The following is a 57,671-nucleotide window of genomic DNA, read 5'->3' on the forward strand; positions in this document are numbered from 1 at the left end:
GGATATTGATAAGATTACGCTAGGTATAGCGCAACGGCTGGCAGAGGTTTGTTAATAAGACAGGCGAGTAAAGGGATGAACTAAGCGTTCACTCCTAAACAGCTAAAAGGTCTAGTTCAGCATGAACCAGACAGGAATTAATAGTATAATGACAGGCGCCCACTTATCGGTCTAACGGCTGGTAGGCGGGCTTTTTTATATAAGGCGATGTTTTAAAACAATGTTGAAATTAAATAACTTTTAAGGGAAGCCATTTTGACTTCCCTTAATTCGCTTTTAAAGAAATTTATACATCAATCATTTTTATTATCATTAAACGTAAATATGTTTTTTCAGCCATTGTCTGAAATACTGCAACTGTTCCTCAGAATGGAAATAGTGTTCTCCATTCTCCATTACTTGCAAATTACAGTTAAAACGTTTATTAAATTCAGATACAACGTCAAACTCACATAAGTTATCTTCTGAACCATAGAGAATTGAAGTTGGACTATTCCAAGCAACAATAGGATGTTCTTTCACATAACAGTAGTAATCCCAATAGAGAGTTTGTCCAATAGGTGTAGAAATTTCTTTCTCTATTTTTAGTCTACTCTCACTTACGTTAAACCATGTCATCATATTATTTATGATACGTTCCATATTTACCACAGGAGAGAGAAACAAGCACTGCTTCAACGGCTCATTGCTATATTCTAATAGGCTAAAATACGCTCCCATGCTACAAGCAAAAAGGCTTATATGATTTGATAACGATTTTGCATAGGTCATAATTGTATTAAGGTCTTGAACACAGTTTTGAACTTTGCAAAGATAAGTATCATTCTTACGGTCACCATGTTGAGGCAAATCAAAACTAAGCACTTGATAACCTACTGCTGTTGCTTCTTCTGCAAATACAATAATCGAGTCATCTGCCTTATTTGACATGTCACCATGCACCACCACAAATAACTTATCTGATTTGTCACCCCACAAAATTGCTGGAATGTTTTCTATTTTAAAATTATTTTTTATCATTACAATTTATCCTCCATGAAATATAAATAATTCGTCATTCCAAATATTACAAATGTATATATACCTAAATAAATATTGGCTCTCTTGCCATAATAATACCTCCAAACCTGTATGTATATATGGCTTATTATAGTATATCTTCTATTTAATATATCAATTTTCAACATTTATTTAAAACATAGCCTTATATAAAAAAGACCGCGTCTTAGCGGTCACTAACTGCAATCTCATTTAGGGGCGTGTACTTACTATGAGCGTGGGTGATATCGTCATGGCTCAGGTTTAGGTAGCGTTTCGTTGTTGATACATCGGCATGCCCAAGTATTTTGCTCAAGGTTACTATGTTTCCGCCATTTAATAAAAAATTGGTGGCGAATGAGTGGCGTAAGGTGTGCGGAGAGACCCGGAACGTTTCGTTTAACCCCGACCTCTTGCCGTATTCATGCATACGACTTCTAAGACGACTATCTGACATTGGATTGCCGTTATTGTTGACGAAAACAAGACGTACTCCGGAGCCAAAGAACTCTCTTGTTTCAGCTACTAGCAGTTTTAACAGTTTAGCCATAGAAGGGGAGATTGGAACCGCGCGAGTCTTTCGGTTTTTGTTTTTGGCTCCCGGTAACAAAATGACATGGTTATCGAAATCTACGTCGTTCAATTCTAATGAATTAATCTCACACGAACGTAGACCAGAGTCGTAAGCTAAGAGTATCGCGCAGTAGTCACGGAACCCTGCAAAAGTCCCTTTATCAATGTAAGAAAGTAGACGCTTGATTTCTGATGTTCCAAACACTCTCAACACTTTCTCATCGTCGCGTAGTTTCTGCAAGTGAGTAGTGGGGTTTTCGGTAACAACTCCGTCCCTAACTAGACGATTAAACATTGCTTTTAATGCGCGCACTCTGACGTTCACTGTTCCGGCCGCTAGGCCCCGATCCAGACAATGACGTACGTAACTACGAAAATGATCAAGAGTTACATCGTCTACAAAACGGATACCCCCGTCTCGTTCCTCATTCAGAGTTCCAAACACCCATCCCCACACTTTGCGGTAATCTTTAAGTGTACGAGGACGATAGCTTTCTGAGGCCGCAGAGTTTAATACTTTTTGCAGAGCCTCGTCCAAGGACACCCTCTCCAATGGCCTAGAGATATACCTACGTTTTACAGCCAAAATAAAAACCCCCGTTTCGAATACGGAGGTTTACGTTTTATAACGAATACACAGTCGAGATGTCGAACGCGGTCTAACCGAACGATTCCGCATGAACGCGGTCTATCCTTGCGATTAAATCACCGCCAAAATCCCGTTAAATCAACGTTTTATTACGATATGGTACGCCCGATAGGAATCGAACCTACGCACGCGGTTCCGGAGACCGCTGCTCTATCCACTGAGCTACGGGCGCATATGTTTCAGACAACAAAGTTTATTATATACGAAAATGGAGCATAGGACAACTTTTTTACTGTATGATTTAAAAAGAGCAATAAAAAAGAGTCTTTGCCGAGCCAATCTTGATATACTGTATGAAAAGTGTGCCAATAAAAGATACGTCTTGGCAGGAAAATTGCATGAACGCTATAATAGAGGAAGAGAGTAAGGTAGGGTGGAAAGAAGCTGTTGGAGCTATCTACAGCTTGATGGTTTCCGACGGGAGGAGGAATGCAATATGAATATGGGCTTAGGTTTGTATCAAGAACAGACGTTAAAGTTAGTGATGACGCCTGAATTGCGTCAAGCTATTACGATATTGCAGTTTTCGGCCATTGATCTGATGAATTATTTGCAGGAACAAGCGATCGAAAATCCAGTGATTGATCTTCAGGAAATTGCGGTTGCCCAAGAACCGTTGCCTGCAGATAAACGGGAAAAGAGCTTGGACTTTGATTGGAAGGAATTATTGAATAATCCGGGGCATAATGATTTTTCAGTCAACAGAGATGAAAGCGCCTACAATCCTCTAGATTATGTGAGTGATACACGAACCACCTTATTTTCTCATTTGGAAGAACAACTCGGTTATGTAAAAAGATTGACGCCAGTACAACGTCAGATTGCCCGATACATTATAGGAAATCTTGATGAGCGAGGTTATCTAGAAGTGCCTGTTACTGACATCAAGGAGCGGTTAGGAGTTGATTTGGAGGAGGCAGAGGATGTTCTTCGAGTGATTCAGCATCTAGACCCGGCTGGTGTGGCTGCGCGTTCGCTAGAAGAATGCTTGCTGTTACAACTAGAGCATGAGGGACTCGATGACGAACATATCGTAGAAGTTATTAAGCATCATCTAGTTGATCTGGCAAATAATCGTTTTGGGAAAATAGCTGAACAGCTTCATATTAGCGTAGGTGATGTACAACGGATTGCCGATTTGGTTCGTACATTGAATCCGAGACCTGGAGCGGCCTATAGCAGCGCAGATATACGCTACATTGTTCCTGATGTTACAGTTGAAAAGGTAATGGGAGAATATATTGTTATTGTCAACGATTCTTCGTTACCGCGATTGTCTATCAATCCCTTTTATGAACGAATGCTAAAAGAGAAAACTGAGAAGGATGAGGCTCGGCAATTTGTTCATGAAAAACTAAATGCAGCGGTGTGGCTTGCAAAAAGCCTAGAGCAAAGAAGAATGACCCTGTTGCGTGTAACACAGGCGATTGTTGACTTGCAGAATGACTTTTTTGAGAAAGGGATTCATTATTTAAAACCGATGACTCAAAAAGATATTGCGGAGCGAGTTCAACTGCATGAATCTACAATCAGTCGTGCTACCAGCAATAAATACGTACAAACTCCCCGCGGTGTTTTCGAATTAAAGTACTTCTTTACTTCGGCTTTGTCTACGGCAAGCGGAGAAGCGGCATCTTCAGAAAGCGTGAAGAAACGCATCAAAGCTTTCATTGACAAAGAAGATCGGAATAAACCATATTCGGATCAAAAGCTGGCTGAATTGCTTGAAAAAGAAGGGGTTGAAATCTCGCGGCGTACCGTGGCTAAATATCGAGAGGAAATGCTGATCTTATCGTCTGCTAAACGAAAGCGCTTTTTGTAATGATAAAAAGAATGTAAAATAAGAGTAGATAAAGGAGCCAACCCAAAAACATGGCTAGCGAAGCAAGCAAACGATTACAATCAGATCATATTGAAATAATTTTATATGGCAAGCCCGGCTGTCACTTGTGTGATGATGTTGAGGAGCATATCAGACGATTAGCTGGGGAATTTCCGGTCAGGTATAAAGTTGTCGACATCACTTTAGATATGCAATTAGAGGAAAAGTACATGTTTACGATTCCCGTAGTTGAAATTAACGGGCTAGAAGCATTTGTATCTGTAGACTCGGTTGTTACCGAGGAGGAATTACGCCTATATTTGCAACAAAAAATGGGTAAATGTGAATAAATTAAGATTTCTATTTTGGCTTCTTGTCAGCTAGCAGAGTGTATGCTACATTAAGAGTAAGCATTCTGCTTATTTTTTTGAAAGCTGCGGGACATAATTTGTATGATGTGGGACGTTTTGAGTCCCGTTAAGACTGGAAAAGGATGAATGTGGAATGCGTACTTTATTAAATATCCAAAACAAGCTTGTTCCCGACCTCGTACAAGTATTGCGTAAACGATACGATCTTATGCAGTCGATTCGCCATTTGCAGCCTGTCGGTCGCAGGGCGTTAGCACAGAATTTACAAACGACTGAGCGCATCCTCAGGTCAGAAGTAGAGCTCCTCAAAGATATGGGCTTAATTCACGTCAGCCCGATTGGTATGAGCTGTACGGAAGAGGGAATCCATCTTTTAAAAGAAATGGATTCTATGGCAGATGAACTGTTCGGCTTTAACGACCTTGCCCTACAATTACAACACATCTTACATATTCCAAAAGTAATTGTAGTTGCTGGTGACGTAGACGTATCGGAATGGGGTAAAAAGGAATTGGGACGAGTAGGAGCCCGGATATTAAAACAAGTCGTTCAAGAAGGTGACGTGGTTGCTGTTACAGGTGGGTCCACGATTGTATCGGTAGCTGAGCATGTTACTCCTTCCTCGCATTTTCGTGATGTGCAATTTGTGCCAGCGCGTGGTGGACTTGGGGAAAAGGTAGAAATGCAGGCTAATACGATTGCTTCTTCTCTTGCTGCAAAGTCAGGTGGAACCTATCATCTATTGCATGTGCCTGATCGTTTAAGCCCTGATGTAGTTCAATCCTTATTGGGAGAAGCGCAGGTTGCTGAGGTTATGCAACTGCTTCACAAAGCTAGGGTGGTTATACATGGGATTGGTGATGGAATGGCCATGGCTATGCGGCGTAAGTACACAGAAGAAGAGCTTGAAGTACTACGAGAGCTTGGGGCTGTTGGTGAAGCATTTGGATATTACTTTAATGAGGCAGGAGAAACCATCTATAAAATGCCGACCATTGGCTTGTCCCTAGAAGACGTGAAGCGAGCTGATGTAGTTTTATCCTTAGGTGGAGGCAGCAGCAAAGCAAAAGCAATCATGGCCTTTGCCAAACAAGCATGCCAAACCGTTTTAATTACCGATGAAGGTGCGGCTCGAGCCATTTTGGAAGAGCATCGTCAATCCTCTGCTACAATCTAAAATAACAGTTGCAGCCTTGGTATGTTTTGTAATTGTGTGTGGATACACTAATCATTGGAATTTGATTTTGTATCAGCCCTAGTGAAGCCTGCCTTGCAAACGTAATAGGATTAAGAGTTATAAATAAATCACGCGTTTGACAAGTAAAGGACCAGGGTAAAAAGATTTGTAGGCATGGAATTGGTTGGATAAAGTTTGACATACTAGGATCAAAGGCTTTTTATTCGTAACATGATTTTGTAATCGTCTAGTCATAGTAAGCTATGAACTGGTTCGATATAGATTCTCTAAAAATTATTCTAAGAGTGGAACTTAGGAGGTTATCTACATGGTAAAAGTAGGAATTAACGGTTTTGGACGTATTGGACGTAACGTATTCCGTGCAGCTCTAAACAACCCAGAAGTTGAAGTTGTTGCAGTAAATGACTTGACAGATGCAGTAACATTAGCGCATCTTTTGAAATATGACACCGTACATGGCAAATTGAATGCCACTGTTGAAGTAAAAGAAAACAGCCTGATTGTTAATGGCAAAGAAGTAAAAGTTCTAGCTGAGCGTGAACCTGCTAAATTGCCTTGGGGCGAGCTAGGTGTTGACATCGTAGTTGAATCTACTGGCCGTTTCACAAAACGTGAAGATGCTGCGAAACACCTTGAGGGTGGAGCTAAGAAAGTAGTTATCTCCGCACCTGCTACAAACGAAGATATCACAATCGTTATGGGTGTTAACCACGAACAATATGATCCAGCAGCTCACACTGTAATTTCTAACGCTTCTTGCACAACAAACTGCTTGGCACCATTTGCAAAAGTATTGAACGACAAATTCGGAATCGTAAAAGGTCTGATGACTACTGTTCACTCTTACACAAATGACCAACAAATTCTTGACTTGCCGCACAAAGACCTTCGTCGTGCTCGTGCAGCGGCTGAGAACATTATCCCAACTTCTACTGGTGCAGCGAAAGCCGTATCTTTGGTATTGCCTGAGTTGAAAGGTAAACTAAACGGTTTTGCAATGCGCGTGCCAACTCCAAACGTGTCTGTAGTTGACCTTGTTGTTGAAACAAAAACTTCTACAACAGTTGAAGAAGTAAACGCAGCTCTTAAAGAAGCTTCCGAAGGCGCATTGAAAGGTATCATGGGATACTCTGAAGAGCCGCTGGTTTCTTGCGACTATAATGGTAACCCTGCTTCTTCTTCCATTGATGCTCTATCTACAATGGTAATGGAAGGCAACATGGTTAAAGTTGTTTCTTGGTATGATAACGAGTCTGGTTACTCCAACCGTGTAGTAGATCTTTGCAAATACATTGCTGAAAAAGGTCTGTAAGCCATACAAACTTTCATGTAATGTGAAAAGGGAGAGCTTCTCTCCCTTTTCCACTATGTATAAGCTAGATTAAGCAAGTATTTAGTCAGGTAACAAGTCTGAGGGGGGTACCTTCCGTGAACAAAAAGTCCATTCGCGATATAGAATTAGCAGGTAAACGTGTGTTTTGTCGAGTAGATTTTAACGTCCCAATGCAAGATGGCGTAATTACAGACGACACGCGTATTCGTGCTGCTGTTCCAACTATTCAATATTTAATTGATAACCATGCTAAAGTCATTTTGGCTAGCCATTTCGGCCGTCCAAAAGGTGAAGTAGTGGAAGAAATGCGTCTTACTGCGGTAGGCGAACATCTAGCTTCTCTTCTTGGCAAACCCGTAAAAAAACTGAACGATTCAATTGGCGCAGAGGTTGAGACTGCTGTTCAAGAGATGAAGGAAGGCGACGTAATCCTTCTTGAAAATGTTCGTTTCCATAAAGGGGAAGAAAAGAACGATCCTGAGCTAGCAAAAAGCTTTGCAAGCCTTGCTGACCTGTTTGTAAACGATGCATTTGGTACAGCTCATCGTGCACATGCAACGACTGCGGGTATCGCTCAGCACATTCCAGCAGTAGCTGGCTTGTTGATGGAAAAAGAAATTCAATTCATGGGTGGTGCTTTGTCCAAGCCTGAGCGTCCTTTCACAGCGATAGTGGGTGGAGCGAAAGTGAAAGACAAAATCGGCGTAATTGAAAATCTGTTGGGCAAAGTAGACACTTTAATCATCGGTGGCGGTATGGCTAACACTTTCATCAAAGCACAAGGTTACAATGTTGGAGCTTCCCTTTGTGAAGAAGATAAGCTGGATCTTGCTCGCACATTGATGGAGCAAGCAAAAGAGCGCAATGTGAATTTGCTTATGCCAGTGGACGTAGTGGTTGCTGATAAATTTGCAGCGGATGCCAATACGCAAGTAGTAAGCATTGACGCGATTCCAGAAGGGTGGATGGCCCTCGACATCGGACCAAAGACCGTGGCTAACTACCGTGATGCAATCGTTCCTTCTAAAACAGTAGTTTGGAACGGACCTATGGGTGTATTTGAAATGGATGCTTTTGCGAGTGGTACGATTGCTGTTGCTAACGCAATGGAAGAATGTCAAGGCACAACAATCATCGGTGGCGGTGATTCTGTAGCAGCTGTAGAAAAAGCAGGTGTAGCAGACAAAATGACCCACATTTCTACTGGTGGTGGAGCTTCCCTTGAGTTCATGGAAGGTAAAGAGCTACCAGGCGTAACTGCATTGCAAGATAAGTAAAATGCTATATCTGTAAAAGGTGAGGAGTGGAAGTAATGAGAACACCAATTATTGCTGGGAACTGGAAGATGTTCAAAACAATTGCAGAAGCAACGGCGTTTGCCTCTCAATTACCAAAAGAGGATCAAGCTCCTCAAATTGAAAAAGTAATCTGCGCGCCTTTCACAAACTTGCCGGCATTGGCTGAGCAGTTCAAAGGCACTCCTTATAAATTAGGTGCTCAAAACGTGCATTTTGAAGAAACAGGCGCATTCACCGGTGAAATCAGCCCGCTCATGTTAAAAGAGCTAGGTGTTGAATACGTGATTATCGGACATTCCGAGCGTCGTCAATACTTCAACGAAACAGACGAAACTGTCAACAAAAAAGCAAAAGCAATCCTTGCTCATGGTATGAAGCCAATTGTGTGCGTAGGGGAGTCCCTGGAAGAGTACGAGGCTAATACCACTGAAAACGTGGTTCGCACGCAAACAAAAGCTGCTCTTAGCGGTCTAACTGCTGAGCAAGTAAGAGAAACTGTGATTGCTTATGAGCCAATTTGGGCAATCGGTACAGGTAAATCTTCTACGGCTGATAATGCTAATAAAACGATCGCTTTCATCCGCAGTGTAATTGCTGGTGAATTTGATGCTAACACAGCAGCGCAAGTACGCATTCAATACGGTGGTAGCGTGAAACCTGAAAATGTGGCAAGCTATATGGGTGAGTCCGACATTGATGGAGCATTAGTTGGCGGAGCGAGCCTAACTGTTGAAGGCTACATGGGCTTAGTCAACGGAGTACAACAGTAGGAGGGGAAGCTATATGGCTAACAGACCAAAACCAGTTGCGTTAATTATTATGGACGGGTTTGGTCTTCGCACGAATGATTACGGTAATGCTGTTAATCAAGCGAAAAAACCAAACTACGACCGTTTGATGAATGATTATCCGAATGCTACCTTGCTAGCTTCTGGTCTTGAAGTAGGTCTTCCAGAAGGACAAATGGGCAATTCCGAGGTAGGTCACTTGAATCTTGGTGCAGGACGCATCATTTATCAAGATCTTACTCGCATCACCAAGTCCATTAAAGAAGGCGCATTTTTTGAAAATGAAACATTGATCGCTGCATTTAAGCATGCGAAAGAGAATAACAAAAAGGTTCACTTCTTTGGCTTATTGTCTGATGGTGGTGTTCATAGCCACATCAACCATCTGCTTGCTCTGCTTGAGCTTGCAAAAAAGGAAAACGCAGAGGATGTATTTGTTCACGGATTTCTGGATGGCCGCGACGTAGCTCCTGATAGTGCCATTACCTACATTGAAGAAGTACAACGTAAAATGGATGAGCTTGGCGTTGGTAAAATCGCGACTGTACAAGGCCGTTATTACGCTATGGACCGCGATAAACGCTGGGAACGCGTTGAAAAGGCATACCGTGCTATGGTATACGGTGATGCCCCTCATTACTCTGATGCTATCAAGGCTGTAAAGGAATCCTATGAGAAATCTGTCATGGATGAATTCGTTATGCCTGCTGTAATGGTTGATGAGAATGACCAACCGATTGGGAAAGTAGAAGACGGAGATTCAGTAATCTTCTTCAACTTCCGTCCTGACCGTGCCATCCAAACCTCTCAAGCGTTCACGAACGAGGATTTCCGCGGATTTGACCGTGGAGAGAATTATCCGAAAAACCTACACTTTGTATGCTTAACGAAATTCTCTGAGTCAGTCGATGGATACGTAGCATACAAACCAACTAATCTAGATAACACGCTGGGTGAAGTGTTAGCTCAAAATAATCTGAAGCAACTGCGCATCGCGGAAACAGAAAAGTATCCGCATGTAACGTTCTTCTTCAGTGGCGGTCGTGAGCAGGAGTTCCCAGGTGAGACGCGTATTTTGATTCCTTCTCCAAAGGTAGCTACCTATGACCTAAAACCAGAAATGAGCGCTTATGAAGTAACCGACGCAGTAGTGAAGGAAATTGAAGAAGAAAACTTCGATGCAATCATTCTTAACTTTGCAAACTGCGATATGGTTGGCCATTCCGGTATGATGGAGCCTACCATTAAAGCTGTTGAAACTGTTGATGCTTGCGTAGGTCGAGTAGCAGACGCTATTATTGCTAAGGGCGGAGTAGCTATCATCACAGCCGATCACGGAAACGCAGACTGGATGCTTACAGAAGAAGGCAGACCGATCACTTCTCATAGCACAAATCCTGTTCCAGTTATTGTGACCAAAAAAGGTATCGAACTGAGACCAGACGGTATTCTCGCTGATTTGTCTCCTACTATGTTGCAGCTGTTAGGAGTAGAACAACCAGCGGAAATGACAGGAAAATCTATTATTAAATAAGAATAAGAGAATAAGGAGATGGCATTTATGACAACAATTATTACTGATATTTACGCTCGCGAGATTCTAGATTCCCGTGGTAACCCAACTCTAGAGGTAGAAGTATACTTGGAAGACGGTTCTATGGGCCGTGCAGCAGTTCCATCTGGTGCTTCCACTGGTGCACACGAAGCAGTTGAGCTTCGCGATGGTGACAAATCTCGTTACCTAGGTAAAGGTGTAACAAAAGCTGTTGCAAACGTAAACGATACAATCGCACCTGAACTAATCGGTATGGACGCTACTGACCAAGTTGGTATCGACATGACGATGATCGCTTTAGACGGTACTCCAAACAAAGCAAAATTGGGTGCTAACGCTATCCTAGGTGTATCTATGGCAGTAGCTCGTGCAGCAGCTACATCTCTAGGTGTTTCCCTGTACAACTACATGGGTGGATTCAACGCGAAAACTCTTCCAGTTCCTATGATGAACATCCTAAACGGTGGAGAGCACGCTGATAACACAGTAGATATTCAAGAATTCATGGTTATGCCAGTAAATGCTCCTTCTTTCAAAGAAGCTCTACGTATGGGTTCTGAAATCTTCCACTCCTTGAAAAAGGTTCTTCATGATAAAGGTCTTAACACAGCAGTAGGTGACGAAGGTGGTTTCGCTCCTAACTTGAAATCCAACGAAGAAGCGATCACTACAATCCTAGAAGCTATTAAAGCTGCTGGATACGAAGCCGGTAAAGACGTATTCATCGCTCTTGACGTAGCTGCTACTGAAATGTTCAAAGATGGCAAATACCACTTCACTGGTGAAGGCGTAGTAAAAACTACAGAAGAAATGGTTGCTTTCTATGAAGATCTAGTATCTAAATACCCAATCATCTCTATCGAGGACGGATTGGCTGAGGATGACTGGGAAGGTTGGAAGCTTCTAACTGACCGCCTAGGAAGCAAAGTTCAATTGGTTGGTGACGATTTATTCGTAACAAACACTGAACGTCTAATTACTGGTATTGAAAAAGAAACTGCTAACTCCATCTTGGTTAAAGTTAACCAAATCGGCACATTGACTGAGACTTTCGATGCAATCGAAATGGCTAAACGCGCTGGTTACACAGCAGTTATCTCTCACCGTTCTGGTGAAACAGAAGATTCCACAATTGCTGACATCGCGGTTGCAACTAACGCTGGTCAAATCAAAACAGGTGCTCCATCCCGTACAGACCGTGTTGCGAAATACAACCAATTGCTTCGTTTGGAAGATGAATTGGGTGAAACAGCTCGTTACGGTGGCCGTGCAGCATTCTACAACCTTAAAAAATAAGCTTCATTTTATACGAAAAGACATCTTTGCTTTTGCAAGGATGTCTTTTTTGGTCATGGAACAAAAAGATCGGACATAGAGCTTGAATGCGCAGAAGTGGTATGCCTTGGTAAAAATGCATTATCGCCATCATCTCTTACAAAAGAGCGTCTGCAAGCATTTTTATTACAGATGAAGCAGTAAAAACAAAGAAGCTCTGACGTCATGCAAGACGATCAGAGCTTTTGACTATATCAGGTAAGGCGCTCGTCTGATATATTTTTGATGTGTTTGGAAGAGTAAATGAATTATTTCTTTTCAGATAACCATTTAGATACTGCTGATATTTCCTTTGCGTCTTGAAGAACACCTTTTGGCATAGTACCTTTACCGTTTTTGATGACATCGCTTATCGCCTTTTCATCAAGCTGTGAGCCGATGTTTGCAAGTGCAGGACCCACCATGCCTTCCAGGTTTTGACCGTGACAGGATGTACATTTTTGTTTAACAATTTCTTCAGCATTGATATTGGTAGTTCCACCAGCTCCGCCGCCCTTTGCTTCTTCGCCATGTTTAGGCGGATAAATAATAGAGGCTACGAGGAACAGTACGAAAACGAGGAACAAGATACCAAAAGAGAACCCAAATGCTTTCGCCGAGTCAACTACGTCGTTTTGATTCACGTCTTTCTTAAAGTTTGAACCAGCCATGCGAAAGGAACCTCCTAGATACTAGATATAAGAATGAAACCTACTTGCATTTTACGGGAAAAGCAATGCACTTGCAAGGAAAGTGACACACTAGTTCACAATGTACACAATTCTGACAATATTTAAAGAACTTATGTTTTCTTACCTTATTATAGAAACATATTCAAAATGATGGATGAAGTAAGCGCTTTTATCGGTAAAAAAGGAAAAGATTAAAAGTAAAATAAATTGATTAATCTAAAAAAGTCTGACATTTATCATTATAAAACCTTGGCAATTTTTTGTATAGAGAATCCATTGTCTGGAAGTGTATGGAAAGGATGTTTCAGCAAGTTGTTGTTCCCTTTTAATTGTGGTAAAGTAAAGATTATAGACAATGAAGGGTCGGTTGTACTTACATTGTAACGAGGTGAAATATTATGCTAGCTTTACTTGCAAAGATTTTCTTAATAGTTTCCGCTATCGGTTTAATTCTTGTCGTTCTTCTGCAATCCGGTAAAAGCGCCGGTCTTTCTGGTGCAATTAGCGGTGGAGCTGAACAACTTGTTGGTAAACAGAAAGCAAGAGGAATGGATGCTGTTTTAGGTAAAATCACAGTGGTTCTCGCTGTATTATTTATGCTATCCGCTATCTTGCTGGCATTCTTCCTTCAAGCAAAGTAAATGGTAAAAAGACAGCTGACGCTTTTGTGTTGCTGTCTTTTTTTGTACGCATTTCTACATATGATGGTACAAAGAAATAAATGACGGGTACAATAGAAAGTATTAGGGAAATAAGAACATGATTTGTGTTGAACATAACTTGGCATACTAAAACATAATCAAGAAAAAAGGAGCTTTTACATGAAAGATATAGATATCCTTTCCTTTATGAGGGAACAGGCGTATCATCCGATGACAATACATGAATTGGAAGAAGCGTTTGGCTTACAGAGCTCAGACGATTTTAAGCAACTGGTAAAAACCTTGAATCAGCTTGAGGATAATGGAGAAGTCGTACGCACACGCGCTAACCGCTATGGGATTCCTGAAAAAATGAATTTGGTTCGCGGCAGGCTGCAAAACCATCCTAAAGGGTTTGGCTTTGTCATTCCTGAGACTCAAGGCGAAGAGGATGTATATGTCCACTCTAATGATATGCAGGGAGCAATGCATGGAGATACGGTATTAGTTCGAGTGGAAAAAGAAGCATTCGGTAGTCGGCTGGAGGGTAAAATCGTTCGGATAGTGGAACGCAGCACCAATACAATTGTCGGAACCTATCAGGATGAGCGCCACTATGGCTTTGTTATTCCAGATGACAAGCGGATTGGCAAAGATATCTTTATCCCACAGCAAGCAGTAAATGGGGCTGTAGACGGCCATAAAGTGGTTGTAAAGATCGTTAAGTACGCAGAGGGTAGAGGAAACCCCGAAGGTGAAATAACCGAGATTCTAGGGCATAAAAACGACCCTGGGGTGGATATCCTCTCGATTATTAGAAAGTTTAATTTACCCGAGGGCTTTCCCGATGATGTGCTTGCAGAAGCGGAAGCGGCTCCTGATCGGATTTCTGAAGAAGAGATAAAAGGTAGACGCGATTTGCGTGAGCGCATGATGGTCACGATTGACGGAGCAGATGCAAAGGATTTGGACGATGCCGTTTCTCTGGAGCAATTAGAGAACGGGAATGTGCGTCTAGGCGTTCACATTGCTGATGTAAGCTATTATGTAAAAGGCAAATCAGCTTTAGATCAGGAAGCATACAGACGCGGTACAAGCGTGTATCTCGTGGATCGAGTCATTCCGATGATCCCGCACCGATTATCAAACGGTATTTGCAGCTTAAATCCAAAAGTGGATCGGTTAACGATTACCTGTGATATGGAATTTGATGCAGGGGCTAATGTTGTATCGTATGATATCTATTTAAGCGTTATTCGAACCAACGAGCGAATGACATATGCAGATGTGCGTAGTATTTTAGAGGATCAGGATCAGGAGTTGCGAGAGAAATATCAGGAATTAGTCCCAATGTTTGAAAGCATGGAAGAGCTTTGTCTCAAATTGCGCAAAAAGCGGATGCAGCGCGGGGCTATCGATTTTGATTTCCGCGAGGCTAAAATTTATGTAGACGCTGAAGGAACACCAACCGATATCGGCTTCCGCACGCGCTCCATAGCTGAGCAAATCATTGAAGAGTTCATGCTCGCTGCCAATGAAACGGTTGCTGAGCACTTTCATCATCTGAAGCGTCCTTTCATTTACCGGATTCACGAGGACCCAAAGGAAGAAAAGCTACAAAACTTCATGGAGTTCATCACTAGCTTTGGATACAGCGTGCGCGGCAAGGGAACGTCGGTTCATCCAAAAGCGTTACAGCAGTTGTTAGAGGAAATCAAGGGGACACCAGAAGAAGTCATTATTAGTACGGTATTGCTTCGTTCCATGAAACAGGCGCGTTACGATGCGGAAAGTCTTGGACACTTTGGTCTATCTACTGATTACTACACGCATTTTACATCTCCTATTCGCCGTTATCCGGATTTAATTGTGCATCGAATGATTCGTTTATGGTTGGAGAAAAAACAGCTTGATGCGAAGGAAGAAGCATATTGGAATGCTGAAATGCCGATCATCGCAGAACATACTTCACAACGAGAACGCGTAGCAGTAGATGCCGAGCGTGAAACAGACGATCTGAAAAAGGCTGAGTACATGCTACAGCATATTGGCGAAGAGTTCGAGGGCGTGATTTCAAGTGTCACCTCCTTCGGTATCTTTGTAGAGTTGCCAAACACGATTGAGGGATTAGTCCACGTTAGCTATCTAACAGATGACTATTATAATTACCATGAAAAAATGTACGCTCTAATCGGAGAACGCACAGGGAAGCAGTACCGCATTGGCGATGAGGTTTTGGTCCGTGTAACTGCTGTTAATGTTGACGAACGAACCATTGATTTTGAAATCGTAGGTATGAAAAAGCCAAGTGAGCTGCGATTTAACAGATCTCGCCAGGCAAAAGTGATTAATGGTAATGGTCGAGACAAAGATCGCGGCGGTAATCGAAAACAGCGTCGTTCGAAGTCTTATAAAGATACGGGTCCGGCGGCTGCAAAGCGAAAGCGTAATCAGGAACGAAATCAAGGTAGTCAGAATACCCGTGGAAAAGATGCACAGCGCCGTTCAACTGGAAAAACCGGAGCGGGACGGTTTGTCGCACTTCCAGGCCAAGAAAATCAGGAATCAGTGGAATCGAAACAAAAGGGCTTTTGGGAGGATTTTGTAAGCTCCAAGCAAAAGAAAAAACGAAAATCCGTGGTAAAACAAGCGAAGCGGAAGCGGAGATAATCTCAGAAGAGTTGCAGAAGGCAATGGAGTACAAAGCATTGCCTTCTTGTCTTATTTTTGTTAAAATTAAAGGCACTACTCTTGCTCAGATGAGGTGATTTCCGTGACCGTTTCTAAAAAAGGAACAAAAACTGTAGCCCAAAACAGAAAAGCCCGACATGATTATCACATTGAAGAAGTGATGGAGGCAGGTATCGAGCTGACCGGTACGGAAATCAAGTCGATTCGAGGCGGACGAGTGCAGCTGAAGGATAGTTTTGCTCGTATTGTTAATGGAGAGCTAATCTTGTATAACGTGCACATTAGCCCTTACGATCAAGGCAATCGATTCAATCATGAACCTGAACGCAATCGCCGTTTGTTAATGAAGCGTTTGGAGATTCTGAAATTGAACAGCTTGATTCGTGAACAGGGATATTCCCTTGTTCCGCTTAGCATTTATTTAAAAAACGGCTGGGCAAAGCTTGAGCTTGCTGTTGTCCGCGGGAAAAAGAATTATGACAAGCGTGAGGACCTGAAGAAAAAGGATGCCCAACGCGAGGTTGCGAGAGCGCTGAGAGACCGTCAGAAATATTAGAGGAAAAGAACGGCTTCAAGCGGCAGTTCTTCCAACTCTGCCAGTAACCCACATTGAGATTTTTACGTAAACTGTGGTAGTATAGGTGTACAACGATGGACGATTCAATGACATCGTTGCAAGCCTTTATTTTATATCAGGCTGTGTAGTAAAGAAAAACTGAATAAGTTTTCTTTGCTCTTTCTATCCTGGGGGCGTTTTGGATTCGACGGGGATGGTAGAGCATGAGAAGCGAGCCGGGGGGCTGCGGACCTCGTCAACAACGCGGAAAGCCATTAACTGGCAACAAACAACTTTCTCTAGCTGCCTAATCTCAGCTAGGTGCTACCACTCCATCGCCCATGTGGCGTGACTAGCACTCACTCTTAGTGGGATACGCCTGAGGCTTCCGTCTGGAGCCGATGGAAGAAGATCAATCAGACTAGGTAGCGGGTCAGCGCGTCACTCCGCGAATCCACTGCCGAAACATAAATGAGTGACTGCGCTCGGAGATGCTCATGTATCGCTGTTTTCGGACGGGGGTTCGAATCCCCCCGCCTCCATAAAAGTAACGAAATTGGGAGATTTGACAGGTAAAAGCTGTTGAATCTCCCAATTTTCATTTTTATAAAGAATGATCATCGTATTGAAAATTTAGTGTCAGTCTTTTGTTTTAATTAACGGAACATTATGATAATGGAATCGTGATATTATAAGCAGTTGAAACCATACCCGTATTTATATATTGGAGGCGAATATATAATGCAAAAAGAAAAATGGGACGAAATACCTCTAATAATCCCGCTTAAGCCTATCGTAAGTCCATCATTCATAGCTTGCAGTCATTCCTGTGAAAAAGGAGAACTATCAATCTGTACCATTAATCTCGAAAAAGGGAAAAAGAAAACCATATATCCCATCTCTCACCAAATAACGAAAATCTCAATCTCACCTACAGGCAATGTAATATACGGAGCTGAGCTTGGTCAGAAAGATAACAAAAATGAAATCGCATTTTATAGGATAAAAACCAATGAAAAACGTACAAATAAAATTGCAGTGACACCAGCTGACGAATATCGCAATAAATGGATGGAAACCAATAGCCTGAATGACGTTGAAGCTCATTTATCTGAAATATATGCCCTAGATGATCAGTACGCTATTTTTTTCATCTCAAATTCAGGGGTAGAGTATGGGAAACCTTACTATAGTGATGTTTTCTTAATTGATTCGATTGAATCATCTGTTTATAAAATAACCTCAGATATAGGTCATAATGATAGTTTACTTCGACTTGATAGCCTGCAAGCTTTCTATGCTGATCAGCATTGCTACTTCTATATGAAGACAGGTAGAATTTATGCGTATGAAAAACAAAACATGTGGAGAGAGACAAAAGCAAGCAACCCTTACTATGACCATTTGGAAACAATCATGATTTTTAACACGAAGGATTTTATTGAACAGGTAAAAGGCAATCAAAAGATTCTAAATGGAAAATTAGTGGAGCAGGTTAATTACAATCAGACTTTAAGTGAAATAGACATAACAGCAGAAGGCATAAGCTATTTATTAGGCGACATTCCAAATGATGCACAATGCTTGATAAAATACAAGGCGAGCAGCGATGAGAAAGATAAAATTTTTAATGAGACTAGTATACAGGAATACAAAAATAGGGATGTACATGAAGATTGGCTGTATGAGCATATTTCCAAATTACAGAACAACATGAATGATAGGTATACGTTAGAAACTCGATATAATCATTATAATGTATTCCTAAGCGAAGACTTTGCTTAGACTGAATATCTGGTATCTGTACCAATCAACCGACTACTCACTTCCCCTGACAAACCACATCATATATGATTGAAAATATACAACAAATGAAAAATATCTGATGAAAATCCCAGGAGGTGATAAGCAGTGGCAATTAAGCGTAGTTTGCCAGAAACCGCAGCATCTCATGCAAAGCCAAGTATTGGAGGCGATACTTTGCATGGGGTGGACATTCAATAGAAAATCGCCCAATTTAGCATAGATCATTTCTAATTTTTGGCTTTGCACCTTATTTTCATTGATTTAATGAATAGGGGGCAGTCAGAAATGAAATATGTGAGTGCAACAGCTATTTTACCCGAAAAGCTGCTTGTTGAAATTCAAAAATATATTCAAGGTGAAACCATATATATTCCCAAACCAAAAACGACGCACCAAAAATGGGGCTCGCGTTCTGGCGGAAGAAAGCTCATTGATGATAGAAATACTGCCATTAGGCTTGCATTTAAAAATGGAAAAACGATTCATCAATTAGCTGATGACCATTTTCTTTCGGTAGAGACGATTAAAAAAATTGTATATTCCAGTAAACAGGCGTGAAGATTGCTGCACTTATAAACTATTCCCAAGATTATAAGTGCTTTTTGTATGTCGAGTTCATTTCTGAATCAAAGACTGCATATCAAAGCACAAGCCAATTTTTTATAGTGAAAGAGTGAAGAAGGGAAGAAAGCTTGAGCCTTTTGAAAAGACTAGGTTTATGGATTTGGAGGGAACGATATGGTGGAGCCATTTATTCAAAATCATCAATATAACTTTATTAAAAAGCAAATAGATATTCTGCGAAACGCTACCTTAACTGTTGCCGATCCTAAAGTAATGGAAGCGGTGAGGTACGGCTCAGAAGCAAAAGTAATAGACGTGTTTCCTGCCGTTACGGATATTCAAAAACAATTGTTGGGGAAAATCTCTTCCATAAAAGCGGAAGATTTTCAGGATTATCTCCGTTCATTAACACCCTATTTACTTGAATTTCCACAGGTGACTGAAAAGCAGATCCGAAAACTATTCCCCAAAAATAAAAAGCTTAAGGTTCCTGATTTAGTAACAATTGACTACCACAAGGTAACCTATCTTGGCTGGATTAACATTTCTAGCAATAAACTATTCATTGTTTATCATTTGAAGGGGAAAGCAGTCGGGATCGAAGGGAGATATTCCCTTGTAAACAAGAAAAACATATGTGCATTATGCCATGGATATACGGATGTTGCTTTATTCTCAGCGATTTCTAAATCAAGAGCTGCTCATGTATCCTCCGATTATTACAAAGCGGTTGGTCATTATATATGTATCAATAGTCATGAGTGTAACAGCAGGATTACGGATGTTACTGCGTTAGAGAGATTTATTGAGGATGTAATAGGTTAAATCAGTTCTAGTTGGTATCAACCCATATAATACTCACCTCACTGAACCTTTCGTAACCTGATGAGTCACAGCTTAATCAATGGCTGAACAATAGACATTTCTAAGAGAATAACTATCGTTCTCTATAATATCGCAAATCAAAAGACACCTCATGATTCAGGTGTCTTTTCTTGTACAAATACACGAGGCCTCCAGAATAATATTTATATGACGACGGACCTTCGTTGAATATTTGATGCAGTCCCGCCAACCTCAATTTGTTTGATTTTCCCTTGATTAATAGAGAGTCTTGAAATAAGAGTGGAAGGCTGATTCATGCTATGACCCTGAGAAAAAGCTAAGCGGTGAATGGCCTGATCAGAAATGAATTTATGCTTGTACAAATAGCATGCTAGTGCCCCGCAGGATGTCCCTGTCGCACTTTCTTCCGGTATATCATACAAGGGGGCAAAGTTCCGGCAAGCAGCAATCATTTCGTTTTTTGTATCCAATGTGAATAAATGAAAGCCAATAACCTGATATGTTTTGCTTAGTTGTGCAATCTGGTTAAAATCAGGTGTAATGCTATGGAGAATCTCTAGTTTTTTTATAGGAACAAGGATATCTTTTAATCCTGTGGAAACAATCTCGATCGGGAGTCGTTGGTCTAACTCTTCCACTGAGATATTCAGAGATTGGATAATATCCTCTCTATCTGGTTGATCATAAAAGGTGGGGAGTGCCTGCGAAAGAAAAATATGATGATCCCCCTCTACAGTTACCTGTAGCAAGCCCGCTTTACACTCTAATGTATATGTTCCATGACTGATTTTTTGCTGATAGGCCATTACATAAAAAGCTGCGATTGTGGCATGACCGCATAAATCAACTTCAGCATTAGGGGTAAAATATTGAATTTTAAAATCCGCAATGGTGGATGCCTGAATAAACGCTGTTTCGGAGAACCCTATTATATGAGCAATAGTTTGCATGTCCTGCTGTTTTAACAGATCGGCCTCTAACACCACGCCGGCTGGATTCCCACCGTTTGAGTCAGTTGAAAACGCATGTAGGGTATAAACCATTACTTCCAAGATAATCACATTTCTTGTGGTGTTGTTATTTGACTATCAGGTTTGATAAGGGGTTTCATATATCTTCCATTTTATCTATTGTACGATTTTTTAAAATATAATGTTGTTTTATCCGATTAGCCAAGTAAAGCCATATTCTGAAAGACAACATTTATCGTGCAGGTAGTCAAACAATATCATCCTGTTTATGCTTGTCAACCGTTTTATCCCATAAAAAAATAGTCAAAGTACATTTCGAATTGATGTGTGAACCGCCTTTTTGAACGAGCCTACACATAGAAGCAGCTTACAAATTGAGCCAGATAGCACTGTATCTAACAAGAAATGCTGGGCAGAGTTAATAGAAAGCGATTAATCAAGCAAAGACAAATACTAGAGGACTGTTTATAGTAAGCGGTGTTGGAGTTTAAAAATAAGTCCAGGCATTCCATCATCTGATTCAAAAAAGTGTTGGACTCAGATTATGCGGTTCATTCAAGAGATATTTGCCATTTTGACGATACATATGATAGGTCAATAACGCAATAAGTGTGGAAGAGAAGGATTAATCATTTTATGTAAACAGTTAGGAGGGTCCTATCTTGGAACGATTTACAGACGAGTATGGTCATAAATATTGCTTTAATATGGTAACTCATTATGGGGGCAAGGTAGTCGTACATTGCCCGAAATGTTCGGAAAACGCATATATTTCAATAGAATCTAATGAATATGTTCTAAGATGCGGAGCGTGTTATCATACCGAAACGCAAATGGAAGCCTATAAATACTCGGCTAGAGGGGTATGCCAGCATTGTGAAAGATACTTCAATCTGGAAGTAAAGGATGAAAAGCAACTGACCCAAAAACAATTGAATATAGCTTGCCCTCATTGTCAAACGACCAATCAAGTGCCAATGCATAGAGTGGCAGATTATCGTTGGCGATATCAGGATATTCGAGATGGGAGGGATCCTATTTTTCATTTGGAGCTATACTATTTGGATTATTTTCGCGGGAAACCGGTGTGGGCTGTAAATCGAGAGCATTTGAGCTATCTGATATCCTATACGTCAGCCACCTTGCGTGAAAAACCAGCAAATGGTCCTATGCGAACCGCCTCTCATTCCCTTCCTGTTTATATGAAAGAGGCGAAGAATCGGGACGCTATCGTAAAAATACTCAAAAAACTACAGAAAAAGTTCGAGGATTAGAAAACACAAAGACAAATATCCGATGAAAATGTAATGGAGGTAGTGAGAAGGCGGGGAGAGGAGCCGGATATTTTGCTGACAGCCAAAGCACTCCAATATTATCATGAGCTGATGCTTTTATAGAATAAATGGAGAGTTTCATGTATCAATAAGGGGCGATCCCTTAACACTTGATAAAATGTATTAGGAGGAGCGAACATTTCATGTAATATCTAAGAACAGGAGTTTTATCATATCAGCATACAAGTGAATTCAGTTTCTTTTAACGAAAGCATCCAGGAGGAAAAGACATGGACTGGTTAAACAAAGAAGTAGCAGGGGCATGGCGTGAGGAAGGAAAACGGTATGCTTCAGATGTAAACCGTTTCATCCGCGAAATAAGAGAGATGGAAGGAAAGCAGGAGCCTGCGTATCCTTCAGATGATCAAAGGTCTCAATTGGCGGAAGAAGTTTTCGAAATGATAAAGGCCGCTAACAAGAAGGGTGAATGGCAACAGCTCCGTCAAGAGCTTCCACCTGCGACATGGCCGTTGGCTGCAAGGTTTGAAAAAGAGATGCAGGCTGTAAGGTCTATTTCATTTCTGGATGATAAAACACTCGTCTTCACCACAGGAGCAACTTGGGAGAATAGTAGTGTTTTCATAGCGAGTGAAGAGGGAGTAGAGCAATGTTCAGAGTTAAGCTATATTGGCTGCTCTAGGGATGGTTCTGTATACGCTTTGGTTAGTCAGCAGGATATCCGTCTGATTCGTCATCCGGATCGACATTTACAGGGAGAAGAAATAGCAGTTTTTCGTTGGGAAGATATATTGTCACAGATTAAATCAACAATTCCTGATTTGAATACGCTTGCAGATTGTGAACATCCTGAGAAAATACTAGAGGAGGTAATTCCATTTTCAGACGGAAAAAGCTTGCTGCTGGCTAGTGGGTACGGGATTTATTTCGTAGAAAAAGATCAAGTAACTCTCCTGCATCCCAGCGTGTCAGAGTGCTTAGAAGATGAGCTGGAGGATACTCACATTGATATGCCCCATGCTTCTGTTTCCCATGATGAACGTTGGATTGCCTTTGGCAGCCAATGCAGTGACCATTTGCTTATAGATCGAAAAACAGGGGAGAGCCATTCGTTCTATCCGGAGTCTAGTTACCCGCATTACTGCTTATTCTCTAAAGACAATCAGAGCGTTTGGTTTAACTCATGTCACTTTTATAATGGAATAACGTTTCGCGTTCCATTGAAAGAGATGGATAGTGGTCAGGCGAAATCAGCAGAAGAGTGGCCAATCATGGATGAAGAGTCTAGGGTTTATACTGCTGTGGCCCTATCAGGGGGCACTGTGCTTGGCAATGCATACGGCTACGTGTGCTATATCAATCCAGAAGGCCAGGAGCTATGGCGTCATTTTGTCGGCAGTACGATTTCTGGCATAGCGGTCTCCAAGGACGAGAGTCTATTGGCAGTAGGTACCTATGGGGGCATGCTTCATCTTCTAGATTTGCAGACGAAGGAGATGGACGAATACGGGATTGGAACGGGGACACTGCGTGAATGCGAACGTTTTATCACTTGGAAGGGCCTAGATGAAGTCTTGCGTTGGTAATCTAATAGATAAGAATGATATAGCATGGTACAGGCGGTGCAAATATGAATGGGAAAAAGCGAAGTGAAATCGTAGCTGGACTGGAAGTGGAGATTGTTTTAAAACAAGATCAGCGAACAGGAAAGCGTACAAGAGGAATTGTGAAAGATATTCTGACGAATTCCAGCACGCATCCACATGGCATAAAAGTAAGATTGACAAACGGAATGGTAGGTAGAGTACAAGAGATTATCGATGGGGAGTAGGCTTACGTTTGAGGTTAATCTCTATAATGTAATGTAGCTGTGAGAGAAGACTGTATGTAGACTATAAAATCCCTTTTTTACCAAACGAACAAAAATGGAGGTTGAACAGACAAGCTGCGTTCAATCTCCATTTTTTCTTTTATCCCTGCTATAAGGAGCGAATAAATTTGCTGCGGGTATCTTATCGACGGAAACTGGATTCTACAGCTATCTGATCAATCCAACCGCCGAGAGAAGCCCTATTACTCCAGCCACTCCAACCGTTGTTTGGAGCAACCTGCCAAATATGCCAAAGAGCTTGGTCTCCACCATGAGCAAAGATGTCTATTCGACCGGACGGTCTTCTTGTTACAGGCATTATTAACCCCAGCTTTCAATAGTTTTGAAGGAAATATTTCCTACATATTATTTAGGTCATTTATCATTTGCTATAAAGGTTTAGAAAATAGGTGCTTGCCTACCAAAAATAATAGAAAGGGAAGGAATTAGCGTTAAGGTGCATTTCTCTCTTTGACAGATTCAATATAGAAGGTGTTGTTACATGATGTCGTAAAACGAAATAAGAGCGATTGCTTATCCAGACAGTTGACTGGAAAACGATCACTCTCTATTTAAAAAATATGAATGTTTGAAGGCAAACGTATATCAACAGACTAACTTGTTTTTTTCATTGAAATCGTGCTGGCTATTCGGGATGAAGGTCTCCCCGACCAAGAGAAATATGTCCACATACGCAGTAGTCTTTCGATTGGACCGCTGTTAAAAAACCTCAGATACCAGAAGCTGGCTACCACTTGTAATGAAAAGACGAGAAGGGACAGAAAAATACCAGAAAGTATCCCGATTTTACCGAATAGTCCTAACCCATAGCCGTAAAAAATGGTTGTGCAGATTACTGTTTGCATTACATAATTTGTTATCGATAGCTTGCCGACACACTCGAAGTAGATAAACCATCGAGTATGACTCAAGATAGATAAAAGAATGGCGATTAAAAAAATATAGCCAAAGGATAGAGCGCTAGGCCCAAGTAAGTCTCCGATTCCTGACCAACTGCCGTTACATACACTAGGTAAGCTCTTCAGAAGCAAACCTGCGGGCAGAAAGAAGAGAGCCCTCTTTAAATAGAAAGAACGTTTTTCATCGGAATTGACAAACCACCCAGCCTTTGCAGCATACATGCCAAATAAGAACATTGGTGTAGTCAGGACAGGCGCTATCAGCATGATCGAAACGATCTCTTCATCAGATATACCTAAATCATGGGAGGCATTGCGATACTCCTTAATCTCGGTGTATGTACCTGAAGAGTTAATAATCTGGGTCTGTTTGACATACTGCTCCAGCTTATCAGAAGGGAACATTTTTGCATTTTCATCTGTTATGTTTTCACCACTGCTAATTACCAGTAGAGCTGGTAGCAGAAGCAGGATACTTCCCCAGATAAGCAGTGTTTTTTTAGTGCGATTGACAAATAGGAGTAATGCTAGTCCGCTCATTCCATAAAAAAATAAGATATCGCCTTCCCACAGATATGTAGAGTGAAGCACTCCAATCAAGATCAGGAACAAAAATCTACGTATGAAATGCCTTTTGTATTTGCAATCACGCCTCTCTAGGCTTTCCTTCAGTTTCACCATGCTAAATCCAAACAAAAATGTAAAGATTGGCATGAAGCTTCCTTCCACCATTAGTTTCAGAAAGGAGTAAGTAACGTTATCCAATAAGGAAGGGGAGAACAGATGCAGCTGATCCTTTCCCCACAATCCATATTGAAAAATCAACATGTTAGCCATCAGAATACCTAGAAGGCTTACGCCGCGGATTCCGTCTATGACTGTTATTCTTTGTCTGTTTAGCTCCATTTCATATTCACCTCAGTCACTACTATAAGACAGCTCTTTTATGTAAAAGTAAACACAGCCTTATGCCGGGATAAAATCTCCTCCCTAACGTTAAGGTCTTGTTAAGGTTACTGTGATAGGATAACAACGAGGTGGAGAATTGTGGAGAACGCCAAGATATTACTTGTTGATGATGAAAGAGCAATTGTTATGATGCTGGAAAAAGTATTGAGAAATGAAGGCTTTAATCAAATATTTCACGCTGCAACAGCAAAGGAAGCCTTGCAAATGGTTCAGGAGCAGAAACCAGAGTTCATTGTGCTTGATGTCATGCTGCCTGACCAAAGCGGGTTTGATATTTGTCCAAAAATCAGGCAGATGTCCCATGCCCATATCTTGTTTGTTACGGCAAGAACCTCGGATTTGGACATTTTGACGGGATTTGCTACAGGCGGAGATGATTATGTAACAAAACCATTTAATCCATTGGAAATCGCCGCGAGAATTAAGGCTCGCCTGAGACGAGGTAATTTATCCATTCCAATCTCAGAGCCAGAGATTACAACATATAGCTACGATTTTGGCAGGTTTATCGTAAACGAAACGGCAGGGGAGCTTATCGTGGAAGGACAGCGGGTCTCTTGTCCAGCACAGGTTTTTCTGTTGCTGCTCTATTTGTGTAAACATCCCAACCGGATATTTTCGAAAGGTCAATTGTATGAAGCGGTATGGGGATTAGATGGTCTAGCAGATGATAACACTGTCATGGTTCATATTCGTAGAATTCGTGAAAAAATTGAAGTGAATCCCAGCGATCCAAAATATCTGGTAACCGTTCGAGGGCTGGGGTACAAACTTGTCAAGGAGAACAGACGTGAGTAGGTTAAAACGAAGGCTAGCTGTACACTTTATGTATCAGTTCTTTTTACTTGCAATCGGGACACTTCTGCTCATCACTGTAGGATTAATTGTACTTGTACAAGAAATCAGTCAAAACGAGATTAAGCGGAATTTTCCCGCAGGTGCACTGGACATCATGGTGTCTGATACCATAATTGAAAAAGACAAAGTCCAATTAAATGACTTGTTAATAAAGCAGATACGTGAAAAGGGCATGTGGCTACAAATCGTTAGTGAAGATGGGCGCGTTATTCATTCAGTCAATGTTCCAGAAGACTTGCCAAACAGCTATCGAATCGATGAGCTGTGGGGGATTCATCAAACCAGTCATTGGAATTCATATACTGTATACTCAAAAATTTATAACACATTTGATTCACCGTATTTGTTTTTACTAGGGAATAGTGAACCAAACAAAGAATTGGTGGCAAAATGGTTTGCCCGCTATGCTCAGCAAGGAATAGTGGCCATTTCTTCTATGGCACAGATAGAAAAAGAAGTGAATGGTATAGACGGTTACCTACATGTTGTCGATCCACAAGGAAATGTTATTCAAGAAATTGGCAAACAAACAGAAAAACAGCGGTATCTTCCTATTGATTTAGTGAAGATGCAGATGGAGCCAGGTTCTTATCCGACGAAAATTGATGTGTATTATGACCCTGCATCTCTTAATACGTGGGTTCTACATATTACGAAAAAAGACGGAGAGTATCAGAAGCAACCGCTTTTACATGAAACCATTTATACTCTCGTCAAATTATGCGGGGGACTTTTTGCTCTGGCCATTCTATTTTCTATTTGGCATGGCTATCGTTATGGTCAGCCGTTGCTGTTATTTATTGGCTGGCTGGAGCGAATGGGACAAGGGCGCTACGACGAGGTATTGACCAAGAAGGACAGGAGAAATGCGTATCGTAAAAATGGAAAGCTGCGCATGCGATATCGACTTTATCAGGAGGTCATTGAGGCGTTTTATCAGATGGCTGAAAAGCTAACGGAATCGGAGCGGGAGAAAAAACGTTTGGAGAAAACTAGGGAAGAGTGGATGACCGGAATTACTCACGACCTGCGAACACCTCTGACAACGATTCAGGGCTATGGACATATGCTGGAAAGCAAACAGCTTGATTGGACAGCAACGGAATTACAGCAAGTGGGGCATATGATTCGAGAAAAGGCGGATTATATGCGTATCTTAGTAGAGGATTTTTCCCTTTCCTTTCAAATAAAGAACAATGCGGTATCCTTTTCAGTAGAACGGGTAGAGCTAAATGAATTTGTAAGAAGGATTATCTTGCAGCATATCAATGACGTAACCATAGAGGAAACCTCATTTATCTACGAAAGCAATCCTGAGCCACTGTACATAATGGCTAATCCGAAGTGGTTCACGCGCATGCTGGATAACCTGATTATCAATGCAGTGAAGCATACTCCTCCGGGGACGATGGTTACAGTGATAACGAAGCGCCAGGAGGACAGAGCAATATTAATTGTAAAAGATGAAGGATTAGGAATGGATGAGGAAACGAAAGAAAAGCTATTTGAACGTTATTACCGTGGCACTCATACGGAGGAGAAGGCAGAGGGCTCCGGTCTGGGAATGAGTATTGCAAAGGCCATTGCAGAGGGGCATCGCGGTACAGTCGAGGTAGAAACGGTAGTAGGCAGGGGAACTGCGATCACCTTATCGTTTCCTTGTGAATAACATCAGTAGTGAGCTTCTCATAGCTTGAGGAGCGCATCTTGTTCAAAGCCGAATCATCCAGATTTAAAGCAGGCATTAACAGGCAGTCATCCTGTAGTGGCTGCTTTATTTTATTTTATGTGTTAATTCCGATCGGGTTACTTGCCTTTTTTCGTTAAGGTGCTATACTAGAAAACAACTTAACGTTATTCCCGAAATGAAGATCAAAATCGGAGGAGTCGACATGAAGAAGCGCTTTGGAATGATTTCTATTATGATGAGTATCCTTTTATTTCTTAGCGGCTGTGCTAGTGAAGGTACAGCACCTCAGCAGGGAGGAAACCAAAGTCAACCTGTAGCCGGGAGCGGCACACCCAAAAGTGGGGGAAGCTTGGTAATCGCAGTTGGCGATGATCCTAGCGCACTTAACCCGAACTATGCCGGGGATCGCGTGACCTTAACGATTAATCAATCCTTGTTTGCACCTTTATTTACAATCAATGAAGGGAAGAAAGCATTTGTACTGGCTGAGAGCCTGACGCAATCCAAGGATTTTTTAACCTATACGCTAAAACTGCGAGATAACTTGACTTGGCATGATGGGAAAAAGCTGACTGCTGATGATGTAGTCTTTACGCTTGCTAGTATTTTGGATGAAAAGCAACACAGCCCGCAACGAAGCTTGTTTGTCTTAGATGGAAAGCCGATTCAGGCGAAAAAAGTTGACGATACAACAGTAGACTTTGTACTTCCTCAGGTCAGTGCAGCCTTTGAAGGAGCTTTGGTTCAGGTTTCCCCCATTCCGAAGCATATTTTTGAAAATGTAGAGGATATTGAAAAGAGTGAAAAAAACTTCAGCCCAGTCGGTTCTGGTCCGTTCAAATTCAAGGAATATAAGCCTGGAGAATATGTAACCTTAGAACGTTTTGATAACTACTTTGCAGGAAAATCCTATTTAGACACGATAACGTATCGCATTACCAAGGATAGTAACGCTGCGAATTTAGCAATGCAAAATGGCGAAATTCAAATGAAGTTTATCGACCCGCAGGACTATAACAAGATGAATGACATGCAGATGTTTAACTTAATTAAATATAATGAAGGTCGATTGGTGTACATGGCTTTTAATCTCAATATTGATGTATTACAGAAAAAAGAGGTTCGCCAAGCGATTGCCTATGCTATTGATAAGAATGAATTAGTTCATGCAGCGTACTCGTCTCTTGATTATGCTGAACCTGCTTATTCCCTGCTTACTCCTGATGCGCTTTACTATACAAAGGAGTTGCCTGCGTATGATTACAACGTGCAGAAAGCTAAGGAATTGCTACAAAAGGCAGGAGTCAATCATTTGAAGCTTAGATTGGCCTATGTGAATAACAATAAACCGCAAACCAGCCAAGCACTTTATCTTCAGCAGAATTTGAAAGATGTCGGAATTGAAATTGAACTGCAGCCATTAGATCCAGCAGCATTTTCAAACAAATCTCAGGATATGAAAAACAAAGATTATGACTTGTCCTTTGGCGGCTACATTATGGGCTATGAGCCGGATGCTTATAAATCTTTATTTGTTAGTACAGAGCCTTTTAACTATTCGCACTACAATAACAAAGAGTTTGATCAGCTATGGTCCAAAGCTGCTGTAGAGGTTGATACAGCAAAACGTGCTGAGCTGTATAAAAAAATCCAGCAAACAGTAGCAGATGATGTGCCGATCTATCCCATTGCATACCCTAAATCCATTATAGCGGTGGACAAAAAATTTGGTGGTTTGCAAGAGGCGGTTACGAAGCCGGTTACCATGTTTGAGGATTTGTCGAAAATTTACGAGCAATAATAACAGTTAGAGCATTTATAGGAAACAAGGGAGAAAATAAGCTGATTCGAATCAGCTTATTTTCATTCCCAGAAGCTGTTGTAGGAGGACATTCATGTGTTTTCATTTATAGCAAAACGGATTCTTCAATCCATTCCGATGTTATTTTTTATTTCTATTGTTTGCTTTGCTTTGATAAAGCTGGCTCCTGGTGATCCCCTGCAAGCCTTCATTACTCCCAAAATGAGTCTTGAGGATATCGAACGGATTCGGCATAACATGGGATTAGATCAACCTGGGTATGTTCAGTATTTTATGTGGCTGAAAAATGTGTTTATGGGTGATTTTGGCTATTCGCTGATCAATCATCGGCCTGTGCTGACACAGGTAATCGAACGGTTACCGGCAACGGCAGGGTTAATGGGAGCTTCTATCCTTCTCTCTGTTCTGTTGGCTATTCCATTGGGATTACTGGCGGGGGCAAATCGAAATAAGTGGATCGACAGTTTTTTAAATATGTTTTCATATGTAGGGATTTCCATTCCAGCTTTTTGGTTTGCTATGCTTCTGATTTACTTTTTTGCGATTAAACTGCATCTTCTTCCTAGCATGGGAATAAGAACGATCGGAGTAAACTCCGCCTGGGATGTTATCAAGCACGGGATTCTTCCCTGTTTGGTTCTTAGCTTCGGGCAATTGTCTGTTTATATGAGATATATTCGTTCCAATACGATTGGACAACTAAAAGAGGATTATGTTCAAATCCAATACGCGTACGGTTCTACCCGATGGCAGATTCTTTTTCGCCATGTGCTAAAAAATGTACTTTTACCGATTATTACCCTTTTGGGGATGTCATTACCTGATTTGATTGCTGGAGCGATTATTACTGAAACGGTATTTTCTTGGCCAGGAATTGGCTCACTTAGTATCAAGGCTGCCTTTGGATTTGATTACCCAATCATTATGGCTATTACCATGTTTACGTCCGTCTTGCTCATCATCGGCAATTTACTGGCAGATATCCTATACAGCGTAGTTGATCCTCGAATCAGGGCATGGAGGTAGCAAGATGAATAGAAGAAGATGGAATAACGTAAAAATGGAATTGTTAACCAATAAGCTGGGTCTGATCTCGGTTATCATTCTGTTTGTTTTTGCACTTGGCTCCATATTTGCTTTTCTAGCTCCGTATGATCCTAATCAGATCGTTATCCAGGATAGGCTTCAGGCGATGAGCCAAACGCATTTTTTTGGCACTGATGATTACGGTAGGGATTATTTTTCTCGGGCTCTGCATGGCGGGAGAGTCTCTTTACTGGTGGGATTTGCTGCTATGATTATCGCTACCGGACTTGGTACAACAATTGGAGCGATTAGCGGCTATTTTGGAGGCATGGTCGATAGCATCATTATGCGCACCGTAGAGATTTTAATGTCAATTCCATCCTTTTTATTAATGCTGATTCTAAGTGTGTATTTAAAGCCCAGTATTCAAACCGTGATTATTATTATTGGACTTTTGACTTGGATGAATGTAGCTAGACTTGTCCGAGCAGAGACACTGTCTGTCAAGGAACGGGAATATGTATTGTACGCCAAAGTGTCGGGACAAAGCTCATTTAAAATTATCTGCTATCACATCATTCCAAGTATCTCTTCTACTATCATTGTGACGGCGACCATCAATATTGCCTCTGCCATCTTGATGGAGTCGGCGCTGAGCTTTCTGGGATTAGGTATTCAACAGCCTAATTCATCCTGGGGGAGCATGCTAAACAACGCGCAAGGCTTTATAGGGGAAGCACCGCATCTAGCTCTATTTCCCGGCTTGTTTATTCTGCTTACGGTAATGAGCTTTAATGTCCTAGGGGATGTTTTGCGAGTAGCCTTTGAACCAAAAGCCAATGACGAATAGACATAGAATAACGAATGAAGATGATCAGCTTGGAGTGAGTCATATGACGGAAGTTTTATTGGATGTGAAGAATTTAAGAACGTCCTTTTTCACACGCGCTGGAGAGGTGCAGGCTGTTAGAGGAGTCAGTTTTTCCGTACAAAAAGGTGAAATAATTGGGATTGTAGGCGAGTCGGGAAGCGGAAAAAGCGTAACCGCCAAATCCATTCTCTCTCTGATTGCACACCCGGGGAAAATTGTCGGTGGAGAGATCAATTTCAATGGAAGGGATCTGCTTTTAGCCACAGAAAAGGAGCATAAAGCCATTCGCGGGAATCAGATTGCTATGATCTTTCAAGACCCCATGACTTCGCTGAATCCTGTATATAAAATCGGGCGACAGCTAACGGAAGTAATCGTAAGACATCAAAAGGTGAGTAAGTCTGTAGCGAAACAAAAGGCAATCGAATTATTAAAACAGGTAGGCATACCCTCTGCTGAAGAACGTTTCAACCAATACCCCCATGAATTCAGCGGCGGAATGAGGCAGAGAGTGATGATTGCAATGGCGCTTTCATGTGAACCGGAGCTATTGATCGCAGATGAGCCTACTACCGCATTAGATGTAACGATTCAGGCGCAGATTCTTGATTTGATAAAGGAGCTAGCTAACCAATCAGATACAGCAGTTATGCTGATCACGCATGATTTGGGTGTAGTTGCCCAAGTATGTACAAGAGTAATTGTCATGTACAGCGGTATGGTGATGGAGGAGGGGAAGGTTGAGGATATCTTTTATCGCCCGCAGCATCCCTATACACAGGGACTTCTGCGTTCTCTGCCTAAACATCATACGGGGGATAAAGAAAGACTAATTCCCATCGAGGGAACTCCGCCTAGCTTATTAAACCCTACGGATGGCTGTCCATTTGCCGAGCGTTGCCCGCATATGATGGATAAATGTCTGAGTCAGATTCCGCCTTCTTATGAGATGGGTTCCGATCAACGGATGAAATGCTGGCTGGGAGAAGAGACCGGGGGGAACAGATATGAAAACCAAAGACATTTTAGTTGATGTAGAGCATCTCAAAAAATATTATCCAATCAATAAAGGCTTTTTTGGTGGGGGAAAGACATATGTGAAGGCTGTGGACGATGTCAGCTTTCAGATTTATAAGGGAGAAACATTTGGTCTGGTTGGAGAGTCTGGCTGTGGTAAATCTACAACAGGACGCAGTATCGTTAGGCTGTTCGATGTAACTGACGGGAAAATACTGTTTGATGGACATGATGTAGCGAAAATGAACGAACAACAGCTCAAGCCATTCCGCAAACGAATGCAAACGATTTTTCAGGACCCGTATTCTTCCTTAAATCCGGGGATGACTGTCTTTGAGCTGATCAGTGAACCTATGAATATCCATGAATCTCTCGGGGCAAATGAGCGAAAGGATATCATTTCGGCTCTCTTGGAGCGTGTAGGTTTAAAGAAAGAACATTTGGAGCGTTATCCGCATGAATTTAGCGGCGGACAGAGACAGAGGGTCAGCATCGCCCGATCTCTTGCTGTGAAGCCGGAATTCATTATGTGCGATGAACCAATCTCCGCGCTGGATGTATCTGTTCAAGCACAAGTGGTCAATATGCTGGAGGATTTGCAAAATGAATTGGGGTTGACCTATCTGTTCATCGCCCATGATCTTTCGATGGTACGTCATATTTCGGACCGCATTGGAGTGATGTACTTAGGTCAATTGGTAGAAGTAGCTGAAAGCGGCGAGCTATATGAGCATCCGGCACATCCTTATACACAAGCACTGCTTTCCTCTATACCGGTAGCTGATCCGAAGCTGCGCGATCAAAAGCGTATCATGATGAAAGGGGGCATTCCGAGTCCGTTGTCAACCATTCGCGGCTGTAAGTTCCAATCGAGATGTCCTTATGCATCGTCACGCTGTGCAGAAGAGCAGCCAAAGCTAGTATCAATTAGCGCGGGTCACCAGGTTGCCTGTCATTTATTTAATGAATAAGTCAAAAATTGAGAGGGTATTCCACAATGTCTCTAGTAAAGCTTTCGCAAAATGAAGCACTGATGATTGAAGTCCTTCGAGCAAAGGGTGTGACAGATGAAGAATTATTGGATGCTTTAAAAAAGGAAGATATCAGCGATTTTTTGCAATGTAGCGATGACTTCGACTTTTCTCAGCTGCTCGATTTTTCCAGACAAAACTGGTGCGAGCTCGAACAAGCAGTCAGAGAAGGATATCAGATTAAATTTAATACAATCAATGGAATTAAATATCTGATCTCTGTAAGACTAAACCAAGTAGCTGACCGTGATTATCAAAACAAGGGAGACTATCTAGCGGAAATCAAGCTGAAAGAAGCGGAAGTCATCTGGCTACAGTCTGTGCTCTCTAAGAATTGGACAGTCGTAGAGCAAAAGCAAGATCCAAAGCAAGATCCAAAGCAAGATCAAAACTCAGAGCTAAAAGTCATCCAAATCAAATTGGTTCGTTCGTAAGCATAGGAGCATTATAACTGTCATTTATCAGTGGAAAGTCACCTGTCAGGGTGGCTTTTTTTAGTTTAAGCACCGCGATCGTATCATTTTCTTTTTTGTCATACTGGCGTATCGCGTTTTACTTTACGCTACCCTTAGCAAATGCAATAACCAAATGCTAGAGAAGGTCTCAAAGGTAACAGCCTTCTTTTATTATAAACTCAGCGCCAACAGGTGCTGTTTTTTTATTGACGTTAGAGGTTGATTTCGATCTGATAGATAATATGAGGGAACAACTTTCACAAAAATATAAAAACAATTGTGGTTACCAATTTTTCTTGATTTTTCTTAAGTAACCAAGCTATAATCACAACTGAAAATAATTATCATTTTCAAAGACTGTGCTTGTTATACATAAAAATTCAAACAAGAATGGGTTTGAGGAGAAGGAATGCTGTTGAATAAGCTTGTGATAAAAAAAACTACAGCAAGATGGGGTCTCTCACTCATCTCGATGCTTTTTCTCTTGGTGCTTGGCGGTTTACTTGTTTCTATGTTTATAGCCATCTCATTTGGAGCAAAGGATTTGACACTGGAAACGGTATGGACGGCTATTACTTCCTATCATTCGGAGCTGACAACACATCAAATTATTCACGAAATGCGGTTACCGCGTGTGATTGGGGCTGCTGTTGTCGGAGCAGCGTTCGCAGTTGCAGGGGCGTTGATGCAAGGAGTTACACGTAATCCGCTGGCTGATGCAGGGATTTTGGGGATTAATGCAGGTGCTACGTTTGTTGTAGCGCTCAGTTTTGCATTCTTTCCAAATTTGTCCTACTCAAGCTTGATGGTTCTGTCATTTCTAGGAGCTGTGCTTAGTACCTTACTTATCTTTTTATTAGGATCGAGGGCAACTGGAGGGTTGACACCATTGCGTCTAACGATCGCAGGAGCGGTTGTTGCAGCTTTTTTACATTCACTCAGCTCAGGAATCGCTATTTATTATGATTTGAGTCAAGATTTGGCCTTTTGGTATGCCGGCGGTGTTTCTGGAGTGAGATGGTCTCATCTTAAAATACTGGTGCCGGTTATCCTGATTGCCATTTTGTTTGCTTTTCTATTGGGGCGTTCTGTTTCGTTACTTTCATTGGGCGACGAGGTGGCAGATAATTTAGGCGCTCATACAAAGCGGATTCGGTTACTTGTAATGGCGCTTGCTGTATTGCTTGCTGGTGTGTCTGTGTCTGCTGTTGGTTCCATTGGATTTACCGGATTAGTCATTCCGCATATTTCCCGAAAGCTAGTAGGAGTTACTTATCGATTTATTATTCCAATGTCAGCTTTATTAGGGGCAATTCTGCTGGTGTTAGCTGACTTGGGGGCAAGGACAATCAATCCGCCTAGAGAGTTAGCGATAGGCGTAATGGTTGCATTTGTCGGTGTTCCTTTCTTTCTTTTACTTGCCCGCAAAGAAGGGAGGAGCTTATAAATGGAACAACTAATTTTCAAAAGAGACAGGCGGGCAGGGACAGTCGGGGGCATTCTACTGCTTATTAGCTTCGTTGCCATTCTTATCAGTCTTAATACAGGCTCTATCCGACTTGCTCCGTTAACTGTTTTACAAGCCTTTATAGGCAATGGCAGTCAAGAGGATATGATGGTTTTATTTGAATACCGTCTGCCGCGTATTGTTGTCACGATGCTTGCTGGAGTGGGTTTAGGGGTTTCGGGAGCTATACTGCAAGGGGTATCCCGTAATTCATTGGCAGATCCGGGGATTTTGGGTCTGCATGCAGGTGCTGCTTTTGGCTTGATGATCTTTGTTAGTTTTTTTGAATCATTAAAAGGATCCCAAGCTTTATTGATCCCGCTGTTTACCTTTTTAGGCGGAGTAGTGACTGCGATACTGATCATGCTCCTTGCTTATGATCGACATAAAGGGTTGCTGCCTATTCGCCTCATCCTGGTTGGCATTGCCATTACAGCAGGCTTCAGTGCAATTACGCTGTTTCTGTCACTTGCTTTAGATGAAACGATATATGCTTTCACATCTAGATGGCTGGTTGGTAACGTATGGGGGCGCGATTGGATCAATGTAACGGCCCTTCTGCCATGGGTTCTGATCTTTACACCATATGCATTCACCCAATCAAAAGCACTGAATGCTTTCTCGCTCGGGGATGAAGTGGCCATGGGGATTGGAACTGCCGTAAACCGTAAACGCTTCTTATTGCTGACAACCGCGGTAGCCTTATCATGCGCCAGCGTTTCGATGGTGGGAGGAATAGGTTTTATTGGGTTAGTCGCTCCTCATCTAGCGCGTCGACTTGTTGGGCCGTTGTATCAGCATTTGCTGCCAATAGCGGGTCTTGTTGGCTTGGTCATCCTAGTGATTGCAGATACGGTTGGCCGTGCTATTTTTCAACCAAATGCGATTCCCGCAGGCGTAGTAGTCGCCGCTGTAGGTGCCCCCTATTTTTTATATGTATTAGGTAAAACAAAATAAATGATTTTCAAAAGGAGAAAAAATGAAAGAGAAATTACTGATTCTTATGTGCATCCTTACTATTTTTGCATTGTCTGCGTGTGGTCAAAGCACACCACAGTCAAATACAGAGTCGGCAAAAGGGCAAACAGTCGAGCAATCGGCAGATAAGAAAGAGCCCCGAATTGCCTCCATGTCCATCCATTTGACAAATAACCTGCTTGCATTGGGCATTACGCCAGTTGGTTCCGTGATTGGTGGCGATTTAAAATCCTTCTTGCCTCACGTAGCTGATCGTCTGAAGGATACGAAACCATTAGGGGTAGTAGCAGACCCTGATATGGAAGCTCTGTTAGCATTAAAACCAGATGTAATTTATGCAGATCAACAATATGCCGGAAAAGATTTATCTAAATATGAAAAAATTGCGGAAACACATTCATTTAACCTAGATGATGGCACATGGCGAGATACATTGAAAAAAGTAGGGAAGCTTGTAAACCGAGAGCAGCAAGCGGAAGCCTTTATTAAGGATTACGAAGCACAGGCAGAGCGTGTGAAAAAGCTTGTACAGAGCAAAATCGGTGATGGAACCGTGATGGGAATACGTGTAACGGGGAAAGAGCTGCGCGTATTTAGCACAAGAAGACCAATGGGGCCCCTTTTATACGACGATTTAGGCTTGAAGCCTGCGAAGGGTGTAGAGAAGCTCAATAAAAAGAAAGCTTTTGAAGTGATTTCACAGGAGGTACTCCCTGATTTTGATGCAGATGCCATCTTTGTTATTGTGAACAATAGAGGTGGGGCCCACAAGATGTTTGAGCAATTACAAAGCAATCCGATCTGGAAAGATTTAAAGGCTGTGAAAGCAAATCACGTTTACATGATTCCAGAACAACCATGGCTTGATTATTCAGCACTTGGGGCAAAAATGGCATTGGATCATGCTGAAAAAATCTTTAGTAAATAGACGACAACCAAAAAGTCATGCGGTTCTTTGCGCATGGCTTTTTGCTTATTGAAAAAGAGGAATGGAAATATTCGTGTGGAAATAAGTGGTGGAGAAGGTTATATACAACAAAAGAATGGTGACATTAATAGGAAAATCAAAAAATATAATGGAATGTGCCTCATTTTTCTATAAGAAGGGGTGGTCACAGGTAACACCCTTGGACAAAAATATGACAGTCTGAAATAACATTCAGAGGGATTTGTTATTTTTTATAGAATTAGTTGGTATTGATTTCTATTACAAGGCAATGTAACACTGAACAACCTGTGAGAATAGAATAAGCATACTTTAAGAGGAGAAACACGTATGAACAAACGACGAATCATGATTACTTGCGGCTCAATCGTGGCTTTCTTTTTTATTGCGATCATTGCCGCCAGTAGCTATTTTTATCAGATCAGCATCAGTCGTGATGGTCAGGTCACGCTGTATTCTGGTGAGCAGGAGGCTGCTGCTGCCCCTGTAAATGCAGCAGTGGAACAGGATAAAATCCGTGTAGAGGAATGGTACAAAAATCAGGAAAAGGGCGGCTTAGAGCAAATCTCCTTTGACGGCTTGAAGTTAAAAGCCACTTACATACCGAGTGATCAACCTAGCGACAAGGCAGTTATTTTAGCTCATGGCTATCGCCGTAAAGGGGAAGACATGAAAAGTTACGCAAAGTTCTATCATGACTTAGGCTTTCAAGTGCTAATGCCGGATGCTCGTGGCCACGGTAATAGTGAAGGCGACTATGTTGGATACGGCTGGCATGATCGCAAGGACTATCTGGGTTGGATTAAAATGCTGACGAAGCAGGCAAAAGTAAAGCATATCTTCTTACATGGAGTCTCAATGGGTGGAGCCACAGTCTTAATGACTAGCGGTGAGGAGCTGCCACCTGAGGTAAAAGGAATTATTGAGGATAGTGGATTCACATCTATGACCGAGGAATTGTCTTATCAGTTGAAGCATTTATATCAATTGCCGACTTTCCCGCTTATGCAAACAACGAGCTGGACGACTAAGCTGCGGGCAGGCTATTCGTTTGCAGAAGTCTCTCCCATTGAACAAGTGAAGAAGAATACTCGACCGTTATTTATCATCCACGGCGATCAGGATAAGCTGGTTCCTACAGAGATGGCTTATCGAATCTTTGACGCTGCACAAGGAGAAAAACAGATCTGGATAGTGCCTGGAGCAGGACACACAAAATCATTTACCGTAGCAAAAGAAGAGTATCAAGAGCGTGTAAAGAAATTTATTGAACAGGCACTTTAGGCAAGTGTTTATGTGACGTGGCACTTTTGTTCTAAGAAATAAATAATGATGTAGAGCATCTGTTTATAGCTTATTGCTGTGACAGATGCTTTTTTGTTTGGGCACATTGCCTTTTCTAATACATAGAATATCAAAAACACAACTAGAGGAGGGTGCCTCATGATGTGGGAGGAATCGGATGTCTTAGAGGTGGCACGGCAATATTTGCCGGATGATGCGGAGGTTTTGCCGGTGATAAAGCCTCAACATACATCTTATGTTCGGGCAATTGACGCGGACAAAAAAGGCAATCTGAGCGTTGCTGTTGCTTATAGACGGTCTGGGGGCATTTCATTGGTGATGCTCAAGCGAAACGGTGCTAGTTGGCAGGCGATTCTTGAAGATACAGCTCATCCGCTTTATTGGTACTACCTGGCTGAAGCTCAATTGCAGGAAAATTTACCTGCTATGGCTATTGAATCTATAGGAGCAGGTATCCGAGTCAAATCATCAGCTATCTATGCACCAAAATGGAATGAGTTAATTAAAACGATTCGCATGCAAATAAAACAAAAAATAGTTGCTCTCTATCCGGCATCCATGAGTACGAGAGAAGGAGTGAAATGGGGCTACATTAATGAGCGCGGACAGTTCTTAATCATCCCCCAATTTGTGTACGCTCTTCCCTTTGAAAAGAACGGGCTTGCTGTTGTAACGGTCGCAAATGGTACCGGATTAATTAATGAACAAGCTCAGTACGTTGTAAAGCCTATTTACAATTCAATTAGCTCGTTTACGGAAGGTCGGGCAACTGTAATCGATGACAAGGGCTTCTGGGTGATAGACGACAAAGGTACAGTGCTAAGCGATAACCCCCACTCTTATATTGGAACGTATCAAGATGGAAGGGCAGTATTTGCTGATACAAATGAGCAGGGGAACTATCGATATGGCTATCTTAATTTGGAAGGGAAGGTTGTGATACCGAACAAGTATGAAGAAGCCAATGATTTCATTGAAGGGAAGGCAGTTGTCAAGATCAAAGAGAATCAATATGCGCTTTTAGGTCGCAATGGGGAGGTATTACATACGTATCCCTACCATGCCGTAGGACCGTTGAGCGATGGATTGATGGCTTTTCAGCATAAAGAAAAAGAGCCGTTTGGCTATATGGATGAACAAGGAAAAATAATCATCGAGCCGCAATTTACTTCAGCACAGGCATTCAAAGAAGGGCGTGCTGTAGTTAATACATCGGTGGATGATTTTGTGTTTAAATTGGGGCTGATTGATAAAACAGGAGCATTTAAAATTAAACCGGGGTACAGTGATATTGAGATGCTAGGGGAAGACCGGGTAGCAGTAGGCGTTCTTAGGGACAGCAAAGCACCATACATGGGTTCTACATATGCAATTGCTGATAAGGATGGGCGTTTTTTTACAGAATTCGTGTTCAATAAAGTAGAGAAATATCAGGATGGGATAGCCTCAGCGACTAATGATCAGTCTACCTTCTTTATCGATCGTTTTGGAAAGATCATGAGGAATCTCCCCATTCTTAAAGGAAACGGAACGCTTAATAAGATGGGAAACGTAATTAGGGCTGATGTGAACCAGCGAGTAAGCTATTATCAGCCAAATGGCACTTTGATTTACGCACAAAATACGGTCATTCCGCTCGCCAAGCAATACCGGGTCAAAGAGGTGATGTATCGTCCTAACAAGGATTATCTCGTCTACTATCCACAAATAGAAGGAATGGCCACCAGCGCGATTCAGGAACAAGTAAACAAGCGTTTAAAAGATTTGTCTCAAGTCAAGCCGATCGATCCGAATGCCCAGCTAGATTATAATTATTTCGGTGACTTCTCTGTTGACTTTTTCGATAAACAGCTTGTGCAATTAAAGCTACAGGGTTATAACTACCCGTTTGGAGCTGCACACGGAATGCCTACACAGATCTATACTCCAATTGATTTGGTGACGGGACAATTCTATAAGCTGCAGGATTTATTCAAACCTAGTAGTGACTATGTAAAGATTTTAAGTTATATTATCGGCCAAAAGATAAAGACAGACCCACAATACTCCTATGTTTTTCCTGATACCTATAAAGGAATTGCGCCAGACCAGCCCTTTTATGTGAATGAGGAGGCTTTGTATATTTATTTCGCCCCTTATGAAATCGCACCTTATGCTGCAGGCTTTCCCACTTTTCGGATTCCGTTTAATGAGATTATGCCAATTATTAATACACAGGGAGCGTTTTGGAAGGCATTCCATTAGCAAGCTAGATACCGGAAAGCCGCAATTTATTTTTGGAGTTGTGGCTTTCTTTATGTGCGAAAAATAATTGTGCGATCTTCTGATTCTTTCCTATCAAGGCTCGTATTTTTATACACCGTTTTAGATGAGTGTTTATTTTTCAAGAATACGAAGTCAGATATCCGAATACATCAAAAGGGACGGATGTTTGCCAATGAGACCATATATTTCAGTAAACTAGGGGGATATTCCGCATTCATTTTTTATTACCTGTAAGTGTAAATTCTATAAGTGTAAGCAATACAGGAAATTCCAATCAACGTGAAGAACAGATTGATATTGGAAAAATTCTAGAAAAAGGAGGTACACCTATGAATATACATGCAGTCAGGGAAGAATTAATTAATATGGTAGATGGCTTGTCAGATACAGAAATCAATCAGAGAGCAATGGAGGGTGTTTGGACGATAGGACAGGTGTTGGAGCATTTGTATCTGACCGAAAAAGCGGTAGCTTACCATGTGAAAAAGGCGTTACGTAATGAGGATGTACAAATAGAGTCAAAGCCCATTTCCTTAATACTGGATCGCAGCAAGAAAGTGCAAGCCCCCGCTCCTTATGAACCAACAGATGAGCCTAAAAATCTACAGGACTTACTCCTGAAGCTGGAATCTACTCGTACCTCTTTGTTGGCTGCTTGCGAAGATACAGAGAGTTCTCAGCTTGCCAAAAAAGGATTTACTCATCCGGCATTTGGGCTTCTGAACATAAATCAATGGATTGAATTTGTTGGACTTCATGAGCAAAGACACCTGGAGCAAATTAAAGAAATCAAGGATCACTTATCGGTGTAGCTAGATTTGGTTTTTCTGCTGACGCTTGTCCTATGGAAACCCGCAAAAAGAAAACAGACTGCCAATCCGTTGTCTGTTTTTTATCTCCCTCTTTACAAACCGCTGGTCGGTTTGTTAAAATGATGGCAAGGAAATTATGCTAATAGGAGAACGTGCTCATGACACAACAGAATCACGCCGTGTCCACCTTTCAGATGCTAGTGGCAACTACGGAAGATCTCATTCGTGAACGGGGATGCAGGCAAACAACCCTGCAAGAGATTATGAACAGAACTAAACTGTCAAAAGGAGCCATTTATCATTATGTGCAAAGTAAGGATGAACTGTTTGCTTATATTCTGCAAATGAAAATGGAAAAGGTAAACGAGCAATTTCAACACCAAGTAGAAATTGCTAAACGTGGAGAACTGCATGATCCACTGAGAGCCATCGTTGATGGTTTTACGGAGTTGCTGCAGGGAGAAAAGGAAGTCTCCAGTCAAATTTTTATTTATCTGCTTAGTCAAAAGGAAAATAAAAGGATTGCCTCTTTGTTGAACCGATTTCATCAATTTTCTGTTGACATGCAAACGGAGTGGATTCAATGTGGACAGCAAGGAGGTGCTATTTCCCAAAATGTCGATCCACAGAAAATGGCTCATTTTTTTATGACAAATATGTATGGGAGCATACTTGCGAAAGAAATGGGCGTTAATCTACTTAAGGCCGATGATCTATATCTTATTATGAATGATTTATTGCAAAACAAAAACGAGAAAAGTAAAAAATACTAGGAACAGCAGGGGATCAACTACTGATCTCCGTCTGCTTGACCTACAGGGAAGGATCTCTCTCAAATGATGAAAATATTGAAACGATCCTTCTGTCTTGAGCAAATAAAGAGAAAGGATTGTAGACCAATCCAAAGAAACAATCATGATGATATAACGAGCATAGTAGCTCTTTATTTTTTATCAAATACAGACCGCCAGTCGGTATGCTGGTAGGAGTGTTTAGCTTATATGAAAGCAAGATCAACTAAGACGCGCAATTTTAAAATAATCCTTACTATTATTCTAGCAGTGGCCCTCGATTATTTTGAACTACAACGATAAAAATATATTTCGTAATAGCTGAAGATGCGAAATAAGGATGCAAAAAGAATGGGAGAGAAGAAGATGAATAAAGTACAAAATGGTCGATTCGCAGCATCAGCTGGCAAATCCTTCGTGGTGTTTTACATTGGGATGCGCATCAATAAATGGTGGGCCGTTCATAAATGGCTTCCTGTATTTCTCGCAATGGTGAAGATGCTTAAAGAGTTGTACCAGCATCCGGAATTAGGGTTTATAGGAGCAGAAAATTGTTGGAATGGTAGAACGATCGGTCTCATACAGTACTGGAATTCCTATGAACAGCTAGAAAGCTATGCGCACGGCGGCTATCATCTGGAGGCTTGGAAGGCTTTCCAGCGTAAAATAGGTTCAGATGGAAGTGTAGGTATTTTTCACGAAACATATAGCATGGAACCTTCCAAGTATGAGGCAATTTACGCGAATATGCCGTTGTTCGGGCTAGCGAAAGCCATTGGACAGGTACCTGCTACGGGTAAATATCAAAATTCGAGAAAAAGATTAACAGCAAACCCTTCAGAAGAGAAAGCAGAATGAAGAATGGGATAAGGCTTCTGAAGGGATATATAAGCAACAAGCTGGTGCAAAATCAGCTTGTTATTTTATAAAAAAATATTGACAATGAGAATCAGTATCAATATTATGTAAGTGATAATAATTTTCATTTAAGGATTAGAAATATAGATATAAGGGAGAGATCTCCGTGAGCAAAATTGGAATGATATATGCGAGCATGACAGGAAACACCGAGGAAATGGCAGAATTGATTGCGGGAAGCATTCGTGAACAAGGGTTAGAAATTGAGGTAAAAGAGGTATGGAATGCGAAAGCTGCTGACTTGGTTGAATATGATGCAATCCTGTTAGGGGCATACACTTGGGGCGACGGAGATCTGCCGGATGAATTCCTCGACTTTTACGATGAAATGGACGGACTTGATCTTAGCGGCAAAAAAGCGGCTGTATTCGGCTCTGGCGATACGAGCTATCCAATGTTTGGAGAGGCTGTAGAGACGCTGACTAAGAAGCTGCAATCCTTAGGAGCAGAAATCGTAGCAGAGGGCTTGAAGATCGAGCTTTCGCCTGGAGATAAGGAAATTGAGGAATGCAAGGAGTTTGGCGCTACCTTTGCACAGAAGCTTGGGTAATAACAAGAGTAACTTCTAGAATAATATATAGTGGTAAAACTAAAGAAGCCAGAAGATGGGAACAGATAAATTTTTGTTGCCATGTCTGGTTTCTTGTTTTGTTCCGCTTAGGTATTGTGCTTTAGAGGATTCCTTGGTTATCAGGATAAAAAAGCCCCGGAGAGCAATCTCCGGGACAAGGATCAAACATCTTCGCATGTAGCCTATTCTTTCTCGTAAGTGACTTTTTTACCTTTACTTTTACCTTCGAATGTCCACAGATCGTCTTTATCATCTGTGTCATAGATTTTTCCATCAATGTCTGCATCTTCAAAGTCTCTTTCATCCCAGATGAATTCGCAAACCTTCTTGATGAATTTTTTGATTTCGGACTCACTTAGATCTTTGTATTCATCTTTGTAGTCACCAAGGTCAATTTCAATCGTAACATCCAGGTCATCCTCATCGCCGGATAGATCGAAATTCCATTTGATTTTTTCCCATTTACCAAATTTTTTGTTTAGATCATCTTCCAGATCACGTACATCGCTATTTCTGCTCTTTTTCTTCTTTTTATCTTTATCCTTATCTTTCTTATCTAATTGATCTCTATAGTAGGAAACGTCTTTTTCTAATGTAGAGATTTTAGAATCTTTGGCAGCAATCTCTGCTTGTAGCTGTGCAATTTTAGGATCTATACGATCTCCTACAGATACTGTAAAGGTAGCTTGATCCCAAGAAACATCCTTGTTAAATACCCCTGCCATCATGCGAAGCGGGATGTATGTAGTACCATTTACGATGAATGGTTCCGTAGTAGTTGGAACTACATAGCCGTTATACTTTACTTTCACATTGTTGTAAGTAGCTTGAATATTTTTTTTCACGACAGCTGCATCAGTTGTAGCAGGCAAAGCCCCGATTAACAAAGCTGAAGACAGCAAAAGTAGCGTTTTCTTTTTAAACATGTCTTTCCCCTCCAGAGTGGATCAATCTTCTTTTGATACTCATTTGTAAACATTTTATTCCGATAATGAAACGGCAAGTTAGCATGGAATTCTCTCGAAAATAGAACTCCTAAAAATATACGGCTAAGTATCAGAATAGTGCTTATCACGCTTTTTTACAAGAGAAAAAAGTCATACTGTCGTCCCATTTTTCATCTTTTTTCCTGCTAGGTTCGTTTCGTTTTTTTCCAATATTTTAGTTAAAAGCTTTTATACTGGGAAAGTTTTTTAGTTAAGATAAAAGTATCCAAAGTAAATAACGGAAATAATTACTAATTTTTCAGTTAATGTAAACAGGAGGAAATTGTCTAAACAGTGATGGAATCCATACATAATAAATGTCTAATAAAGCGAAATACCTTTGTTGATTAGCGAAGAATAAACTTGCAATTCGAAACAAATAAAAAATATACTAAAGATACTCGACAAGGATTGCTGATTAGAAAAAAATGAAAACTAGAAGTATTCGTTCAAAAAATATCCACTTTAGAGAAGATTACAGCATTGCTATAAAGTCCAAGATCAACTACTATGGAAAATAACTGTACTTTTGTAAGTAAATAAATAATAGTATGGGTGGTGTCAAGTTGAACAAGCAGCACAACAAAATGACGAAAGCTGGATCAGGTAAAAAAGGAAAATCCTCTGATCAATCTTCAAAATGGATTTTTTGGAGTATCGGAATCATAGCTGTTTTAGTAATAGCGTATCTCTTTCTTATGCCAAAATCAACGCAACTGGCATTGATGGAGGCTGCAGACTATGAAGGGCAGCCTTACCTTGGTAAAGAGACTGCCAAAGTTAAAATTGTAGAGTTTGGTGATTATAAGTGTCCAGCCTGCAAAAAATTTAATGAAGAGCTTGTAAAACAGATTGATAAAGATTTTGTGGAGACTGGCGTAGCTCAGTTTTATTTCTTCCAAGATCCATTTATTTCTGTAGATTCTCATCGAACAGCTTTATTTGCTGAAACGGTTTATGGAGAATTAGGAAATGATCTTTTCTGGAAATTCCATGATTTATTATATAAAAACCAGCCGGAGGACCTTAGTCTGGAAAAACAAGATTATTTTAAAGAGGATAAGCTAAAAGGTCTTATCGGTCAAATCGCTGACCAACAGCAAACGGAAAAGGTGATGCAGGCTTTTACGGCTAAAAAATACCAAGCGGCTGTTGACAAGGATTTGGCTATTGTAAAAAGGCTGGATGTAAGAGGAACCCCAACCTTATACATTAATGGTAAGCGATTTGAGGGAACTACCATGGATGACTTCAAAAAGGCTGTAGAAGAAGCCGCTAACCCTGTTACAGAGGGGAAATAGCGCATGAACAAGCCGTTAGTGCTTTCCTGGATTACTGCAATTATTGCCACAGTTGGCAGCCTTTATTTTAGTGAAGTCATGCATTTTGTCCCGTGCACGCTTTGCTGGTATCAGCGAATTTTGATGTATCCTTTGACAATCCTGTTGGGGATGGCTGTGTATCGCAACGATACCAGTATCTATAGATACATTTTGCCGCTTTCGATCATCGGCATGATCACTTCGGCTTACCACTATAGCGTACAGAAGGTTCCTTTTATGAAAGGAATGTCCTTCTGTACGCAAGGTGTGCCATGTACAGGTGAGTATATAAATTGGCTCGGCTTCATCACGATACCTTTCTTGGCATTAGTTGCCTTTGTGGTGATTACAATTTGTCTGCTTACAGTGAAAAGAGGGGCAGATACCGAGTAAGGACAAAAAAAAGTGAGTAGAAGACCTTGGCAAAAAATTTATTGGTAATTTACTAACAAAAGGGACATAGTAGCTAAACCAAGTGCATAAACTAGTAGCAGATAGCAGCAGACAAGCAGAGTGCTGGAAGAGCAAATTCCCAGCACTCTGCTTTTTTATGGGGCAATGTGCACGAATTCACCAGTAAGGCAGTGTTGGAGTAGGTAGGCTCAACTGATTCAAGCTTTATTTTTCCTACGGGGCTAAGCAAATCAATGATACAGGAATGGTGACACAGCTTGGTCAAAGAGAATGAATAGCAAAGGATTGCTAACCATTGTTTTTTCTTGTAAAATAGGAAAGGTGGAAAATATAAAAAATAAAATATTTTCCCTGATTCTCAAAGGGGTGATTTCAATGCAAAATCGCATTGCAACGTGTGCGATTGAAGAGGTGAAGCGATATGGCGTCAAATTCACAATGGCAAACGTTGCTCAGCTTGCAGGCGTTAGCACGAAAACCTTATATGGAAGTTTTACATCCAAAGAGGAGCTGTTAGCCTACATTATTCAGCAGGATATGCAGCGTTATTTTAATAAAGAAGCAGAAATCTTGCAAAATGAGCAGTTGGGGCCAATTGAAAAATTAAAACAGTTGTTCTTCGTGATCCCCAGTGAGCTTATCACGTTTGATTTACGGTTTTTAGCAGAATTAAAGAGGTTTTATCCTGAGCAGTGGCAGATTTTTAATACGCTTATGCATGAGGGATGGGACAATATAAGTAGATTTATGGAAGAAGGCATTGCAGAAGGAGTTTTTCGGCCTGTGAATGTGAAGGTTTTTATCCAGATGTTTATAGGCTCCTTACAGCAGATGACCTATCAATCTCCGCTCACACAGCAGCAAATGACGGTGCAAGAGGCGCTGGAAGCCATTATGGATATCATGGTGGATGGTGTAAGAGACAGAGAGAGTGAGTCAGTAAGTAGAGAGGAGAGATTAAAATGAGTTGGGTCTTTTTAGGGGTAGCTATTTTATTAGAGGTTGCAGGTACGACCATGATGAAGCTGTCGAATGGATTAACGAAGATATGGCCGACAATTCTTATGTTTGTGTTTTATCTGATTTGCTTTTCCTCGTTAAGCTTAGCTCTAAAAAAATTAGAGGTTGGCGTTGTGTATGCCATTTGGTCAGGGATCGGTACCGCATTAATTGCGACCATTGGGATCATTTGGTTTAAGGATAGTCTGTCCTTGCAAAAGGTGATTGCCATCCTATTGATCATCGCAGGATGTGTTCTTTTAAATTTGCAAGGGGACTCCCATGGTGTACCAGCAGAAGGAAAGCACAGCGAAGAAACCGAAGTGGTAGCATCTGATAGTGAGAGTGGCTTGTACCAGTAAGCAAAAAATGACGTAAAACCATTCAGGCTACAAAGGAGTGCACCAAAAAATGAGACTAGGGGCTGTGGAAGCAGGGGGAACAAAGTTTGTCTGTGCAATCGGAAATGAATTTGGAGAGATTTTGGAGAGAATCAGCTTTCCAACCACGACTCCTAAAGAAACATTAGGGCAGGTAATAACCTTTTTACATCAAAAGAACCTAGATGCGATTGGGATAGGCTCGTTTGGACCGATTGATGTAAACACGACTAGTGCTACTTATGGATATGTAAGGAATACGCCAAAGCTGGCTTGGAAAAATTATGACGTGCTTGGTCATATAAAAGAGCATTTTTCTGTTCCGATTGCGTTTGATACAGATGTAAATGCTGCTGCATTGGGTGAAGCAACTTGGGGAGCCGCTAAAGGTTTAGATAGTTGCATCTATATGACAGTGGGTACAGGAATTGGCGTAGGGGCTATTGTTGAAGGAAGGCTATTACACGGTATGTCTCACCCTGAGATGGGACATATTTTGGTAAAACCACACCATACCGATTCGTTTACAGGTGTGTGTCCGTACCATGGCAACTGTTTAGAGGGCATGGCCTCTGGACCAGCTATTGAAAAACGGTGGAATCAACAGGGAGCAGCATTGCAAGCAAGCACAGAGGTCTGGGAGCTGGAGGCCTATTATGTAGCACAAGCGTTAATGAATTATATCCTTATCTTAGCACCTAAAAGGCTCATCATAGGCGGCGGGGTTATGAAGCAGGAGCAGCTATTTCCCCTTGTAAGGCAGCAACTGAGCGAGCTATTACAAGGCTATGTGAGTGAAAATCAGTATTTCTGTGACGATTTGTCAACCTATATTGTTCCACCGGCATTAGGGGATAATGCAGGAGTGTGTGGTGCGTTGGCCTTAGCGAAAAGAAGCTTGGTACAGGGATAACAGCAACCAACCAGATGCTGAATGGAAGATCAAATGATTTTGTATGTATATGAAGAAAGGTAGCTCATTTCGGGCTACCTTTTTTCGTGCTTGTTAGAGACTAGCTTCTGTTTCTCGCTTTGTAAATTGCGGAACAGGCGGTGTTTTGCGATTTAACATACTAATGCCTAATGCTGTCAGTGCTTCGGCAATAGGGATTGCCAGCCAAATACCATTTACCTCGAACCATTTTGGCAGGATAAACAACAAAGGAATAACCAGCAAGACACCACGGGTTAAAATAATCCACAGTGATTTGCGTATCTTCTGTATGGCTTGGAAGTACTCCCCATACACAAGATTATATCCTAAGAAAAGATAGTTGATAAAAAATAGATTCATCCCGTTCACGGTGATTTGAATCAATTCTTCTGATTGGATATCAAATAACATGATAAATACATTTGAAAATAAAACGCCAAAAAGTAAGGCAGCGATACCGAAGCCCCAGCCGGTTTTTACTGTTAAACGCAAGCTAGCTCGCAATCGCTCACTTAATTGAGCACCATAATGGAAACTGGCAATAGGTTGCAGTGCCGCTCCTACCCCCATGAACAATAGCAATAGCATCGCATGAATATAGTTGACGATTGCATAGGCAGCAACCCCCTGTGCCCCCATATATTTCATGAAAGCCAGATTGTACGCTAAAGTAGTGATCGCGATCGTACTCTCCGCAATAAAGCTGGGAAAGCCGATGTTTACGATTTGCCCGATTTCCTTTAGCTGAAACCGGAATGCCGCAAAACGCAATGTGCTACCTTTCTTCCGAAAGTGGGTAAGTAGCACCAAAAAGCCAATAGCAGCCGATAAGATCGTAGCATAGGCCGCTCCCTTGACACCCATTCCCATCATGAAAATAAAGATATAGTTAAATAGTATGTTAAGGACCGATGTGACGATTAGGCCCATCATCGCTAGCTTGGGGTTTCCGTCATTACGGATAAAAATGCTCAGGATGTTTTCTAAGACATAAACGATCCCGAAAGTTAACAGCACACGTAAATAATCAAGTACATAAGGCAAGATGGCCTTGTCAGCTCCGAAAATATAGGCTATTTGTTCAATATGTGTTAAGCAAACCGCCATGATGAGGCTAACCAATAGAATTGCCAGTGTAAAAGATTGGGTAAAAATCCGGCGAGCGTGTGTTACTTCATTTCTTCCCAAGGCAGCCGAGTAGAGAGTAGCTCCACCCATTCCAATCCAAAGAGAGATAGAAAGGAAGATGGAAAAGGCGGGTACAGAGATGTTCACCCCGGCTAATCCTTCTGGTCCCACCCCGCGGCTGACAAATACCCCATCCACAAAAATATTAATCGACATAAGTAACATGCCAAGTACAGAAGGGATGAGATAAGAGATGAATAGCTTTGGCACGGGGGTCTCCCTTAGTTTCATTACTGCGTCTGTCATAATATGACCTCCTTGTGATAGCTCTTATTGTAAACATTCAAGCTACTTGAAGCTCAAGGGGGCAGTCAATAAATTCTGTTGAAATCAGTGATTTATAAGGAGGATAGAGGCTGAACCGGGATTTGAATTTCAGTAACAAATTCATCCGATGCACTGGTGATCGACCAATCTACAATGCCTAGCTCATAGGATTTATCAGTAATTTCATAATTACGCTTTTTGATCGCTGAAAGGAGGCGTTCGTATGACTGATCGAGTTGTTCGTAAGGTCCATAATGCATTGTACATGCATACAGACCAGCAGGAATACTGGCATAGCGCTCTTTATCGACGGGGAGATCATCAATTATAATAAATAAACTGTTGTAATCTTGATAGTCCCCTTTGAGAATGGCGGATTTTGACACAGAAGTCCCAATATCACCAGCAAATAAGGATACCTCTAAAAGCTGAAGATCGCTTTGCAAAGTATTAAGGTGATATTCAAATTCTTCATCAGAGAGGTCTGCTTCCACGACTATAGAGTGAATATATCGCTTTGGTAACTCTTTAAATACGACGGAATCATCCGGTATATCTACGCCTTGTTTAATGGTTGTGATCTTGCTTTCCAAACGATTTAACATGTAGGCGATTTCCTGTTGCTTTTGTTGAAGAGATGTTCTTTGCTTTTCCAGGATGTCCAAAGCCAAATCGGGTGTACGTTCATCCATAAATCTTTTAATCTCCTGCAGGGGAATCCCTAAATGGCGAAAAAATTTAATAGAAGTCAAAGTAGAAAATTGGTCAATGGTGTAGTAACGGTACTGAGTTTTCTGGTCAATGGTTTTGGGCTGAAAAATGCCCTTTTCATCATAATAGCGCAGCGTTGATTCTGCGATACGATGCATACGAGCCATTTTGCCAATTGTAAAGCGATTTTTCATAACAGATTCCTCCGGTTGGACACACGTTTCCTCTTGTGCTCTAGTAATACATTATCTTGTCCTGTTATGCAAAATCAATAAAGTCAAATAAGCAATATAAAAAAGACAGACGAAATAATGAATTTCGTCTGTCTTTATGAGATAACATGGATAGAGGTTTTGTTGCTCCTCTACTTTGAGAGCATTGCTTATCCGATGAATTCTTGCACCCAGTAACCGTTGTAGTATCCTACTCCGATTTTTGTAAAGGAAGAATTCATGATGTTTTCACGGTGTCCGTCGCTGTCCATCCAGTCTTTCATTACTTCTTCAGCAGAACGTTGACCTTCAGCAATGTTTTCACCCGCTGTTTTGTAGGAAATCTTATACTGATCCATCATGTCAAATGGAGATCCGAAGGTTGGGCTATCATGGTCAAAATAATTGTTGTCTGCCATGTCCTTTGCTTTGTCTGTTGCCATTTTAGACAGTTCTGTATCCATGCTAAGCGGCTTCAGACCAGCTTTGGCACGCTCCTTGTTTACAATTTCCACTACTTCGTTCACCATTGCGCTTGCTTGGGCAGATACGTTTTCTTTTGAAGCTTTATCTTTTTCTGCTTGTTTCATAGAAGGTTTTTTCTGTTTGTCTGCAGAAACTTCATCGGAATCGTCTGCAAATCTGTTTTCAATCTTTGGTGTAGAAGGTGATTTAGCGTCGGAATCTTCGATGTTTTTTAATTTTTGGATAATGGAGTTATCCTTACCTTTTGTTTGATTCAATAGGCTATTTAATAGATCTGCAGGAAGGCAATCCTTCGATTTTCCTTGCTTTTGATTAAGTAATTCAGTCAATGAAGCAATATCTTGTTTAGCTGGTAGATTTTTTACCGCGCATGTTGGGGAAGCAGCAAATGCAGAAGTAGCGATACCGCTTACTGCCATTCCTACTGCCAATGCAAATACTGTTTTAGACATCCAATTTTTCTTCATTTTTCATCGCTCCTTTTTTTTACCTACGAGGTTAGTTGTCGGGTTCGGATTGAGGATACAACCCTACGCAGCATTATGTGTGATTCACCCCAGGTGGTTAGCCTAAGCCTTACACCATCGGTCATCCCCCGCACTTCTCATGATTTGGGAAGTTTCGGCAAGCTCAGAATAACAAAGTTGCAAGCACGGAAAAAGCGGTAGATAACTGGTAAAAGTAGATAAAAATTCCTATTAGAATTTGATGAGAAAAGGAGGAATAAGGAAGAGATCAAGCGGCTAAAGGGATGAAGCTGGATCAAAATAATAGAAAATGAAGACTGTGGTAACAGGTAGTTTTATAAAAAAACAGCACATTTGTTATATGGAGGAGGAGAGAGAAGCAGACGAAGCAGGAATAAATTAGAATTAATTGTGAAAAATATCCTCCTGTCAAAGCCTGATATTTAGAAGAGCTGGACAATGGAAAAAGCAAACAAGCGGTTCATTTTAAGGTAAGAATCTGAAGATTGGAATTATGTAAAAAGAGTGAGGATGGATACGAGGAGGAAACAAACCGACAGCTTATGTTAGACAAGTGTAAGAATGTGAATGGTTACGATCCAGGGAGGGATGACTAATGGTTTTTCAGGCCACAGCATCGTTGGAATATCTAAAACTGTTAGAGGATGTATTTGAACAAGCATATGAATGTATAGTGGTGACGAATCCAGAGGGCATCATTCTAATGATGAATCATAAATATCGGAATTTTATCGGGATAGCTGATCCAATCGGCAGACATGTTACATCCGTTATTGAGAATACGCGCATGCATACAGTAGCCAAGACCGGATTAGCTGAACTGGCTGAGGTTCAACGGATTAACGGCCGTGAAATGATAGCGAACCGTGTCCCTATTTATCGGGATGGGAACATGATTGCGGTGCTGGGAACTGTTATGTTTCAGGATGTGCGGCAGCTTCACGCTTTGTCGGCTACAGTCGATCAATTAAAACAAGAATTAGATTACTATAAAGGTGAATTGCAAAGAAAGCTGGGAGCAGCTTATCGCTTTGAACAGATTGTTAGCACCAGCGACTTAATGAATAAATGTAAGGAATTAGCGATGAAGGTTGCTAAAAGCGATACAACTGTACTGATTACGGGAGAGAGCGGGACGGGCAAAGAACTATTTGCACATGCTATTCATGCGGCCAGTCAGCGAGCGATGGGACCATTTATTCGGGTAAATTGCGCGGCAATCCCGGATAATTTATTGGAATCCGAGTTGTTTGGATACGAGGAGGGAGCATTTACAGGGGCTCTGCGCAAAGGGAAAAAAGGAAAATTTGAACTAGCTGATCGAGGTACAATCCTGTTAGATGAAATTGGAGATATGCCACTCGCTCTACAAGCCAAGCTTTTACGCGTTTTGCAAGAAAAAGAAGTAGAGCGAGTCGGAGCAAGTCGACCAATGTCGCTAGATGTACGAGTGATTGCTTCTACTAATAAAGATATGTTTGCTTTAATGAAAGCGGGAAAATTTCGCGAGGATTTATTTTATCGCTTGCACGTTGTTACCCTTACAATACCGCCGCTTCGTGATAGGTTGGAAGACTTGCCGCATTTGGTAGAGAGTATACAAGAGCAACTGATGGAGACAACGGGGATTGTTGTGAAAGGAATGGACGAAGAGGTATGGGAGCTGTTACGTTATCACCGCTGGCCTGGCAACGTAAGAGAGCTGCGCAATGTATTGGAGCGTGCCATGCATATGATGGAGGGTAACCGGATCAGGGCCGAGCATATTCTGCTTCCAGCATCCACATCAGGGAACCCACTGGTACAGAGCAGCTTTCCTATTCTTAAAGAATGGCTAGCAAAGGCTGAACGTGAGGCTTTGCTACGGGCCGTTCAACTAACTGGGGGAAATAAACGGGAGGCAGCAAAATTGCTCGGAATTAGTAAATCCAGCTTTTATCATAAGTGGGAGAGGCTAATTGACAGGCAAATGCAACTAGCGAAGCAGTAAGTCCGATATTTTGGAAGATGTCCAGAATTTTGGACTTTTTACATGTACAAAGCTAAGACTAATGATTCTTATAATCACGAGCCTATATATTTGTAGGAAGCAAAGAGCCTGCAAATATATTTCCGAAAATTTGGACTTTAATTCAAGAGCGGTATGTCAAAGCGTTCAATTGTTAAAAGCATGGGGACGCTAAAAAGGCTGTTCGTATCTGAAAAGTTGCTAAAATGATCGCAAAGAACACGCAATGCTCTAATAAATGGCATGAATTATGCTTCCCTTGTAGACAACCGACACAATTTTGTCACATGAGAGAGGGGAAGTATTTATGCTTTTAGAGATTGTAGCGATCCTTGTGTCTTTGAGTCTACTCATGTTTTTTGCATATCGAGGCTATCCCGTTATCGTATTTGCCCCCATTTTTACTCTGTTGGCAGTCGTTTTATCTGGCTTAGCACTATTGCCAAGCTATACAGAGACATTCATGACCAATGCAGCTAATTATATTAAGGCATTTTTCCCCGTATTTTTATTAGGAGCGATTTTCGGTAAGGTGATGGAATTGAACGGAGCGGCTGGTTCCATCGCACAGACAATTGTTAAAGGATTAGGAGCAAAGCGTGCAGTGTTATCCATTGTATTAGCCTGTGCAATCCTTACCTATGGTGGCGTTTCCTTGTTCGTTGTAGCTTTTGCGGTCTATCCCTTTGCAGCAGCTCTTTTCCGGGAAGCGAATATTCCGAAACGTTTGATTCCAGGGACGATTGCTTTGGGAGCGTTTACGTTTACCATGGATGCGTTACCCGGTACACCACAGATTCAAAACATTATCCCAACCAATTACTTTGGGACAGATGCCTATGCTGCGCCGCTAGTAGGAATTGTGGGAGCTTTCCTGATTTTTCTGGGCGGGATGCTGTGGTTGGAAAAACGCCGCAAACAGGCGGCTATAGCAGGAGAGGGATATGGTGACAATCACAAGAATGAACCGGAAGCAAAAGGAACAGAAAAATATCCTCATATTGCCTTGGCTATCTTACCTCTGTTGCTGGTGCTTCTCACTAATTTTTTGTTAAGCAGAGGATTCATTGCCGTCGATAGCTGGTATGATCCAGCCATGCTCAGCGAAAAATTCAAGATTGATAATGTGAAGACGGTAGCTTCTTCATGGGCTTTGATCATTGCGTTGCTGGTAGGGGTCATTTCAGCTTTAGTGATCAATGTAAAAACGGTTCATAGCAAGCTAGCAGCAGGACTTACGGCAGCAGCCATGGGAGCTTTGCTTGCCATCTTTAACACGGCCTCTGAGGTGGGTTTTGGGAACGTGGTAAAAACTTTGCCGGGGTTTAAAAGCATTCAGGATTGGATTTTGGGCGCAAGCGATCATCCATTGGTTTCTGAGGCCTTAGCGGTTAATGTATTATCTGGAATGACTGGTTCCGCCTCTGGAGGTTTGTCGATTGCCTTGGAGGTAATGGGCAAACAGTATGTAGAGCTAGCAAATGCCGCTAATATTTCCCCAGAACTCCTACATCGGATTGCTTCCATGGCCTCAGGGGGGATGGATACGCTGCCTCATAATGGTGCTGTCATTACGTTATTGGCGATCACGGGGCTTACGCATCGGCAGTCCTACAAGGATATTTTTGTTATTACTGTATTAAAGACAGTAACGGTTTTCCTATTGGCTTTCATGGTTTCCATTTTGTAATGAGATGAGAGTGGAAAAGAGAAGGAGTAAAGGCTTTTGCCATGATGATAAGGAAGAGGAGAAATGTTGTATGGGGTTACTAGATCAAAGAGTAGCATTCATTACTGGTGCTGCGAGCGGTATTGGTTATGAGATGGCCCGGCATTTTGCTAAGGAAGGAGCGATTGTTGCCATCGCTGATCTGAATGCAGGAGCGGTTGCTGCATCGGCAGAGAGACTTCGTCAGCAGGGGTATAAGGTGATCGGCTTACCCTGTGATGTTTCAAATGAGGAGCAGGTTGCAGCCAGCGTCCAACGAGTTGTCGAAGAGTATGGGAAATTGGAGATTTTAGTTAATAATGCTGGTCTGCAGCATGTGTCCCCCATTGAGGAATTTCCGACAGAGCGTTTTGAGCTACTGCTAAAAGTCATGCTAGTGGGGCCTTTTTTAGGCATTAAGCATACATTCCCCATCATGAAACAGCAGGGATACGGCCGGATTTTAAATATGTCATCCATAAATGGGCTTATCGGATTTGCGGGAAAAGCGGCCTACAACAGTGCCAAGCATGGAGTAATTGGATTGACGAAAGTAGCCGCATTAGAAGGAGCAGCACATGGGATTACAGTAAATGCCTTGTGTCCCGGCTATGTTGACACTCCTTTAGTACAAAATCAACTGAAGGATTTGGCTATTACTCGTAATGTACCTTTAGAAAAAGTATTGGAGGAAGTCATTTACCCTTTAGTTCCTCAGAAGAGATTGTTATCTGCAGAGGAGATTGCAGACTATGCCGCTATGCTGGTAAGCGATAGATTAAAGGGAGTTACAGGCATTGCCGCTGCTATTGATGGCGGGTATACCGCTCAATAAGAATCATTATGAGCAACCGTAATAAGAAAAAGCAGGTAACAGAAAAGGAGTAGAGAAGTCCTTTGGCTATTACCTGCCTTTCTATCTATTTTCTTATTGGAAAGAAAACGTAA

At 41.5% G+C, this 57,671-nt stretch carries 53 protein-coding genes, 1 tRNA gene, 1 other RNA gene and 1 riboswitch (1 of these 56 running past the window's edge); of the genes, 43 read left to right on the forward strand and 12 right to left on the reverse strand.

What is annotated here, in order from left to right:
- Positions 1-312: 312 nt before the first annotated feature.
- The 3 genes from QZ995_RS10620 to QZ995_RS10630 form a co-directional block, all read right to left on the reverse strand.
- Positions 313-1,020 carry an alpha/beta hydrolase gene (locus QZ995_RS10620; protein ID WP_301806489.1) on the reverse strand — a complete coding sequence of 236 codons (708 nt, stop codon included), beginning with the start codon at positions 1,018-1,020 and terminating at the stop codon, positions 313-315.
- A gap of 205 nt (positions 1,021-1,225) precedes the next feature.
- Positions 1,226-2,155, reverse strand: a complete 930-nt coding sequence (locus QZ995_RS10625) for a tyrosine-type recombinase/integrase (RefSeq protein WP_301806492.1) — start codon at positions 2,153-2,155, stop codon at positions 1,226-1,228.
- 202 nt (positions 2,156-2,357) lie between these two features.
- Positions 2,358-2,432 (reverse strand) — tRNA-Arg (locus QZ995_RS10630).
- A gap of 264 nt (positions 2,433-2,696) precedes the next feature.
- Here QZ995_RS10630 and rpoN point away from each other — a divergent pair.
- From rpoN to eno, 8 genes are all read left to right on the forward strand, one after another.
- A complete protein-coding gene (rpoN, locus tag QZ995_RS10635; protein ID WP_301806495.1) occupies positions 2,697-4,082 on the forward strand; it encodes an RNA polymerase factor sigma-54 in 1,386 nt (461 codons plus the stop codon).
- A 50-nt stretch (positions 4,083-4,132) separates the two neighbouring features.
- Positions 4,133-4,432 (forward strand): glutaredoxin family protein, encoded by a 300-nt coding sequence (locus QZ995_RS10640; protein WP_301806499.1) that lies wholly within the window; start codon positions 4,133-4,135, stop codon positions 4,430-4,432.
- 154 nt (positions 4,433-4,586) lie between these two features.
- Positions 4,587-5,630: a sugar-binding transcriptional regulator gene (locus QZ995_RS10645; protein ID WP_301806502.1), complete on the forward strand. Its 1,044-nt coding sequence runs from the start codon at positions 4,587-4,589 to the stop codon at positions 5,628-5,630.
- A 328-nt stretch (positions 5,631-5,958) separates the two neighbouring features.
- Positions 5,959-6,963 carry a type I glyceraldehyde-3-phosphate dehydrogenase gene (gene gap, locus QZ995_RS10650; RefSeq protein WP_301806504.1) on the forward strand — a complete coding sequence of 335 codons (1,005 nt, stop codon included), beginning with the start codon at positions 5,959-5,961 and terminating at the stop codon, positions 6,961-6,963.
- Positions 6,964-7,079: 116 nt separating this feature from the next.
- Positions 7,080-8,261, forward strand: coding sequence for a phosphoglycerate kinase (locus tag QZ995_RS10655; protein ID WP_301806507.1), 1,182 nt, complete (start codon positions 7,080-7,082; stop codon positions 8,259-8,261).
- 35 nt (positions 8,262-8,296) lie between these two features.
- Positions 8,297-9,052: a triose-phosphate isomerase gene (tpiA, locus tag QZ995_RS10660; RefSeq protein ID WP_301806510.1), complete on the forward strand. Its 756-nt coding sequence runs from the start codon at positions 8,297-8,299 to the stop codon at positions 9,050-9,052.
- Positions 9,053-9,065: 13 nt separating this feature from the next.
- Positions 9,066-10,604, forward strand: coding sequence for a 2,3-bisphosphoglycerate-independent phosphoglycerate mutase (gene gpmI, locus QZ995_RS10665; RefSeq protein ID WP_301806512.1), 1,539 nt, complete (start codon positions 9,066-9,068; stop codon positions 10,602-10,604).
- 27 nt (positions 10,605-10,631) lie between these two features.
- Positions 10,632-11,921, forward strand: a complete 1,290-nt coding sequence (eno, locus tag QZ995_RS10670) for a phosphopyruvate hydratase (protein WP_301806515.1) — start codon at positions 10,632-10,634, stop codon at positions 11,919-11,921.
- A gap of 287 nt (positions 11,922-12,208) precedes the next feature.
- Here the strand turns inward: eno and QZ995_RS10675 are convergent, their stop codons facing one another.
- Positions 12,209-12,610 carry a c-type cytochrome gene (locus tag QZ995_RS10675; RefSeq protein ID WP_003334398.1) on the reverse strand — a complete coding sequence of 134 codons (402 nt, stop codon included), beginning with the start codon at positions 12,608-12,610 and terminating at the stop codon, positions 12,209-12,211.
- A 419-nt stretch (positions 12,611-13,029) separates the two neighbouring features.
- Here QZ995_RS10675 and secG point away from each other — a divergent pair, with 419 nt between their 5' ends.
- The 7 genes from secG to QZ995_RS10710 all read left to right on the forward strand — a co-directional run bounded on the left by secG (position 13,030) and on the right by QZ995_RS10710 (position 19,714).
- Positions 13,030-13,272, forward strand: a complete 243-nt coding sequence (secG, locus tag QZ995_RS10680) for a preprotein translocase subunit SecG (RefSeq protein ID WP_003334399.1) — start codon at positions 13,030-13,032, stop codon at positions 13,270-13,272.
- A gap of 180 nt (positions 13,273-13,452) precedes the next feature.
- On the forward strand, positions 13,453-15,942 hold the full coding sequence (gene rnr / locus QZ995_RS10685; protein WP_301806528.1) for a ribonuclease R: 2,490 nt from the start codon (positions 13,453-13,455) through the stop codon (positions 15,940-15,942).
- 103 nt (positions 15,943-16,045) lie between these two features.
- Positions 16,046-16,519, forward strand: coding sequence for an SsrA-binding protein SmpB (smpB, locus tag QZ995_RS10690; RefSeq protein ID WP_301806531.1), 474 nt, complete (start codon positions 16,046-16,048; stop codon positions 16,517-16,519).
- A 190-nt stretch (positions 16,520-16,709) separates the two neighbouring features.
- Positions 16,710-17,064, forward strand: a transfer-messenger RNA (tmRNA) gene (gene ssrA / locus QZ995_RS10695).
- A gap of 196 nt (positions 17,065-17,260) precedes the next feature.
- Positions 17,261-18,304 carry a hypothetical protein gene (locus tag QZ995_RS10700; protein ID WP_301806534.1) on the forward strand — a complete coding sequence of 348 codons (1,044 nt, stop codon included), beginning with the start codon at positions 17,261-17,263 and terminating at the stop codon, positions 18,302-18,304.
- 306 nt (positions 18,305-18,610) lie between these two features.
- Positions 18,611-18,883, forward strand: coding sequence for a CD3324 family protein (locus tag QZ995_RS10705; RefSeq protein WP_003341159.1), 273 nt, complete (start codon positions 18,611-18,613; stop codon positions 18,881-18,883).
- 180 nt (positions 18,884-19,063) lie between these two features.
- A complete protein-coding gene (locus tag QZ995_RS10710) occupies positions 19,064-19,714 on the forward strand; it encodes a FusB/FusC family EF-G-binding protein (protein ID WP_301806537.1) in 651 nt (216 codons plus the stop codon).
- A gap of 203 nt (positions 19,715-19,917) precedes the next feature.
- Here the strand turns inward: QZ995_RS10710 and QZ995_RS10715 are convergent, their stop codons facing one another.
- Positions 19,918-20,778 carry a PhzF family phenazine biosynthesis protein gene (locus QZ995_RS10715; protein ID WP_366919696.1) on the reverse strand — a complete coding sequence of 287 codons (861 nt, stop codon included), beginning with the start codon at positions 20,776-20,778 and terminating at the stop codon, positions 19,918-19,920.
- 590 nt (positions 20,779-21,368) lie between these two features.
- On the opposite strand from QZ995_RS10715, the gene QZ995_RS10720 reads away from it, so the two are divergent.
- The 3 genes from QZ995_RS10720 to QZ995_RS10730 all read left to right on the forward strand — a co-directional run bounded on the left by QZ995_RS10720 (position 21,369) and on the right by QZ995_RS10730 (position 23,829).
- On the forward strand, positions 21,369-21,980 hold the full coding sequence (locus QZ995_RS10720; protein ID WP_301806542.1) for a hypothetical protein: 612 nt from the start codon (positions 21,369-21,371) through the stop codon (positions 21,978-21,980).
- Positions 21,981-22,270: 290 nt separating this feature from the next.
- Positions 22,271-23,584 carry a hypothetical protein gene (locus QZ995_RS10725; RefSeq protein ID WP_301806544.1) on the forward strand — a complete coding sequence of 438 codons (1,314 nt, stop codon included), beginning with the start codon at positions 22,271-22,273 and terminating at the stop codon, positions 23,582-23,584.
- 44 nt (positions 23,585-23,628) lie between these two features.
- A complete protein-coding gene (locus tag QZ995_RS10730; protein ID WP_301806546.1) occupies positions 23,629-23,829 on the forward strand; it encodes a YwbE family protein in 201 nt (66 codons plus the stop codon).
- 181 nt (positions 23,830-24,010) lie between these two features.
- Here QZ995_RS10730 and QZ995_RS10735 read toward each other — a convergent pair whose 3' ends face one another.
- Both QZ995_RS10735 and QZ995_RS10740 read right to left on the reverse strand, forming a co-directional pair.
- Positions 24,011-24,187 (reverse strand): hypothetical protein, encoded by a 177-nt coding sequence (locus QZ995_RS10735; protein ID WP_301806550.1) that lies wholly within the window; start codon positions 24,185-24,187, stop codon positions 24,011-24,013.
- 295 nt (positions 24,188-24,482) lie between these two features.
- Positions 24,483-25,694, reverse strand: coding sequence for a DUF418 domain-containing protein (locus QZ995_RS10740; RefSeq protein ID WP_301806552.1), 1,212 nt, complete (start codon positions 25,692-25,694; stop codon positions 24,483-24,485).
- Between the two features lie 141 nt (positions 25,695-25,835).
- Here QZ995_RS10740 and QZ995_RS10745 point away from each other — a divergent pair, with 141 nt between their 5' ends.
- The 17 genes from QZ995_RS10745 (at position 25,836) to QZ995_RS10825 (ending at position 44,599) form a co-directional block, all read left to right on the forward strand.
- Entirely contained in the window at positions 25,836-26,555 is a 720-nt protein-coding gene (locus QZ995_RS10745) for a response regulator transcription factor (protein ID WP_301806555.1), read from the forward strand.
- Positions 26,548-28,284, forward strand: coding sequence for a sensor histidine kinase (locus tag QZ995_RS10750; protein WP_301806558.1), 1,737 nt, complete (start codon positions 26,548-26,550; stop codon positions 28,282-28,284). The genes QZ995_RS10745 and QZ995_RS10750 overlap by 8 nt, the downstream gene beginning before the upstream one ends.
- A 223-nt stretch (positions 28,285-28,507) precedes the next feature.
- The gene (locus tag QZ995_RS10755) at positions 28,508-30,106 is read left to right on the forward strand and encodes an ABC transporter substrate-binding protein (protein WP_301806561.1); all 1,599 of its coding nucleotides are present in this window, start codon (positions 28,508-28,510) and stop codon (positions 30,104-30,106) included.
- A 96-nt stretch (positions 30,107-30,202) separates the two neighbouring features.
- A complete protein-coding gene (locus QZ995_RS10760; protein ID WP_301806563.1) occupies positions 30,203-31,153 on the forward strand; it encodes an ABC transporter permease in 951 nt (316 codons plus the stop codon).
- 4 nt (positions 31,154-31,157) lie between these two features.
- Entirely contained in the window at positions 31,158-32,003 is an 846-nt protein-coding gene (locus tag QZ995_RS10765; protein ID WP_301806564.1) for an ABC transporter permease, read from the forward strand.
- 43 nt (positions 32,004-32,046) lie between these two features.
- Positions 32,047-33,057 (forward strand): ABC transporter ATP-binding protein, encoded by a 1,011-nt coding sequence (locus QZ995_RS10770; RefSeq protein WP_301806566.1) that lies wholly within the window; start codon positions 32,047-32,049, stop codon positions 33,055-33,057.
- Positions 33,032-34,012, forward strand: coding sequence for an ABC transporter ATP-binding protein (locus QZ995_RS10775; RefSeq protein WP_301806567.1), 981 nt, complete (start codon positions 33,032-33,034; stop codon positions 34,010-34,012). The genes QZ995_RS10770 and QZ995_RS10775 overlap by 26 nt, the downstream gene beginning before the upstream one ends.
- 26 nt (positions 34,013-34,038) lie before the next feature.
- Positions 34,039-34,506 (forward strand): hypothetical protein, encoded by a 468-nt coding sequence (locus QZ995_RS10780; RefSeq protein ID WP_301806568.1) that lies wholly within the window; start codon positions 34,039-34,041, stop codon positions 34,504-34,506.
- 493 nt (positions 34,507-34,999) lie between these two features.
- A complete protein-coding gene (locus tag QZ995_RS10785; RefSeq protein WP_301806823.1) occupies positions 35,000-35,974 on the forward strand; it encodes a FecCD family ABC transporter permease in 975 nt (324 codons plus the stop codon).
- A complete protein-coding gene (locus tag QZ995_RS10790) occupies positions 35,975-36,991 on the forward strand; it encodes a FecCD family ABC transporter permease (protein ID WP_301806569.1) in 1,017 nt (338 codons plus the stop codon). It abuts the gene before it with no gap.
- 22 nt (positions 36,992-37,013) lie between these two features.
- Positions 37,014-37,940 (forward strand): iron-hydroxamate ABC transporter substrate-binding protein, encoded by a 927-nt coding sequence (locus tag QZ995_RS10795; RefSeq protein ID WP_301806570.1) that lies wholly within the window; start codon positions 37,014-37,016, stop codon positions 37,938-37,940.
- A gap of 348 nt (positions 37,941-38,288) precedes the next feature.
- A complete protein-coding gene (locus QZ995_RS10800; RefSeq protein ID WP_301806572.1) occupies positions 38,289-39,242 on the forward strand; it encodes an alpha/beta hydrolase in 954 nt (317 codons plus the stop codon).
- Between the two features lie 159 nt (positions 39,243-39,401).
- Positions 39,402-41,507 carry a WG repeat-containing protein gene (locus tag QZ995_RS10805; protein ID WP_301806574.1) on the forward strand — a complete coding sequence of 702 codons (2,106 nt, stop codon included), beginning with the start codon at positions 39,402-39,404 and terminating at the stop codon, positions 41,505-41,507.
- Between the two features lie 350 nt (positions 41,508-41,857).
- Positions 41,858-42,340, forward strand: coding sequence for a DinB family protein (locus QZ995_RS10810; protein ID WP_301806576.1), 483 nt, complete (start codon positions 41,858-41,860; stop codon positions 42,338-42,340).
- A 158-nt stretch (positions 42,341-42,498) separates the two neighbouring features.
- Positions 42,499-43,113, forward strand: a complete 615-nt coding sequence (locus QZ995_RS10815) for a TetR/AcrR family transcriptional regulator (protein ID WP_301806578.1) — start codon at positions 42,499-42,501, stop codon at positions 43,111-43,113.
- Positions 43,114-43,497: 384 nt separating this feature from the next.
- Complete coding sequence (locus QZ995_RS10820; protein ID WP_301806580.1) at positions 43,498-43,989, forward strand: DUF4188 domain-containing protein; 492 nt, start codon at positions 43,498-43,500, stop codon at positions 43,987-43,989.
- Positions 43,990-44,170: 181 nt separating this feature from the next.
- Positions 44,171-44,599 (forward strand): flavodoxin, encoded by a 429-nt coding sequence (locus QZ995_RS10825; protein ID WP_301806825.1) that lies wholly within the window; start codon positions 44,171-44,173, stop codon positions 44,597-44,599.
- A 203-nt stretch (positions 44,600-44,802) separates the two neighbouring features.
- Here the strand turns inward: QZ995_RS10825 and QZ995_RS10830 are convergent, their stop codons facing one another.
- Positions 44,803-45,546: a copper amine oxidase N-terminal domain-containing protein gene (locus tag QZ995_RS10830; protein ID WP_301806582.1), complete on the reverse strand. Its 744-nt coding sequence runs from the start codon at positions 45,544-45,546 to the stop codon at positions 44,803-44,805.
- A gap of 626 nt (positions 45,547-46,172) precedes the next feature.
- Here QZ995_RS10830 and QZ995_RS10835 point away from each other — a divergent pair.
- The 5 genes from QZ995_RS10835 to QZ995_RS10855 all read left to right on the forward strand — a co-directional run bounded on the left by QZ995_RS10835 (position 46,173) and on the right by QZ995_RS10855 (position 49,634).
- The gene (locus tag QZ995_RS10835; RefSeq protein ID WP_301806584.1) at positions 46,173-46,907 is read left to right on the forward strand and encodes a DsbA family protein; all 735 of its coding nucleotides are present in this window, start codon (positions 46,173-46,175) and stop codon (positions 46,905-46,907) included.
- A gap of 3 nt (positions 46,908-46,910) precedes the next feature.
- A complete protein-coding gene (locus QZ995_RS10840; protein WP_301806586.1) occupies positions 46,911-47,321 on the forward strand; it encodes a disulfide oxidoreductase in 411 nt (136 codons plus the stop codon).
- A 396-nt stretch (positions 47,322-47,717) separates the two neighbouring features.
- On the forward strand, positions 47,718-48,308 hold the full coding sequence (locus QZ995_RS10845; RefSeq protein WP_301806587.1) for a TetR/AcrR family transcriptional regulator: 591 nt from the start codon (positions 47,718-47,720) through the stop codon (positions 48,306-48,308).
- Positions 48,305-48,703, forward strand: coding sequence for a DMT family transporter (locus QZ995_RS10850; RefSeq protein WP_301806589.1), 399 nt, complete (start codon positions 48,305-48,307; stop codon positions 48,701-48,703). The genes QZ995_RS10845 and QZ995_RS10850 overlap by 4 nt, the downstream gene beginning before the upstream one ends.
- Positions 48,704-48,752: 49 nt before the next feature.
- A complete protein-coding gene (locus QZ995_RS10855; RefSeq protein WP_301806591.1) occupies positions 48,753-49,634 on the forward strand; it encodes an ROK family protein in 882 nt (293 codons plus the stop codon).
- A 93-nt stretch (positions 49,635-49,727) separates the two neighbouring features.
- Here the strand turns inward: QZ995_RS10855 and QZ995_RS10860 are convergent, their stop codons facing one another.
- From QZ995_RS10860 to QZ995_RS10870, 3 genes are all read right to left on the reverse strand, one after another.
- Positions 49,728-51,089: an MATE family efflux transporter gene (locus QZ995_RS10860; protein WP_301806593.1), complete on the reverse strand. Its 1,362-nt coding sequence runs from the start codon at positions 51,087-51,089 to the stop codon at positions 49,728-49,730.
- A 92-nt stretch (positions 51,090-51,181) separates the two neighbouring features.
- Entirely contained in the window at positions 51,182-52,015 is an 834-nt protein-coding gene (locus QZ995_RS10865; RefSeq protein WP_301806595.1) for a MerR family transcriptional regulator, read from the reverse strand.
- A gap of 188 nt (positions 52,016-52,203) precedes the next feature.
- Positions 52,204-52,986 carry a CAP domain-containing protein gene (locus QZ995_RS10870; RefSeq protein ID WP_301806597.1) on the reverse strand — a complete coding sequence of 261 codons (783 nt, stop codon included), beginning with the start codon at positions 52,984-52,986 and terminating at the stop codon, positions 52,204-52,206.
- 5 nt (positions 52,987-52,991) lie between these two features.
- Positions 52,992-53,156: riboswitch (cyclic di-AMP (ydaO/yuaA leader) on the reverse strand.
- Positions 53,157-53,602: 446 nt separating this feature from the next.
- Here QZ995_RS10870 and QZ995_RS10875 point away from each other — a divergent pair.
- The 3 genes from QZ995_RS10875 to QZ995_RS10885 all read left to right on the forward strand — a co-directional run bounded on the left by QZ995_RS10875 (position 53,603) and on the right by QZ995_RS10885 (position 57,558).
- Positions 53,603-54,997 (forward strand): sigma-54 interaction domain-containing protein, encoded by a 1,395-nt coding sequence (locus QZ995_RS10875; protein WP_301806599.1) that lies wholly within the window; start codon positions 53,603-53,605, stop codon positions 54,995-54,997.
- Between the two features lie 325 nt (positions 54,998-55,322).
- Positions 55,323-56,705, forward strand: a complete 1,383-nt coding sequence (locus QZ995_RS10880) for a GntP family permease (RefSeq protein ID WP_301806601.1) — start codon at positions 55,323-55,325, stop codon at positions 56,703-56,705.
- 70 nt (positions 56,706-56,775) lie between these two features.
- Entirely contained in the window at positions 56,776-57,558 is a 783-nt protein-coding gene (locus tag QZ995_RS10885; protein ID WP_301806602.1) for a 3-hydroxybutyrate dehydrogenase, read from the forward strand.
- Between the two features lie 93 nt (positions 57,559-57,651).
- Here QZ995_RS10885 and QZ995_RS10890 read toward each other — a convergent pair whose 3' ends face one another.
- Positions 57,652-57,671: the 3' end of a HesB/YadR/YfhF family protein gene (locus QZ995_RS10890; protein WP_301806604.1), read on the reverse strand. It continues 268 nt past the right edge of the window; 20 of the gene's 288 nt are visible here — the last part of the coding sequence; the start codon falls outside the window, past its right edge; its stop codon occupies positions 57,652-57,654.

This window comes from Brevibacillus laterosporus (assembly GCF_030489605.1).
GTDB lineage: Bacteria > Bacillota > Bacilli > Brevibacillales > Brevibacillaceae > Brevibacillus_B > Brevibacillus_B laterosporus_E.

What these genes read in the sequence shown, in the direction of transcription:
- QZ995_RS10820 (WP_301806580.1), top strand. Translation starts at nt 43,498, where the DNA reads ATGAATAAAGTACAAAATGGTCGATTCGCAGCATCAGCTGGCAAATCC.
- QZ995_RS10795 (WP_301806570.1), top strand. Translation starts at nt 37,014, where the DNA reads ATGAAAGAGAAATTACTGATTCTTATGTGCATCCTTACTATTTTTGCA.
- QZ995_RS10790 (WP_301806569.1), top strand. Translation starts at nt 35,975, where the DNA reads ATGGAACAACTAATTTTCAAAAGAGACAGGCGGGCAGGGACAGTCGGG.
- QZ995_RS10755 (WP_301806561.1), top strand. Translation starts at nt 28,508, where the DNA reads ATGAAGAAGCGCTTTGGAATGATTTCTATTATGATGAGTATCCTTTTA.
- QZ995_RS10825 (WP_301806825.1), top strand. Translation starts at nt 44,171, where the DNA reads ATGATATATGCGAGCATGACAGGAAACACCGAGGAAATGGCAGAATTG.
- QZ995_RS10675 (WP_003334398.1), bottom strand. Translation starts at nt 12,610, where the DNA reads ATGGCTGGTTCAAACTTTAAGAAAGACGTGAATCAAAACGACGTAGTT.
- gpmI (WP_301806512.1), top strand. Translation starts at nt 9,066, where the DNA reads ATGGCTAACAGACCAAAACCAGTTGCGTTAATTATTATGGACGGGTTT.
- QZ995_RS10800 (WP_301806572.1), top strand. Translation starts at nt 38,289, where the DNA reads ATGAACAAACGACGAATCATGATTACTTGCGGCTCAATCGTGGCTTTC.
- QZ995_RS10850 (WP_301806589.1), top strand. Translation starts at nt 48,305, where the DNA reads ATGAGTTGGGTCTTTTTAGGGGTAGCTATTTTATTAGAGGTTGCAGGT.
- QZ995_RS10725 (WP_301806544.1), top strand. Translation starts at nt 22,271, where the DNA reads ATGGACTGGTTAAACAAAGAAGTAGCAGGGGCATGGCGTGAGGAAGGA.
- QZ995_RS10645 (WP_301806502.1), top strand. Translation starts at nt 4,587, where the DNA reads ATGCGTACTTTATTAAATATCCAAAACAAGCTTGTTCCCGACCTCGTA.
- QZ995_RS10735 (WP_301806550.1), bottom strand. Translation starts at nt 24,187, where the DNA reads ATGCCTGTAACAAGAAGACCGTCCGGTCGAATAGACATCTTTGCTCAT.
- QZ995_RS10705 (WP_003341159.1), top strand. Translation starts at nt 18,611, where the DNA reads ATGAAATATGTGAGTGCAACAGCTATTTTACCCGAAAAGCTGCTTGTT.
- QZ995_RS10775 (WP_301806567.1), top strand. Translation starts at nt 33,032, where the DNA reads ATGAAAACCAAAGACATTTTAGTTGATGTAGAGCATCTCAAAAAATAT.
- QZ995_RS10845 (WP_301806587.1), top strand. Translation starts at nt 47,718, where the DNA reads ATGCAAAATCGCATTGCAACGTGTGCGATTGAAGAGGTGAAGCGATAT.
- QZ995_RS10770 (WP_301806566.1), top strand. Translation starts at nt 32,047, where the DNA reads ATGACGGAAGTTTTATTGGATGTGAAGAATTTAAGAACGTCCTTTTTC.
- QZ995_RS10700 (WP_301806534.1), top strand. Translation starts at nt 17,261, where the DNA reads ATGCAAAAAGAAAAATGGGACGAAATACCTCTAATAATCCCGCTTAAG.
- QZ995_RS10620 (WP_301806489.1), bottom strand. Translation starts at nt 1,020, where the DNA reads ATGATAAAAAATAATTTTAAAATAGAAAACATTCCAGCAATTTTGTGG.
- QZ995_RS10865 (WP_301806595.1), bottom strand. Translation starts at nt 52,015, where the DNA reads ATGAAAAATCGCTTTACAATTGGCAAAATGGCTCGTATGCATCGTATC.
- QZ995_RS10860 (WP_301806593.1), bottom strand. Translation starts at nt 51,089, where the DNA reads ATGACAGACGCAGTAATGAAACTAAGGGAGACCCCCGTGCCAAAGCTA.
- QZ995_RS10780 (WP_301806568.1), top strand. Translation starts at nt 34,039, where the DNA reads ATGTCTCTAGTAAAGCTTTCGCAAAATGAAGCACTGATGATTGAAGTC.
- QZ995_RS10855 (WP_301806591.1), top strand. Translation starts at nt 48,753, where the DNA reads ATGAGACTAGGGGCTGTGGAAGCAGGGGGAACAAAGTTTGTCTGTGCA.
- rpoN (WP_301806495.1), top strand. Translation starts at nt 2,697, where the DNA reads ATGAATATGGGCTTAGGTTTGTATCAAGAACAGACGTTAAAGTTAGTG.
- eno (WP_301806515.1), top strand. Translation starts at nt 10,632, where the DNA reads ATGACAACAATTATTACTGATATTTACGCTCGCGAGATTCTAGATTCC.
- QZ995_RS10830 (WP_301806582.1), bottom strand. Translation starts at nt 45,546, where the DNA reads ATGTTTAAAAAGAAAACGCTACTTTTGCTGTCTTCAGCTTTGTTAATC.
- QZ995_RS10875 (WP_301806599.1), top strand. Translation starts at nt 53,603, where the DNA reads ATGGTTTTTCAGGCCACAGCATCGTTGGAATATCTAAAACTGTTAGAG.
- QZ995_RS10815 (WP_301806578.1), top strand. Translation starts at nt 42,499, where the DNA reads ATGACACAACAGAATCACGCCGTGTCCACCTTTCAGATGCTAGTGGCA.
- QZ995_RS10710 (WP_301806537.1), top strand. Translation starts at nt 19,064, where the DNA reads ATGGTGGAGCCATTTATTCAAAATCATCAATATAACTTTATTAAAAAG.
- QZ995_RS10730 (WP_301806546.1), top strand. Translation starts at nt 23,629, where the DNA reads ATGAATGGGAAAAAGCGAAGTGAAATCGTAGCTGGACTGGAAGTGGAG.
- gap (WP_301806504.1), top strand. Translation starts at nt 5,959, where the DNA reads ATGGTAAAAGTAGGAATTAACGGTTTTGGACGTATTGGACGTAACGTA.
- QZ995_RS10880 (WP_301806601.1), top strand. Translation starts at nt 55,323, where the DNA reads ATGCTTTTAGAGATTGTAGCGATCCTTGTGTCTTTGAGTCTACTCATG.
- QZ995_RS10785 (WP_301806823.1), top strand. Translation starts at nt 35,000, where the DNA reads ATGCTTTTTCTCTTGGTGCTTGGCGGTTTACTTGTTTCTATGTTTATA.
- QZ995_RS10715 (WP_366919696.1), bottom strand. Translation starts at nt 20,778, where the DNA reads ATGGTTTATACCCTACATGCGTTTTCAACTGACTCAAACGGTGGGAAT.
- QZ995_RS10885 (WP_301806602.1), top strand. Translation starts at nt 56,776, where the DNA reads ATGGGGTTACTAGATCAAAGAGTAGCATTCATTACTGGTGCTGCGAGC.
- QZ995_RS10805 (WP_301806574.1), top strand. Translation starts at nt 39,402, where the DNA reads ATGATGTGGGAGGAATCGGATGTCTTAGAGGTGGCACGGCAATATTTG.
- tpiA (WP_301806510.1), top strand. Translation starts at nt 8,297, where the DNA reads ATGAGAACACCAATTATTGCTGGGAACTGGAAGATGTTCAAAACAATT.
- QZ995_RS10810 (WP_301806576.1), top strand. Translation starts at nt 41,858, where the DNA reads ATGAATATACATGCAGTCAGGGAAGAATTAATTAATATGGTAGATGGC.
- rnr (WP_301806528.1), top strand. Translation starts at nt 13,453, where the DNA reads ATGAAAGATATAGATATCCTTTCCTTTATGAGGGAACAGGCGTATCAT.
- QZ995_RS10765 (WP_301806564.1), top strand. Translation starts at nt 31,158, where the DNA reads ATGAATAGAAGAAGATGGAATAACGTAAAAATGGAATTGTTAACCAAT.
- QZ995_RS10870 (WP_301806597.1), bottom strand. Translation starts at nt 52,986, where the DNA reads ATGAAGAAAAATTGGATGTCTAAAACAGTATTTGCATTGGCAGTAGGA.
- QZ995_RS10740 (WP_301806552.1), bottom strand. Translation starts at nt 25,694, where the DNA reads ATGGAGCTAAACAGACAAAGAATAACAGTCATAGACGGAATCCGCGGC.
- QZ995_RS10840 (WP_301806586.1), top strand. Translation starts at nt 46,911, where the DNA reads ATGAACAAGCCGTTAGTGCTTTCCTGGATTACTGCAATTATTGCCACA.
- QZ995_RS10640 (WP_301806499.1), top strand. Translation starts at nt 4,133, where the DNA reads ATGGCTAGCGAAGCAAGCAAACGATTACAATCAGATCATATTGAAATA.
- secG (WP_003334399.1), top strand. Translation starts at nt 13,030, where the DNA reads ATGCTAGCTTTACTTGCAAAGATTTTCTTAATAGTTTCCGCTATCGGT.